At 45.6% G+C, this 57671-nt stretch carries 56 protein-coding genes and 4 tRNA genes (2 of these 60 running past the window's edge); 22 read left to right on the forward strand and 38 right to left on the reverse strand.

Annotated elements, in window-relative coordinates; genetic code table 11:
* The 9 genes from ACKU41_RS01850 to xerD all read right to left on the reverse strand — a co-directional run.
* Positions 1-68, reverse strand: partial view of a 16S rRNA (uracil(1498)-N(3))-methyltransferase gene (locus ACKU41_RS01850; protein WP_321403730.1) — the 5' portion only. 652 nt of this gene lie to the left of the window's left edge; the window shows 68 of its 720 coding nt (coding positions 1-68); the start codon lies at positions 66-68; the stop codon falls past the left edge of the window.
* 139 nt (positions 69-207) lie between these two features.
* Positions 208-1446: a diaminopimelate decarboxylase gene (gene lysA / locus ACKU41_RS01855; protein ID WP_321403732.1), complete on the reverse strand. Its 1239-nt coding sequence runs from the start codon at positions 1444-1446 to the stop codon at positions 208-210.
* Between the two features lie 23 nt (positions 1447-1469).
* On the reverse strand, positions 1470-1922 hold the full coding sequence (locus tag ACKU41_RS01860; RefSeq protein ID WP_321403734.1) for a hypothetical protein: 453 nt from the start codon (positions 1920-1922) through the stop codon (positions 1470-1472).
* On the reverse strand, positions 1922-4558 hold the full coding sequence (mutS, locus tag ACKU41_RS01865; RefSeq protein ID WP_321405241.1) for a DNA mismatch repair protein MutS: 2637 nt from the start codon (positions 4556-4558) through the stop codon (positions 1922-1924). Before mutS ends, ACKU41_RS01860 begins: the two co-directional genes overlap by 1 nt.
* A gap of 39 nt (positions 4559-4597) precedes the next feature.
* Entirely contained in the window at positions 4598-5737 is a 1140-nt protein-coding gene (locus ACKU41_RS01870; protein WP_321403736.1) for a tetratricopeptide repeat protein, read from the reverse strand.
* A 25-nt stretch (positions 5738-5762) separates the two neighbouring features.
* Entirely contained in the window at positions 5763-6119 is a 357-nt protein-coding gene (locus ACKU41_RS01875) for a LapA family protein (protein ID WP_319781068.1), read from the reverse strand.
* A gap of 20 nt (positions 6120-6139) precedes the next feature.
* Complete coding sequence (locus ACKU41_RS01880) at positions 6140-6628, reverse strand: HIT domain-containing protein (protein WP_319781067.1); 489 nt, start codon at positions 6626-6628, stop codon at positions 6140-6142.
* A gap of 306 nt (positions 6629-6934) precedes the next feature.
* A complete protein-coding gene (locus ACKU41_RS01885) occupies positions 6935-9610 on the reverse strand; it encodes a CBS domain-containing protein (protein WP_321403739.1) in 2676 nt (891 codons plus the stop codon).
* Positions 9611-9620: 10 nt separating this feature from the next.
* Positions 9621-10532, reverse strand: a complete 912-nt coding sequence (gene xerD / locus ACKU41_RS01890; protein ID WP_321403740.1) for a site-specific tyrosine recombinase XerD — start codon at positions 10530-10532, stop codon at positions 9621-9623.
* 116 nt (positions 10533-10648) lie between these two features.
* Between xerD and ACKU41_RS01895 the strand changes: the two genes are divergently transcribed.
* The 5 genes from ACKU41_RS01895 (at position 10649) to ACKU41_RS01915 (ending at position 15995) form a co-directional block, all read left to right on the forward strand.
* Entirely contained in the window at positions 10649-11815 is a 1167-nt protein-coding gene (locus tag ACKU41_RS01895) for an LL-diaminopimelate aminotransferase (protein WP_319781063.1), read from the forward strand.
* A 47-nt stretch (positions 11816-11862) separates the two neighbouring features.
* Entirely contained in the window at positions 11863-12309 is a 447-nt protein-coding gene (gene folK / locus ACKU41_RS01900) for a 2-amino-4-hydroxy-6-hydroxymethyldihydropteridine diphosphokinase (protein WP_321403741.1), read from the forward strand.
* Positions 12310-12364: 55 nt separating this feature from the next.
* Positions 12365-12631, forward strand: coding sequence for a transcriptional regulator (locus ACKU41_RS01905; RefSeq protein ID WP_321403742.1), 267 nt, complete (start codon positions 12365-12367; stop codon positions 12629-12631).
* A gap of 81 nt (positions 12632-12712) precedes the next feature.
* Positions 12713-13306: a transaldolase family protein gene (locus tag ACKU41_RS01910; RefSeq protein WP_321403744.1), complete on the forward strand. Its 594-nt coding sequence runs from the start codon at positions 12713-12715 to the stop codon at positions 13304-13306.
* Between the two features lie 601 nt (positions 13307-13907).
* Positions 13908-15995 carry a tetratricopeptide repeat protein gene (locus ACKU41_RS01915; RefSeq protein WP_321403746.1) on the forward strand — a complete coding sequence of 696 codons (2088 nt, stop codon included), beginning with the start codon at positions 13908-13910 and terminating at the stop codon, positions 15993-15995.
* 107 nt (positions 15996-16102) lie between these two features.
* On the opposite strand, the gene ACKU41_RS01920 is transcribed toward ACKU41_RS01915, so the two are convergent.
* The 14 genes from ACKU41_RS01920 to rimI all read right to left on the reverse strand — a co-directional run bounded on the left by ACKU41_RS01920 (position 16103) and on the right by rimI (position 24623).
* Positions 16103-17356 (reverse strand): amidohydrolase, encoded by a 1254-nt coding sequence (locus ACKU41_RS01920; RefSeq protein ID WP_321403747.1) that lies wholly within the window; start codon positions 17354-17356, stop codon positions 16103-16105.
* A gap of 19 nt (positions 17357-17375) precedes the next feature.
* Positions 17376-17567, reverse strand: a complete 192-nt coding sequence (locus ACKU41_RS01925) for a hypothetical protein (protein ID WP_319781056.1) — start codon at positions 17565-17567, stop codon at positions 17376-17378.
* Positions 17568-17653: 86 nt separating this feature from the next.
* Positions 17654-19054 (reverse strand): glutamate decarboxylase, encoded by a 1401-nt coding sequence (locus ACKU41_RS01930; RefSeq protein WP_321403749.1) that lies wholly within the window; start codon positions 19052-19054, stop codon positions 17654-17656.
* 245 nt (positions 19055-19299) lie between these two features.
* Positions 19300-19386: transfer RNA gene (locus ACKU41_RS01935), tRNA-Leu, on the reverse strand.
* Positions 19387-19684: 298 nt separating this feature from the next.
* Entirely contained in the window at positions 19685-20143 is a 459-nt protein-coding gene (locus ACKU41_RS01940; protein WP_321403750.1) for a GNAT family N-acetyltransferase, read from the reverse strand.
* Positions 20144-20201: 58 nt separating this feature from the next.
* Positions 20202-20288: transfer RNA gene (locus ACKU41_RS01945), tRNA-Leu, on the reverse strand.
* A 238-nt stretch (positions 20289-20526) separates the two neighbouring features.
* Complete coding sequence (locus tag ACKU41_RS01950) at positions 20527-21054, reverse strand: hypothetical protein (RefSeq protein ID WP_321403752.1); 528 nt, start codon at positions 21052-21054, stop codon at positions 20527-20529.
* 2 nt (positions 21055-21056) lie between these two features.
* On the reverse strand, positions 21057-21290 hold the full coding sequence (locus ACKU41_RS01955; protein ID WP_321403753.1) for a hypothetical protein: 234 nt from the start codon (positions 21288-21290) through the stop codon (positions 21057-21059).
* Positions 21291-21437: 147 nt separating this feature from the next.
* Positions 21438-21524 (reverse strand) — tRNA-Leu (locus ACKU41_RS01960).
* Between the two features lie 130 nt (positions 21525-21654).
* Positions 21655-21741 (reverse strand) — tRNA-Leu (locus ACKU41_RS01965).
* A 56-nt stretch (positions 21742-21797) separates the two neighbouring features.
* Positions 21798-22136, reverse strand: coding sequence for a preprotein translocase subunit SecG (gene secG / locus ACKU41_RS01970; RefSeq protein ID WP_319781050.1), 339 nt, complete (start codon positions 22134-22136; stop codon positions 21798-21800).
* 42 nt (positions 22137-22178) lie between these two features.
* Positions 22179-22934 carry a triose-phosphate isomerase gene (gene tpiA, locus ACKU41_RS01975; RefSeq protein ID WP_321403757.1) on the reverse strand — a complete coding sequence of 252 codons (756 nt, stop codon included), beginning with the start codon at positions 22932-22934 and terminating at the stop codon, positions 22179-22181.
* Positions 22934-24124 (reverse strand): phosphoglycerate kinase, encoded by a 1191-nt coding sequence (locus tag ACKU41_RS01980; protein ID WP_319781047.1) that lies wholly within the window; start codon positions 24122-24124, stop codon positions 22934-22936. The genes tpiA and ACKU41_RS01980 overlap by 1 nt, the downstream gene beginning before the upstream one ends.
* Positions 24125-24152: 28 nt before the next feature.
* Positions 24153-24623: a ribosomal protein S18-alanine N-acetyltransferase gene (gene rimI / locus ACKU41_RS01985; RefSeq protein ID WP_319781046.1), complete on the reverse strand. Its 471-nt coding sequence runs from the start codon at positions 24621-24623 to the stop codon at positions 24153-24155.
* A 130-nt stretch (positions 24624-24753) separates the two neighbouring features.
* Here rimI and ACKU41_RS01990 point away from each other — a divergent pair, with 130 nt between their 5' ends.
* The gene (locus tag ACKU41_RS01990; RefSeq protein WP_321403759.1) at positions 24754-25269 is read left to right on the forward strand and encodes an NUDIX domain-containing protein; all 516 of its coding nucleotides are present in this window, start codon (positions 24754-24756) and stop codon (positions 25267-25269) included.
* 1 nt (position 25270) lies between these two features.
* Here ACKU41_RS01990 and ACKU41_RS01995 read toward each other — a convergent pair whose 3' ends face one another.
* The 4 genes from ACKU41_RS01995 to ACKU41_RS02010 are packed head-to-tail and all read right to left on the reverse strand — an operon-like array spanning position 25271 to position 28378.
* Positions 25271-26047, reverse strand: coding sequence for an inositol monophosphatase family protein (locus tag ACKU41_RS01995; RefSeq protein ID WP_321403761.1), 777 nt, complete (start codon positions 26045-26047; stop codon positions 25271-25273).
* A gap of 42 nt (positions 26048-26089) precedes the next feature.
* Complete coding sequence (locus ACKU41_RS02000; protein ID WP_319781043.1) at positions 26090-27115, reverse strand: rod shape-determining protein; 1026 nt, start codon at positions 27113-27115, stop codon at positions 26090-26092.
* Positions 27116-27142: 27 nt separating this feature from the next.
* A complete protein-coding gene (locus tag ACKU41_RS02005) occupies positions 27143-28168 on the reverse strand; it encodes a GAF domain-containing protein (RefSeq protein ID WP_319781042.1) in 1026 nt (341 codons plus the stop codon).
* A 3-nt stretch (positions 28169-28171) separates the two neighbouring features.
* Positions 28172-28378 carry a DUF6485 family protein gene (locus ACKU41_RS02010; RefSeq protein ID WP_319781041.1) on the reverse strand — a complete coding sequence of 69 codons (207 nt, stop codon included), beginning with the start codon at positions 28376-28378 and terminating at the stop codon, positions 28172-28174.
* Between the two features lie 362 nt (positions 28379-28740).
* Between ACKU41_RS02010 and ACKU41_RS02015 the strand changes: the two genes are divergently transcribed.
* The 8 genes from ACKU41_RS02015 (at position 28741) to ACKU41_RS02050 (ending at position 37699) form a co-directional block, all read left to right on the forward strand.
* Positions 28741-30486: a hypothetical protein gene (locus ACKU41_RS02015; protein ID WP_407944416.1), complete on the forward strand. Its 1746-nt coding sequence runs from the start codon at positions 28741-28743 to the stop codon at positions 30484-30486.
* A 60-nt stretch (positions 30487-30546) separates the two neighbouring features.
* Positions 30547-31608 carry a glycine cleavage system aminomethyltransferase GcvT gene (gene gcvT, locus ACKU41_RS02020; protein ID WP_321403765.1) on the forward strand — a complete coding sequence of 354 codons (1062 nt, stop codon included), beginning with the start codon at positions 30547-30549 and terminating at the stop codon, positions 31606-31608.
* An 87-nt stretch (positions 31609-31695) separates the two neighbouring features.
* Entirely contained in the window at positions 31696-32316 is a 621-nt protein-coding gene (locus ACKU41_RS02025; RefSeq protein WP_319781037.1) for a BON domain-containing protein, read from the forward strand.
* Between the two features lie 176 nt (positions 32317-32492).
* Positions 32493-32633: a hypothetical protein gene (locus ACKU41_RS02030; protein WP_319781036.1), complete on the forward strand. Its 141-nt coding sequence runs from the start codon at positions 32493-32495 to the stop codon at positions 32631-32633.
* 34 nt (positions 32634-32667) lie between these two features.
* A complete protein-coding gene (locus tag ACKU41_RS02035) occupies positions 32668-33048 on the forward strand; it encodes a hypothetical protein (protein ID WP_321403768.1) in 381 nt (126 codons plus the stop codon).
* A 411-nt stretch (positions 33049-33459) separates the two neighbouring features.
* Positions 33460-36519: a formate dehydrogenase-N subunit alpha gene (fdnG, locus tag ACKU41_RS02040; RefSeq protein WP_321403771.1), complete on the forward strand. Its 3060-nt coding sequence runs from the start codon at positions 33460-33462 to the stop codon at positions 36517-36519.
* Positions 36519-37262: a 4Fe-4S dicluster domain-containing protein gene (locus tag ACKU41_RS02045; protein WP_321403773.1), complete on the forward strand. Its 744-nt coding sequence runs from the start codon at positions 36519-36521 to the stop codon at positions 37260-37262. The genes fdnG and ACKU41_RS02045 overlap by 1 nt, the downstream gene beginning before the upstream one ends.
* Before the next feature lie 17 nt (positions 37263-37279).
* Positions 37280-37699, forward strand: a complete 420-nt coding sequence (locus ACKU41_RS02050; protein WP_321403775.1) for a cytochrome c3 family protein — start codon at positions 37280-37282, stop codon at positions 37697-37699.
* 88 nt (positions 37700-37787) lie between these two features.
* Here ACKU41_RS02050 and tsaA read toward each other — a convergent pair whose 3' ends face one another.
* From tsaA to ACKU41_RS02090, 8 genes are all read right to left on the reverse strand, one after another.
* Positions 37788-38291 carry a tRNA (N6-threonylcarbamoyladenosine(37)-N6)-methyltransferase TrmO gene (gene tsaA / locus ACKU41_RS02055; protein ID WP_321403777.1) on the reverse strand — a complete coding sequence of 168 codons (504 nt, stop codon included), beginning with the start codon at positions 38289-38291 and terminating at the stop codon, positions 37788-37790.
* Positions 38292-38391: 100 nt separating this feature from the next.
* Positions 38392-39498, reverse strand: a complete 1107-nt coding sequence (locus tag ACKU41_RS02060; RefSeq protein ID WP_321403779.1) for a M20/M25/M40 family metallo-hydrolase — start codon at positions 39496-39498, stop codon at positions 38392-38394.
* Between the two features lie 198 nt (positions 39499-39696).
* Positions 39697-39954, reverse strand: coding sequence for a HypC/HybG/HupF family hydrogenase formation chaperone (locus ACKU41_RS02065; protein ID WP_321403781.1), 258 nt, complete (start codon positions 39952-39954; stop codon positions 39697-39699).
* A gap of 22 nt (positions 39955-39976) precedes the next feature.
* The gene (locus ACKU41_RS02070; protein ID WP_321403783.1) at positions 39977-40462 is read right to left on the reverse strand and encodes a HyaD/HybD family hydrogenase maturation endopeptidase; all 486 of its coding nucleotides are present in this window, start codon (positions 40460-40462) and stop codon (positions 39977-39979) included.
* 220 nt (positions 40463-40682) lie between these two features.
* Positions 40683-42392, reverse strand: a complete 1710-nt coding sequence (locus tag ACKU41_RS02075; protein WP_321403786.1) for a nickel-dependent hydrogenase large subunit — start codon at positions 42390-42392, stop codon at positions 40683-40685.
* 57 nt (positions 42393-42449) lie between these two features.
* Complete coding sequence (locus ACKU41_RS02080; protein WP_321403788.1) at positions 42450-43397, reverse strand: hydrogenase small subunit; 948 nt, start codon at positions 43395-43397, stop codon at positions 42450-42452.
* A 484-nt stretch (positions 43398-43881) separates the two neighbouring features.
* Positions 43882-44529, reverse strand: a complete 648-nt coding sequence (gene tmk / locus ACKU41_RS02085) for a dTMP kinase (RefSeq protein ID WP_321403790.1) — start codon at positions 44527-44529, stop codon at positions 43882-43884.
* The gene (locus ACKU41_RS02090; protein WP_321403792.1) at positions 44505-45539 is read right to left on the reverse strand and encodes an HD domain-containing protein; all 1035 of its coding nucleotides are present in this window, start codon (positions 45537-45539) and stop codon (positions 44505-44507) included. Before ACKU41_RS02090 ends, tmk begins: the two co-directional genes overlap by 25 nt.
* 156 nt (positions 45540-45695) lie before the next feature.
* Between ACKU41_RS02090 and surE the strand changes: the two genes are divergently transcribed.
* The 6 genes from surE (at position 45696) to ACKU41_RS02120 (ending at position 51530) form a co-directional block, all read left to right on the forward strand.
* Positions 45696-46451 (forward strand): 5'/3'-nucleotidase SurE, encoded by a 756-nt coding sequence (gene surE / locus ACKU41_RS02095; protein WP_321403795.1) that lies wholly within the window; start codon positions 45696-45698, stop codon positions 46449-46451.
* Positions 46452-46646: 195 nt separating this feature from the next.
* A complete protein-coding gene (gene fba / locus ACKU41_RS02100) occupies positions 46647-47570 on the forward strand; it encodes a class II fructose-1,6-bisphosphate aldolase (RefSeq protein WP_321403797.1) in 924 nt (307 codons plus the stop codon).
* Between the two features lie 234 nt (positions 47571-47804).
* Complete coding sequence (gene gap, locus ACKU41_RS02105; RefSeq protein ID WP_319781297.1) at positions 47805-48791, forward strand: type I glyceraldehyde-3-phosphate dehydrogenase; 987 nt, start codon at positions 47805-47807, stop codon at positions 48789-48791.
* 166 nt (positions 48792-48957) lie between these two features.
* Positions 48958-49767 carry an amino acid ABC transporter permease gene (locus ACKU41_RS02110; RefSeq protein WP_321403801.1) on the forward strand — a complete coding sequence of 270 codons (810 nt, stop codon included), beginning with the start codon at positions 48958-48960 and terminating at the stop codon, positions 49765-49767.
* A gap of 27 nt (positions 49768-49794) precedes the next feature.
* Entirely contained in the window at positions 49795-50628 is an 834-nt protein-coding gene (locus ACKU41_RS02115; protein ID WP_319781295.1) for a transporter substrate-binding domain-containing protein, read from the forward strand.
* Positions 50629-50636: 8 nt separating this feature from the next.
* On the forward strand, positions 50637-51530 hold the full coding sequence (locus ACKU41_RS02120; protein ID WP_319781294.1) for an amino acid ABC transporter permease: 894 nt from the start codon (positions 50637-50639) through the stop codon (positions 51528-51530).
* Here ACKU41_RS02120 and ACKU41_RS02125 read toward each other — a convergent pair.
* Positions 51524-52243 carry an HD-GYP domain-containing protein gene (locus ACKU41_RS02125; protein ID WP_321403804.1) on the reverse strand — a complete coding sequence of 240 codons (720 nt, stop codon included), beginning with the start codon at positions 52241-52243 and terminating at the stop codon, positions 51524-51526. The two genes, ACKU41_RS02120 and ACKU41_RS02125, sit on opposite strands and share 7 nt — an antisense overlap.
* Positions 52244-52616: 373 nt before the next feature.
* Between ACKU41_RS02125 and ACKU41_RS02130 the strand changes: the two genes are divergently transcribed.
* Positions 52617-54971: a methyl-accepting chemotaxis protein gene (locus tag ACKU41_RS02130; RefSeq protein ID WP_321403806.1), complete on the forward strand. Its 2355-nt coding sequence runs from the start codon at positions 52617-52619 to the stop codon at positions 54969-54971.
* 81 nt (positions 54972-55052) lie between these two features.
* Here the strand turns inward: ACKU41_RS02130 and ACKU41_RS02135 are convergent, their stop codons facing one another.
* A complete protein-coding gene (locus ACKU41_RS02135; protein ID WP_321403808.1) occupies positions 55053-55697 on the reverse strand; it encodes a lysophospholipid acyltransferase family protein in 645 nt (214 codons plus the stop codon).
* 5 nt (positions 55698-55702) lie between these two features.
* Complete coding sequence (locus ACKU41_RS02140; protein ID WP_321403809.1) at positions 55703-57463, reverse strand: ABC transporter transmembrane domain-containing protein; 1761 nt, start codon at positions 57461-57463, stop codon at positions 55703-55705.
* 187 nt (positions 57464-57650) lie between these two features.
* Between ACKU41_RS02140 and yedF the strand changes: the two genes are divergently transcribed.
* Positions 57651-57671, forward strand: partial view of a sulfurtransferase-like selenium metabolism protein YedF gene (gene yedF / locus ACKU41_RS02145; protein ID WP_321403812.1) — the beginning only. The gene runs 600 nt beyond the window's last position; the window shows 21 of its 621 coding nt (coding positions 1-21); the start codon lies at positions 57651-57653; the stop codon falls past the right edge of the window.

Here is a 57671-nt window from a genome sequence, read left to right on the forward strand (position 1 = left end):
CTACCTTCCAGAACGAAGGGCGCATCCCAATTTTCGGGAGGAAGATAAAATGAATTAAGTCTGGCCATTGTTTCTCTCAAAAAAAGAAAATCCCTTAATAGGGATTTATTCCCTTTGGTCCCGCTGAAAGCGCCCGCCGGGAGGCTCGCCAAAGGCAATCAAGGCCATGAATACTGCATAAGTACTCATGGCCTTGTGATAGGCAAATTAAGATTCCAATTTCAACAGATCTTCATAAGTCTCACGACGGCGGCCCACGATGACGTCATCGCCATCGACGATGATTTCAGCTGCGCGCAGGCGGGAGTTGTAGTTGGAAGACATGGTAAAACCGTAAGCTCCTGCAGAGTATACTGCGATGAGCTCACCCTGTTTCATTTCGGGCAGCATACGATCCTTGGCAAGGAAGTCTCCGGACTCGCAAATGGGGCCGACAACGTCGTAGTCAATTTCAGGACGGTTGTTCTGGGTTACCTCGGAAATGCGGTGATAAGACTGGTACAGGGAAGGGCGTACCAAATCATTCATTGCAGCATCGACTATGAGGAAATCTTTGGTCGGAGTTTTCTTGGTGTAGATGACTTCACCGACGAGAATTCCTGCGTTACCTGCAATCACACGTCCGGGTTCAAGTACTACTTTAAGTCCGGTCCCGGCAAGAGCCTTGCTCAGGGCTTCACCGAATTCTTTTGGGTGAGGCGGTTCTTCTTCGTTGTAAGTGATACCCAGTCCACCGCCCAGATCGAGGTGTTCAATTTCAATGCCCATGGAACTCAGTTCATCACGGAAGGTGAGAAGCTTGTCGAGGGCTTCGAGGAAAGGTTCAATGGTGGTCAACTGAGAACCGATGTGGCAATCCATGCCGACGGGGGATATGTTGGAAAGCTCTTTGGCAGTCTTGTAGGCTTCCTTGGCGGTTTCCATATCCAGACCGAATTTGTTCTTTTTCATCCCGGTGGAGATATAGGGATGGGTCTTGGGGTCAACATCCGGGTTGATGCGGAAGCTGATGCGTGCGACTTTGTTCATGGACTCGGCAACTTCGTTGATGCGGTGCAGTTCACCTACGGATTCAACGTTGAACATGAGAATGTCAGCCTTGAGCGCTTCGGCAATTTCATAAGCTTTTTTACCTACGCCGGAAAATACGATCTTGCTGGCGGGGACACCTGCCTTGAGTGCGCGGTAGAGTTCTCCGCCGGAAACGATATCCATGCCTGCGCCCATTTCGGCCAACAATTTGAGCACGCTCAAGTTGGAGTTGGCCTTAACGGAATAGCAGGTCATGTGCTCCAGCCCGTTGAAGGCGGAATCAAAAGCTTCGAAATGCCTGCGCAGGGTGGCTGCGGAATAAATATAGAGCGGGGTGCCGTATTCTTTGGCCAGTTCGGTTATGCTGATGTTTTCAGCATGCAGTTCATTATTTTTGACTTCAAAGTGATGCATTGTGGAAGGACTCCATTAAAATATTAGGGTGTAGCTGTGTATACGTCGGAAATGACCACTCCAAGTGCGTCGTAGACATTGCGTCCTACGACTCTCCAACGATAGCTTTTAGCGGGATCAAGTCCACATTCGCTGAATACGAAAGTGGAGCCGTCGGATTGAATACCTTCGGAACCGGGTGTGAATTCTTTCCTGATAGCCGGGAAGAAAGGACATGTCGGACAGCCTTCTCCCGGACCGGAACCGTCAGCTTGAAATTGAAGACTTAAATTGTCTACATTTTTATATGCGCCGTCAACCTTTACTACAACTTTAAGGCATTCACCTACGCGGCGGCCTTCAACAGATGTGAAATTAAAATAATCTTCACTTTTTGTAGGAGCGGGCCACATTTTTACTCCGCAACCAGTGGCGGAGAGAACGAAAACAGCCAGAACGGCCAGCAGCATTTGTTTTTTTAACATATGAAATTTCATCAATTTTCTCCAAGCGAGTTTTTCCACTGATTCAGAAGGGTAAGGGCTTCTATAGGTGAAAGTCCGTTCACGTCAAGATTGCGCAGTTCTTTGATCAGTGCGTGATCTTCGGGCGGAGCTTCATTTTTCTTTTCATTTCCGGTGCAGAGCATTCCCGGCAGGATTGATTGCACGGACGGGGCCTTATGCGCAGGTTGTCCGTCCATATCCTGCGATTTTTCTTCCAGATTCGCAAGAATTTCCCTTGCCCTGACTACTACAGGCTTGGGTACCCCGGCAAGCTTTGCAACCTCGATACCGTAACTTTTATCAGCAGGGCCGGGGACCAGTCTGCGTAAAAAGAGGATGTCCCCTTTCCATTCACGTACTGCAATATTAAAATTACGCAAGCCGTCAATTACTCCCTCAAGCGAGGTCAACTCATGATAATGAGTGGCAAAGAGGGTACGGATACCGCCCCGTGCGCGTTTGGAAAGTTCCTCAACCACTGCCCAGGCCAGAGCGAGTCCGTCAAAAGTGGAGGTTCCGCGACCTATTTCATCAAGAATGACCAGACTGCGCATGGATGCCTGACGCAGAATACGGGCGGTCTCCATCATCTCGACCATGAAGGTTGACTGGCCCTGTGCGAGATTGTCCGATGCGCCGACACGGGAAAAAACGCGGTCCATAAGTCCGATTCGCCCGCTGCTAGCCGGAATGTAGGAGCCGATCTGGGCCATGATACCCATGAGTGCTACCTGCCGGAGTACCGTGGACTTACCGGCCATGTTAGGTCCGGTTATGAGCAGGATACGCCGTTTTTCATCTATTGTCAGGCTGTTGGGGATGTAGTTTGCAGCTCCCTGCACATCCTCGACGACGGGGTGGCGTCCTTCTTCGATAATTACTTCCATACCGGAGTGTACCTCCGGGCAGGACCAGCGGTTGGCCCGTGCTGCTTCCGCAAGACCCTGCCAGAAATCAAGGGCAGCGATGGCATCGGCCATGAACATGAAGCGACCACGGTTTTGGGCTACTTCTTCCCTGATTTTTTGAAAAAGATTGTATTCCAAAGTCTTGCGTTTATCAGAGGCGGAAATTAGTTTTTCTTCCAGCTCCTTGAGATCCGGTGTGATATAACGTTCGCTGTTTACAAGTGTTTGACGACGTTCGAAATACTCGGGGATCTGTCCTTTAAAAGCTTTGGAAATTTCAAAATAATATCCGAAAACCTTGTTGAATCCCAGTTTCAGCTTGGGCAGGTCGTTGGCATTTTTTTCTTTTTCAAGCAATCCGGCAAGAGTTGATTCACCGTGCTCGGTAAGCTCAATGAATTCGTCGAGTTCTGAGTTGAATCCGCTCCTGAAGAGTCCGCCTTCGGTAATCACCGGGGGTGGGGAGTCCACAAGGGCCCGCTCCAGAAGTTCTGACACATCGGTCATTGAATCCCATTTATTTACAATGGTCTTCAAAGCCGGAGTAACCGGATTCTTTTCATCAGCGCTTGAGACTGCCTCAAACAACAGATCATGAATCGGGGGAAGTGTCTTCAGGCTCTGCCGCAGGCTGATAAAATCTTTAGGTGTTGCCCGGCCCAGTACCACGCGGGTGGAAAGCCGCTCCAGATCGTAGACTGTATCCAGCTGTTTTCTGATTTTAGAACGCAGGGAATCGTCATTATGAAAAAAAGTTACCGCACGCTGGTTGTTTTCAATGGGGCCTATCTCCCGCCAAGGCTGTTTCAAGCGTACGGCAAGCAAACGCCCGCCCATGGGGGTGATAGTCTTGTCGAGTACTTTAAGCAGGGTGCCTTTGCCCTTTTTACCGTCCAGTCTTTTGAAAAGTTCAAGGTTGCGCTCGGTAACTTCATCCAGAATCATGAACTTGGTCAGATTCAGGGGCGTAAATTCTCCAAGATGGTCAAAGTCCTGCATCTGGGTCTGACGCAGATAGGAAATGAGTGCTCCACAGGCTTGGGTCAGCTGAGGTTTATCTTCAAGATCCAGTGAATCCAGATCAGCAACATTCTGCGCTTCAAGGACGTTTTCCCTTGCGGATTTGTAGTTGAAATACCCGGCAGAAGGGGCCGGGGCTATGCGGGCATCAATTTCACAGTACTGACCGGGAATGGTCTTACCTTGAGGAAGGATCAGCTCCCGAGGACTGATTTTTAATGCCCATTGCCAGAGATCATTTTCATTTTTACTCTGGATACCACTCCATTGCCCGGTCGAAAAATCCATCCATGCCAGCCCACCTGCTGATTTTGTTTCATCCCAGATCAGGGCGGCGAGATAGTTACTGTCTTTGGCAGAAAGAGTGTCGTCTTCAACTACTGTTCCGGGGGTGAAAACCCTTGTTACCCCTCTTTTTACAAGTCCCTTGGTCAGTTTGGGATCTTCAAGCTGGTCGCAAAGTGCAACGGTGTAACCTTTATCTATTAATTGAGAAAGATAAACCCGTGATGCATGATGCGGAACTCCGCACATGGGAACTTTATCATCCGATTTGGGATTGCGGCAGGTCAGAGCGATCTGCAATTCTCGCGCTGCTATTTCAGCGTCCTCAAAAAAAAGTTCATAAAAGTCTCCCATGCGAAAAAATAGCAGAGAATCAGGGTATTCGGCCTTGATCTGCATGTACTGCTCGAACATGGGAGTGAGTTTTTGTTTGCTCACAATAATATAAGGGGCTTACTGGTTCAGTTCTTTACGGAACGAAATTGAATGCCAACTGCGGCACCGTGGGCAATTGAAAAATATTCTATCCCGCTTGAGACCGCAACTGGAACAAGTGAACCTTTGCACTTTCCTCGCGACATTTACGAAAAAATCAAGCTGGTTTTTAAAAGAGGAAGTCAATCTCTGCTGGTCCTGTGCGATATCAAACAGCTCAAGTCTTGCCAGCCAGAAATTCTGATTGAGCATGAGTGTCTTTTCAAGCCAGACCCCGGCTTCTTCCTGTTTACCACAAAGCTGCAGGAGGCGCGAACCATAATAGTGCATGATCACATCGGGGTCTGAGTGAGAAATTTCTTCAACCATCACTTCATAAAAAGGATAGTTGCGATCATTATTCTGTTCTTTTTTGAGGATCGGGGTATCACCGAAGACAAGAGATTCAGCCAGAATGCCTTCCACAAGAACAAAGGTTAAATGTTTTGGAACCTGCGCAAGCGCGGTGTTGAACTTTTTTTTGAATTTGTCCAGTGATCCCTCCTGCTTCAATCTGGTCAGCACCAGAAGCCAGGACTCAACTGAACTTGATGAAATTTTAAGGGCTTTTTTCAAGGTGCGCTGTGCGGCAGCATCTTCGCCTTCAGATGTATAATCTTCTGCAAGGCGGGCAAGGTAATGCGCTTCTTGCACTGGCTGGTTCAGCATTGAATAAAAAGCTGCGGCTTTTTCAAATTCGCGTCCCCCGGCGGCCAATTCCGCCAACTCGGTCAGGATTTCAGGGGAATCGCCTACTATTTCACGGGCTTTCTCAAAGGCATGAATTGCACGGTCCAGAAAACCGCCACGACTGAAATCTCGTCCCAGTTCATAAAGAGCGCGGGCCTTGATGGCCGGGTCCAGACCGGGACGTACTATAAGGCTGTTTCTGATCTGGGCAGCACGTTCTATTTCGCCCTGCGAACGGTAGAGGTTGCCCAGAGCGAGGTATATTTCCACCGCCTCGGGAGTGTCCTTTACAACTTTGCTGAGTTCATCAATAGCTGCGCGGGTATCAGCCAGTCCGGACTTGCCTTTTCCGGCCCCGGACGAATAAGACGGCGCCCGATTATCGGACGCCGTCATTCTCTTCTTTTTAAATACGCTTAAAAAGGACACGTATACTCCTTGTATATGCGCTTATTTATTCAGAAGCTTTCTCTTCGCTTTCTTCTGCGGAGGGATAGTTCCCCTCATCGAGGGGCAGGTTGCGCAGAGAGTTAACTTCCTGCTCAAGGTTGGCCATTCTGGTGCGGCAGGTGCGGAGCTGACCGGAAAGACGGATTTTGTCAGCCATGAAGTAGAGCAGACAGAGTACGGAACCTGCAGCAAACGCAATCAGGATCAAGAGGTAGTACGGAAGAGGCTGGCTCATGAACTTGTAGCTAAACAGTTCTATGGACAGAGTTACTTCCTTGGAAAGTTCGGGAGTATTCTGGATAAAGAATACCATGGAAAGGAAAAAGAGAACTACCAGAGCCAAAACCTTCAAGTAACGCATGAAACCCTCCTTAGTGTTACTTAGCGACAGCAACTGTCAAATAACGGCTTGAGCCTTTTATAAGTTGAAGACAAGTGATCGGGAATAACATTGGTTTCTCCGAAAACTGCCATAAACGATGCATCCCCGTTCCAACGGGGTACTAATTGAAAATGGAGATGGGCGGCGATCCCAGCTCCGGCTGCTTCCCCTATATTCAGGCCGACATTAATCCCTTGAGGATTGCATGCCTTTTCCAGAATATCGCAGCTGATGGTTATATATTTCATGATCTCGGAAGCCTCAGCTTCTTCAAGATCAGTGAGTTTGCTGACATGACGGTAAGGTGTAACCATCAGATGGCAGTTGTTGTACGGAAACTTGTTCATTATCACAAAGCAGTGTTCAGCCCTGTGCAGAATTAATCTTTCCTCATCCTCTTCAATGCTTTCCGGAATGCAGAAAACACATTCATCCGGCTTAGGACCAAGGATGTAGTCCATTCGCCATGGTGCCCATAATACTTCCATTTGTAAAACAACCTTTACAATACCTTCGCACAGCAGTGAAGTCGCTGGGCGTGTGTCCTGCTAAAATTAAGCAGAAAACATTTGTATTGTCTTTTATCAAACAATATTAAATTCCAGTAATTAAATACCAGCTAATTATCAACAATAAATATGAAAAAAACAGCTTATTCCTGAAAAAAAGCTTCATAACAAGCATTTTGTCCACCATATTGCAAAAGTCTGCATGTTCTACACGGGTTACCGGGTAAGAGCAAGGGAAACCATTTTTGAAGTTGTTGATATACTTTCTAAACTGGTTAAGTCTCTTTAATCTGCTTTTTGAGCATTTATTTCTTTGATTCTTTCCTTCAAATAAAGCAGCTGTTCCCCGCGTCCTTTAATCTTACCGTCAAGGCTGCAGAGTTTTACATCATTTAATAATTGGGAATACATGGGGCCGGGTTCAAGTCCAAAGTCTTTGATGTCTTCACCTGTGACATCAATTGTTTTCAGCCTGAGACTGGTAAGATATTGCGATACATATTTTTTTATCATCTCCCGTTTGGTGCGGGCCATGATGAAAAGCACTCCCTCAAGAGGAACCGGACTGAGAGTTTCATAAATTTCACTTGGCTTCATTTCCCTTTTGATATTCATGATATTTCCGGCTGCCCAGAAAATAGTATCCCGCATATGTACAAATTCCCGGCGTTCGGTCGGCGAAAAACTGAAGCGGTCATATATCTGCTCCATTTTGGCCTTGGATATACCCATGCACATGGCGAGAAAATATGTTTTCCAGACCGAAAGGGGAGGCTCCAGATAAAGCAGACTGTACCAACTCATTAACCTTTCAAGTTCTCCTATAACTTGAGAACGGGAAGAATTAAGCGCCAGCAACGGGTGGATTGCTTCGAGCACTCCTAATTCGTTCATGCGTTCGATGCTGTGCAGCACATTGGCTTCATTTAATATAATACGCATTTCGTGAGTTAAGCGGTAGCCCGACAGCTTGTTGATCAGATTAAGTTTCAGGGCATTTTTGACCAGATTCAGGGTCTGGCCTCCGATCTTGAAATCAAAACGTTGCTCAAACCTTATGGCGCGCATGATCCGGGTAGGATCTTCCACAAAACTCAGGGCATGAAGAACGCGAATGGTCCTGTCCTTCAAGTCACGCTGGGAACCGAAGAAGTCCACCAGTTTTCCGAAGCTGGCCGGGTTGATGTGTACAGCCAGAGCGTTAATGGTAAAATCTCGGCGATAGAGGTCCATCTTTATTGATGAAAGTTCTACGGTGGGCAGGGCGGCGGGGTATTCATAATATTCGAGACGGGCGGTTGCCACATCAACTCGTTGCCCGTCGGGCAGGATTACTACTGCAGTCTTAAATTTGCGGTGGTATTTGGCTCGTCCATCCATTTTTTGGGCTAACTTTTTAGCAAAGGCGATTCCGTCACCCTCAACAACAAGATCAAGGTCCAGATTAGTTTTGGTCAGCAGTACATCGCGTACGAATCCTCCTACCACGTAGGCTTCAGTTCCGATTTCCGCAGCCATTTTCCCGGCAGTTTCAAGGATGTTGAGAATTTTATTAGGCAATCTGTTACGCATGATATTGCGGATATTGCGTTCCTGTTTCTTATCAGGAAACAAAGATTCTGGAATGCGTGCCGGATCTTGAACCAGCATATTGATAAGGTCCGTGCGGGTGACAACGGCCTCAACCCGGTCATTTTCCACAACCGGAACCAAACGTTGTTTCTGGCCGAGGATAATCTCCATGACCCGGTGCAGCCCTGAATCGGTCTTAATGGAAGAAAAAGGGTGCTGCATATATATTTCAACTTCCACATGACCAAGATTATGGGAAAGTGCTTTGTCCGCTGTTTTTTGCTCCAGCAATCCCACAACGCGCATATTTTCCATGTTGTCCACTACTGGAACCCCTTTTAGGCTGTATTGGGTCATCCGTTCCACAGCTTTGGAAATGGTCATGTCGCGGGGAATTGCGACCGGCGGTTTGGACATGATGGCTTCCACATTAAGGCGGGGGGTTACCTTTGAATAGAGGAGGGCGAAAAGTTCATCCCGAACTTCGGCCAAAGTGCGGTCTTTTATAGTGGCGGACGCCGCATAAACATGCCCGCCACCTCCAAAAGAAGTGCAGATGGCGCCCACGTCAATATCCTGTGTGCGTGATCTGGCAACCAGATGAATTCGGTCATTCATACGTCCCAGCGCAAAAAGGACTTTGATGTTTTCAATATCCATGAATTTATGGACCAGTACAGAAAAATCAACCACGTATTCCGGGGTGCTGATTTCCGTTATGACCACATCAAGGTCATTAATGGTGTGGGTGGTGGCCCCCTCAAGCAGCCTGCCGAGCAGGGTTATCTGCTGCGCTGAAAGATCCCGGTTAAGCAGGTCGGTGATGACATCCAGCTCCATACCGTTTTTTAAGAGCCATTTGCCGGCCTCAAAGTCATGTTCCGTGGTGGAATTGAAAGTGAACGACCCCGTATCTTCGTAAAGCCCAAGCCCCATGATGGTCGCTTCTTCCTGATTGATTTCAATACCGCGTTCCCTGATTTCATGCGAGAGTATTGCGACGCTTGAACCCCATGGTTTTTTGATCATAAACTCGGGATCAAGATCACATTCTGATTTCATATGGTGGTCATAAATATGAATTTTGAGCCCCGGATTCTTAAGAATGGGATCCACATGAACAATTCGTTTGCGGCGGGAGGTATCCACCACAACCAGGAGTTTGACCGAACTCTTGTCAATTTCTTTTAAGTGTTTAAAATTAAAAAAGTATGTTGCGCTTTCCATATAGAAATTACGCAGATTCTTTTCCTGGCTTCCGGGGAAAACAAGAGTGGCGCCGGGATATAATTTACCGGCAGCAACAATTGCGGCAAGACAATCGAAATCCGCATTTACATGGCCGGTAATTATCGTTTCCGCTTTTATCGGGTTTTCATTTTTTGACATTATTAAAATCTCACATTACAGAACGTGGGTGAAAGCGTTTATGAAGCTGGACTAATCTTCCGGCTTGAATATGTGTGTATATTTCGGTAGCATTGATGTCAGAATGACCGAGAAGCAACTGGACTGTACGCAGATCCGCACCGCCATCCAGCAAGTGGGTGGCAAAAGAATGCCTGAAAGTGTGTGGAGATATTGAACGTTTTATACCTGCTTCCAGTGTGAACTTCTTGATCAGTTTCCAGACTCCCTGCCTGGTCAGTCCTTTCCCGGACCTGTTTAAGAATATGTTCTTGACCTTGGGATTAAAAGCAGGACGCCAATCTTTAATGTATTGGTTTAAGAAATTTTGCGCCACATAATGAATCGGCACCAGCCGTTCCTTGGAACCTTTGCCGAAAATAATGAGAACTCCGGTTTGAGGATCAAAGTCTTCAATGTTAAGATTGATCAGTTCGGAGACTCTCATACCGGCAGCATACAGCAGCTCAAGCATTGTACGATCGCGAAAACCTAGTTTTTCGGTCAGCTTGGGCAGAGCTAGAATGCGGCCGATTTCCTCCGGTGAAAGGAATTCAGGAATTTTTCTGGGGAGCTTCGGGTTTTCCAGCAATGTTGCCGGGTCTTCTTTAATGAAACCCCGCGATGTGCAGAACGCGAAAAATCCCCGCAAAGACGAAAGATGCCTCGCCAGCGAGGTTGATTTCAATGCTTTAGACCTTAGATATGTAAGGTAGAGCATGAGTGTCTGACTTGTGGCGTCTTCTATTTTCGCGGACCTTTCCTCTAGAAAATTCTGAAAAGACTCCAGATCACTCAGATATCCGTTCAGGCTGTTTTCCGAGAGCCCACGCTCAATGAGCAGGTACTCCAGATAACGGTCGATCCATTGGTGGTTACAGGTAATGTTTTCGTTCTCGGTCATATCCCGTACTCATTACACGTATGGGTGCGACTGCTCAAGTTTATTGACAGAGCAAACAAGCATATTTAAACAGTTTTGATAATAATTTAAACCCAAAATGACAGGAGCATATCGAAATGCCAGAATTTAAACTTGCCGACAGGCTTGCAACACTCCCCCCGTATCTTTTTGCTGAAATCGACAGACTCAAAGCTGAAGTTGCAGCTCAGGGAGTAGATATCATCAGTCTCGGCATCGGCGATCCTGACCTTCCGACTCCCGACTTTATTATTGAAGCACTGCACAAGGCAGCTCAGAACCCGGTCAACCATCAGTATCCTTCATATGTAGGTCTGCTGACTTTTCGTCAGGCTGTTGCTGATTGGTACAAAGAAAGATTCAACGTGGAGCTGGATGCAGCAAAAGAAGTCGTTTCCCTGATCGGTTCCAAAGAAGGTATAGCTCACTTCCCGTTGGCATTTGTCAACCCCGGTGACCTTGTGCTGGTAGCTTCTCCCAACTATCCGGTTTACCCGGTTGCTTCCGGTTTTGCCGGTGGTGACGTTAAGATTATCCCCATGCTGGAAGAAAATGACTTCCTGCCCGATCTCAATGCCATTGACGACGCAACATGGGATAAGTGCAAGATTTTCTTCGTAAACTACCCCAATAACCCGACATCCGCTACCGCAACCCCCGAATTCTACTCAGAATTGGTTGCCAAAGCTAAAAAACACAACGTAATCATTGTCTCTGATGCCGCTTACACCGAAGTTTACTACGATGATAACAAAAAACCCATTTCCATTCTGGAAACTCCCGGTGCGAAAGATGTGGCCATTGAATTTCATTCCCTGTCCAAAACATACAACATGACCGGTTGGCGTTGTGGTATGGCTGTGGGTAATGCCTCACTCGTGGCAGGACTTGGAAAAATTAAAGAAAATGTCGACTCCGGTATTTTTCAGGCTGTACAAGAAGCCGGAATTGTTGCACTAAAAGAAGGCGAACCTTATGTTAAGGAATTCCGCAAGATCTACAAAGAGCGTCGTGACTGCGTTATTGAAGCTCTGGAAAAGATCAATATCTCCTGCAAGGTGCCTGATGCATCCATCTTCGTATGGGCCAAAACTCCCGAAGGCTATACTTCTTCCGAGTTCGTATCCAAGCTCCTGAAGGAAACCGGTGTTGTTGTCACTCCCGGTAACGGCTTCGGCGAATCCGGTGAAGGGTATTTCAGAATTTCGCTGACTGTTGATACCGAAAGACTCAAGGAGGCAGTATCACGGATATCCAAACTATAAAGGTCTATGTAAGTCTTGGTTCAAATATTGGAGACACTGAAGATAATTTGAACCAGGCCGTTGCAAGACTGGAAAAATATGAAGGCATTGATCCTGAAGTCTGGTCTGAAACTTATGAGACCGAACCTCAGGGATTGAAAGATCAGCCATGGTTTAAGAATCAGGTTGTCCGTTTTGCTGTTGATCCCGAACTCTGGTCCGCAGAAGGCTTCCTTTCCACGCTTCAGGCTGTGGAAGGGCAGATGGATAGGGTTAGGGAAATTAAAAACGGCCCCCGACCCATTGATCTGGATATCATTCTTTTCGGAGACCGGGTTATCGACAGTGGCAGTTATCTTACTGTTCCGCATCCACGGGCATTAGAGAGGGCATTCGTGCTTATTCCGCTGACCGATATTGACCCTGAACTGGTGTTCCCTGATGGAACATCCGTTGCCGATGCTCTGAAGAAAATCGATTACCGTACTGAAGGTAAAAAGATTTATCAGGATTAATTCTCAGGCCGCATCTTTCATAGGTGCGGCCTTTTTATTTGAGGTGTTAAAAATTATGTTGAAATTTGTTGTTATTGCGCTGGCAGCATTCATCATGTGGAAGCTTTTCAGTGGCGACCAGAAAAAGAAGCAGGATACAGCCGGCAAGAATTTTGAAAAAAAGGTCAAAACCGGTGAAATGGTCAAAGATCCTATTTGTGGCGCCTATGTACCCAAAGATGGTGATATCAGGGTTAGAAACGGCGAAAAAGTCGAGTGCTTCTGTTCTTATGAATGCCGCGACAAGTACATCAAACGCCTTGAGGCAGATGGCGAAGAATAAGTCGACCGCAACATTTCAATAAACCCTTTTGACCTTGTTAAAAGGGTTCATTTTTGAGCTTCAAAAGAGCAGGGGAGAAACATGAAAATTTACCTCAAGACCTGTTCGCTCTATGAGGTTAAAACGTCTGTTGATTATAGTTTGATTGACGGTATCAGTTTATTATCCGAAAGAAGTGACGAGAAATGTGTAGCTGCTGACAATGATATTAAATCCATCGTTTCAAGCTTAAAAGGTCCGGTTTTCATTTCCGCCATGGGAAATGATGTTGAAGAATTGCTTGCTGATGCGCTAAGACTTGTACATCTCAGTCCTAATGTTGTGGTTAAAGTTAAAGCTACGCTTGAAGGTTTCAAAGTTTGCAAGTTGCTTTCCGGCAAAAATATCCCTGTAAGCATGTCTGGTCTGAAGAGCATTACTAAAGCAATAATGGCAGCCAAGTCCGGAGCTGATTTTATCAGTTTTGATATGAACATGGTCCAGCAAAAACACAATGACGACTTCGGATTTCTGACCGACACAATAAGAATCTTCCACAAACACAATCTATGTGCAGATGTCCTTGCAGATATTTCATGTAACTCGACCAATCTGGATAGAATAACCAGAACCGGAATTCATGGTCTTGAAATTTCGTTTACGAACTTGATGAGCTTTATGGGAAACAGCAGCTAGCATCAAGAATGATTTTACACAATCGTTTATACGAATATCCTTGTCTGGCCTGAGGTCAGGCAAGGATATTTTTTTAAGAAAAGACGATCTCCATATTTTGCTCCTAAGCAATTTTTGAAAGAAATTCCTAAGCTGACTTTACGAATAAATTTGAGAGGTCTTAGACAGCTAAAATTGAAATTCGTTCGAAATGACAAGGCTGGAAAATATTAAAGGGGGTCATTTGACAACAGAAACAGTCAAAATGGTTAAAAACTGGATCTATTGTTTGTAATACCCTGATATTAATAACTTTATACATTAGTCTCATAATGTAAATTATGTAAACTTTGCAAAATGAAAACTAAATGATTTGTGTTTATTCAAACCTCTTTCAGTTTTTAATCGATAAGCTCTTTTCTAATTAAGTATTAAAAATAGGCAACTTATTGATTATCGTACACATTAGAAGCATGTAGACCCGACGTTCGTGGTTGTTGAGCCTTTTCAGAGTATTAAATTGATTCAGATGAGTGATAAAATTTGCCTCTTGAGGCTCTTTTCTTTATCTCACTTGGATAGCGAATTACGTTGACTTGAAATCTAAATCCATGAGGTTTTCATGAGTTCGAGACTTAAGAAAAAAATATTGTCTTCCCTTCTGGCTGCGGCTGTGTTGTTCGGTTCAGGAGGAACTGCTTTTGCAGATTCTACCAATAAAAAAGATTCATTTGAGTCATGGCTTGAAAAATATGGGGCTTGGGATGTTCTGGAACAAAATTATTCTCAGACTGGAGATACTCCGGAGTTGATTTTAAAAAGAGCTGAAACGGCCTTCAATTTAGGACGTTATTCAGCATGCCTCGGAATTTTGCAGTCCACACCGGCTTTCACTGATAAGAATCAGGAGATCACCCGGCTCTGGCTGGGTGGCAAATGCCAGCGGGCACTTGGCGATCCTGTGAAAGGTGTGATCTGGTTCAGTCAGGCCGCACGTTTGATGGATCAGGAAACCATGACCTCTAAATTTAAAGAGGATTCATATTTCAAAAGTGTCTGGTTTGATGTCTGGCGCTCTCTCTACTGGGGGTATCGGGTAACACCTGATTCAGCCCGCGAATCACGTAAGATGCTGCTTGAGCAAACTTTTCGTCAGGCTGAAAAAGTTTGGCCTACAACTTATTTTATCGTTAACAGTAAAACGAAACTGGCAGGACTTAACAGCTCTTCCGAGGTAGACCCGGCTGTTAGTAATTCAACTGTTGTTAATGAAGATGACCGTATGGCCATCGCCAAATCACTTGCAGCATCCAGTATCGGTGAATGGGAAAAATCAGACCATGCTCTGGATATGATTTCCAATTCAACGGTTCAAGTTTTCTGGAAATCTGTAAATATGTTTCTGGAGTCGGGCAAGACACCTGAAGCAACTTCAACTTTCAGTCAGGCTGGCCTGATCCGTCCTGCTTCTTTTTTTGAGGCAGGGGTTCTTGAGCCTGCAGTACTCTCCCCTGCACTCTGGCAGTTGGGGGCTCCCACTTCAACGGCATGGAATGTATTTCGGAAAAAACTGCTTGAGATGGAGCCGGAAGAAGCGCTGAAAACTATTGATAGAGAAACCGGGTCGTTGCTCCTTTCAAGCGAACTGGTTAATGCCTTGCAGAATTATCGTCTCGCATTTGCATTTTTGACAGGGGACATGGAACTTGCCCGCAATGTCCTCAAGCGGCTTGATGCAGACACATTGCCAATCAGCCTGCGGATAGCCAGCGGCATTGCTTTCAAGCTGCCCTTATCCAAGGTCATCAGCACTGTCGATTACGGAAAAAATGAAAATCTTTATATCATATCAACACTCAGTGAAGCTGCTGGAGTTGATTATTTTAAAGGAATAGATACTCCTTTTTGGAGTCCGATTTCCCATAAATCCCTGAATCAGACCATAAATGCCAACCCGCTGGACAGACTACTTGTTTTTGCTGATTTAGCGCAGCAGGAAGATATAAAAAATAAAATTAAGGTTGCCCGCCGTTGCGCATTTCTGTTTCCCAAGTCCCGGCTCGGAGCGGAAAGTTTTATCGCATTGGCTGACTATGCAGCCGTGAACAGGGATTTCAAACTTTCGGCTTACTATCTGAAACGTGTTGATCAGGATAAATATGGACCGGAACTTCGTATGAAATGGCTCACTGCCGCAGTGGAATACGACTTGGCAGAAGGAAATGATGCCAAAGCCATGAAAGCCTATAATGAAATTCTACAATCTGGAGGGACGCTGCCTGCTGAAAAAGAATTAAAGTTGGCACTTATGATTCAGCAGAAAGGAGAGTTAAAAAAAGCTCAAGCAATACTTGAAAGAATCTGGTCTACACGTGACGACCTAAAGAATAATGAATTGCGTGCAGAAATACTTTTTTGGATTGCTGAAGGAGAACATGCCATGGGCAAGAAAGAAAAGGCGCTCCAGCATTACCTTGAGTTGGCATGGGAATTCCCGGAACAGAATATCTGGGCAGTGACTGCAATGTATCGTGCATCCATGATTTATGAACACAAAGGACATTTTGAAACAGCAAAGCGTTTTTTGAGAACAGTCATCAAGCGTGCTGATCGCAAGGCCCAAAAGGAAGCCGCTCAAGCCAGGCTTAATGCCATTGATACCAAACTGGCCAAGGTCGGAGCGGGTAAGGATGTCAGTTATCCGTTTTAACGGCTCCGGCTGTGCCCTTTTGCAAGCATAAGCTTCGATTAGAGCAAATTGGTTTTTAGGATTCTAAATATAAATGCCCTGCTAAGAAACTTAGCAGGGCATTTGTTTTAACTTAAAAGACTCATCACACTTCCAGCCATGGCAGTAACGGCTGTTTTTATTGTAGGCTCCGGCGGCGGACAAAATCTGCTGTTATGAAGAGACGGAGGGTTGATTCCTTTTTCGTGAAACAACGCCATCTCTTCCGCAGATGTAGCTCCGGTAAAGAAGAGGCATGAGGGAATTTCTTTTTCAACGGCAGTTCTAAACAGAGAGAAATCTTCACTGCCCATGAGCATTACAGCTTCTTGAACCTTGTCTACACCTAAATTAGCCTCAGCAGACTTGCGGACAATCTCAGCCAGATATTTGCTGTTTATTGTAGCGGGAAGATCATTGACTTCATCAAGCTCAACAACCGGAAGAAGTTCTTCCGGAATTCCCATGGACAAAGCTTCATATTTGCAGATTCTTTTAATTGATTCGAAAATATGGTCATGTCCTTTTGAATCAAAGAAGCGTGCGGTAACTTCCATGACGACATGGCCGGGAATGATATTTGCCTTTGTGCCACCATGAATCGATCCTACAGTAACAACAGCCGGATCAAGCGGACTGAATTCCCGGCTGACTATGGTTTGCAATGAAGTGATAATTCGGGCAGCCAGCACTACCGGGTCTATGCATTCCTGCGGAATGGCTCCATGACCCCCTACTCCGCGGACGGTAATTTTTAACTGGTAGGTTCCGGCCATTATCGGGCCGGGCTTAACCATGATATTCCCAGCCTCAAGCTTAGGAAGAACATGAGTAGTGAGACAGTAATCAGGAATACCGAATTTTTTAAAAAGCCCCTGCTCTATCATGGATCTAGCCCCGGACATAACTTCTTCTGCAGGCTGAGCAACAAACAGGACTCTTCCATTCCATTTTTTCTTGCATTGAGAAAGGACACGGGCGGTCCCCATAAGAGTAGTCATATGAATGTCATGGCCGCAACCATGCATAACTCCGGTCTTGCTGCCGGAATTATCAGTGCTTATGATTGTGCTGGCATAATCCAGTCCGGTTTCTTCGGTAATGGGCAGTGCATCCATATCGCCCCGGACCATTACGGTCGAGCCTTCTCCATTTTCAAGAATGCCTACAACACCGTGTCCTCCGAAATTACGGGTCACGGTTACTCCACATGCTTCAAGCTGTTCAGCTATCAGTCTGGAAGATTTTTCTTCCTGATTGGAAAGCTCAGGGTTGGCATGCAAATGTTTATATATACGAATCAAATCTTCCAGTTCAGTTTGAACCAGTTCATTCAAGCACATTTGGAATCCTTAAAGTGTGTTATTCTTTTTCTTTGTTGCTTCTGGCGGAAATCTCAGTATGCGCCCTGCGCTTGGCATCATCAAGAATAGGATGCAGAAGACCTACAATATTACGAACATTCAAATTTTCTGCTTCCTTGGAGCAAAGCAGCATGTCAAGGGCTTCAAGTCCATGAAAAATATAGTCGACACTTTTTTTGATCTCACTCATTTACGAAACTCCTTCATATGAAAATCCTTATTTACAGGCAAGTAGGATCATATTGCCTGTAAATAAGGATGTCTATTAATAAATGATTAGCAATGTTTGAAAGTAGCTTTGGTAGTTTTCTTTTCTTCGGCTTCGTTTTCAAAAGACTTAATTATGCGCCGTATGTCATCCATAAGCAGGTGAGCCATGTCCATGGACATGCCTTCTTTAACGACGATTCTAAGCACGTTATCATCTTCACAATTCTCGCACATGCTGTAGGCCGGGACAAGCCAACCGCGATGGCGCAGCATTTCGGAAACTTTGTATACATCAAATTCTACATCTACATCACGGCGGATCCGAAAGGTAATCAGCGGCATATGCAGTTTAGGCAGCAAGCTCTGAAAAACCCCTGTTTCTTCAAGCTCTGCTTTAATAAAATTGGCAGTATCCATGCATGCCTGCATGATTCGGGTATAACCTTCACGGCCAAGACGGATGAAATTGTAGTACTGGGCTACAACCTGATTGCCGGGGCGCGAAAAGTTCAATGCAAAAGTAGGCATTTCACCGCCAAGATAGTTTACCCTAAAGATTAAATCTTCCGGCAGTTCTTCAGGTGTACGCCAGATTGCCCAGCCTACACCGGGATATACGAGACCGAATTTATGCCCCGAAACGTTAATTGATTTGACCCATTTCAAGCGAAAATCCCATTCCATCTCCGGTTGCAGAAACGGGGCGATGAAACCTCCACTGGCAGCATCAACATGCAGAGGAATCTCATATCCTGTTTCAGCATTATATTTTTCAAGGGCTTCATTATATTCTTTAACCGGCTCAAAATCACCGGTATGGGTGGTTCCAAGAATCGCGACCACTCCAATGGTATTTTCATCGCACGCAGCAAGGATGTCTTCGGTCTTCATGCTGTAATGACCATCAGAAACAGGAATCAGGCGCGGCTCAACTTCCCAGTAACGGCAGAATTTTTCCCAGCAGACCTGAACACTGGCGCTGATGATCATATTCGGTTTATCAGTAGGCTTGCCTTTGGCTTTCATACGATCGCGCCATTTCCATTTCAGCGCCATACCGCAGAGCATGGCCGCTTCACTCGATCCGGTTGTAGAGCAGCCGCAGGCATGTTCTTCATCCGGTGAATTATAAAGATCCGAAAGAATATGCACGCAGCGGTCTTCCAGTTCAGCCGTCTGCGGGTACTCGTCTTTATCGATCATGTTTTTATCGAAAGTCTCGGTCATCAGCTGCCGAGCCTCATCTTCCATCCATGTGGTAACAAAGGTGGCGAGGTTCAGGCGGGAATTACCGTCAAGCATGAGTTCATCGCGAACCAGCGAATATGCATGGCGAGGATCAATGCTGCCTTCAGGCAAAGCGTATTTGGGAATCGGATCTTCAAGGTCCCGTGAACCGTAGATGGGCATGATGTAATTCTTACGATCTTCAGAGTTTCTTTTATCTTTTTTAACATGATGAAGCATGGTCTACCCCGTCTGGCTTTTCAGTTACCGTTGTTAGTGAATAAACAAGTAAAGTTACCTCATTAAAATTGAAAAGTATCAACATGCATATAAACACATTGAAAAATAAGCTGCAAGATATCATCTGACATACGTCAAAATATTCAACATGTAGAATTTATGTTCACTGTTAAGCTGGCGATTAATCCTGACAATTAAAACGCAAAAAAGGGTTGAAGCTTTTGCTTCAACCCTTTTCAGTTGCATGGTGCCGAGGGGGGGATTCGAACCCCCACGGAATCTCTTCCACTGCCCCCTCAAGACAGCGTGTCTACCAATTCCACCACCTCGGCTTGTTGAGGTGTTCTGTATAAGAACGTCTCGGTGAAGAAGTGTTTACGGAAATCTGGCACCCTTGGCAAGATGTTTTTAATAATAATTCCAAAAAAAGTTTAGACTGTCTTTTTATTAATAATTTCAATGAAAAAATATCCAATTAGCCAATCAAACATTATAAATTTTTTGCACCTCACTAATGATGTGCAAAAATCAATTCTGACGCTTCCTAATATTCAGCGCAACACAGCACATACAAAAACAATAAAAAATCGATTCTGAGCCAATCTGAAAAGTGATATTTTCCGTGCTAAATTATAGCCTTGTGTAAATACTATTGTCTTTCAATTCCATAAACAAAAGCGGAAATGGCTTACCCTGTCCATCCAGATCTGATCTAGCGATCACATGAAACCCTATATGTTCGTAAAAACCTAAAGCCTGAGGATTCTGCTCATTCACAGCTACTTTGGTTACAGCTAAATTTTCGATGGCATACCTGCACAATGCCGTACCGACCCCTTGTTTCATGCTTTGCGGATCAACAAAAAGCATTTCGAGGTTTCCATCAGCAACACCGCAAAAGCCGAGAATGTTATCATGGGAATCTTTCGCGCACTTCAACTTAACAGCATCAAAATACTGCTCTATAATCAGCGGCCTTAAATAATCAATGTCGCTTTCATCAAGGAAATCATGAGTCGCACGAACAGATCTTTCCCAGAGTCCAATAAGCTTTTCATAATCGCTTTTAGTTGCATCGCTAATAATCATCTTTTCTCCAGATACGAAAAAAGGATTGAAGCTTTTGCTCCAACCCTTTTCAGTTGCATGGTGCCGAGGGGGGGATTCGAACCCCCACGGAATCTCTTCCACTGCCCCCTCAAGACAGCGTGTCTACCAGTTCCACCACCTCGGCAAGAGGTGAACAACGTTTCTGTGAACGTCGTGTGAAGAAGTGTTTACGTAAATCTGACATCCTTGGCAAGATGTTTTTTGTAATAATTTGAAATTAATTAATATTTGCCCTTATCAATAAAATCAAACCAAAATAAATCAGATTTCAACCTTACGTACTATTTTTGTCTCGTCATCATACTCCCAAAATTCGATATCACCCAGGATAAGATTAAATAAGACTTGAGCACAAGACCAAGCTAACTCTCTTCCGGATATTTTTCCGCAACTAAGTACAAAGAACGATAATTTTCTTTATTCAATTTCTTTTGCCCATCAAAATTATTTTTTTCAGCAATCTCTAATAGTTTATCATAATGAATAGGGAGAACATGAAGAGCGTCACGAACTAAAGGAGATAAAACATCTTTTATAGTAGATTTTTTGAAATTGCCTTCCAGAATTGCTTCACTGATAGATTTGACAGTCCGGAAATAGTTTTCTCCAGAAGTGGAAATACGAATAAAATCGTTAACGTCTAATTTTCCGTCTTTATTAATGACCTTACCCATAACACTTGTGTACTTTTCATAAGCATCATTATGATCATTTTGAAGTTTCTGGACATGCTGTTGTAAACGTTCGCTAGCATCAAAACGATCCTTTTTAGACATAAAAAAGAATTGAGTAAAAAAACCTAATAAAAAAGTAACTATGGGAACAATTATATTCCCATAGTTTTTCCAAAATAAAACAAAATTAGGATCCTTCAAATCTTGCGGCATCACAATTACTTGTTGCCTAGCTTGCTGAGCAAAACAGCAATCGTATCTGAGGCAGATTCATAAACACTTGAGTTAAATGAAGTAAAAGTTTGTTGAGCAGCTCTACCTCCAGCCTCTTCTGCCGAAAGACCTTCATTAATAAATTTTATGACTAACTCATGCCATCTTTCGACCTCAAAATCATTAGGAGTATTTGCGAGACCGTATTTAATCATTAAGCTATGATTGATATTTTGCACAAAGGACCTTCTTAAGTTAAGTGTTATAGGTAAATTTATATTAGTATAGTTTAATAATAAAATCAAAGTCAATAGATAAGAAGGCTACTTATTCGCAAACCACGAAAAAAGGGTTGAAGCTTTTGCTTCAACCCTTTCTCAGTTGCATGGTGCCGAGGGGGGGATTCGAACCCCCACGGAATCTCTTCCACTGCCCCCTCAAGACAGCGTGTCTACCAATTCCACCACCTCGGCCCGAGGTGTGTTCAAAGAACGTCTCGTTGAGGAAACTAATAGCGTTCTCTGAATTTATTCGCAAGATTTTTTTGCAAATAATTGCTCGTAATATTTAGGATTTTCATTTTTGAAGCACCTGCTTTTCAGCTGGTGCCGAGGGGGGGATTCGAACCCCCACGGAATTTCTTCCACTGCCCCCTCAAGACAGCGTGTCTACCAATTCCACCACCTCGGCTCTGAAAATACGAGCTGTATATTTTAAAGAACTTACAAGAAGTTTTTAAAAACTTACTATTTGGTCTCTTCTGCAGGAGCCTTTACGGGCTCTTCAAAAGTGACAGCAGGCTTTTCTACTTTAGGAGTGATGATGGTGTCACCTTCAAGCATGACAGAGTCATCAGAAATCCTGTTGCCGGAGAGGTAGTTGTAGGAAAGAGAAGTTACCAGAAAGACAGCTGCCAGAAATGCAGTGACCTTTACGAGAACCCCGCCTGCTCCGGTGCTACCGAAAACAGATCCACTTCCTCCGCCGAAAATCACGCCCATGTCTTCTTTACCGCTCTGTAAAAGAACGAAAATGATCAGAAAGACGCAGGCGATAATGTGTACAGTAATTACGAGCGTTTGCAAAGCTTTTTTCCTTTATTTTTTCACCTGGAATAAGGCAGATATTTAAGCCAGTGCGATCTGGCTGAAACTTTCCGCATCCAAGCTCGCGCCTCCTACCAATACTCCGTCCACATTGTCAAGTGCAATGATCTGGGCGCAGTTAGCAGGTTTTACGCTACCGCCATACAAGATGCGGATTTCACTGGCTTTTTCAGGAAAAAGTTTTTTCAGTTTTTCTCTTACAAAGCCGTGAGCTTCAACGATTTCATCTTCGCCGGCCACTTCACCGGTGCCGATGGCCCAAACAGGCTCATAAGCAACAACAACGGTTTCGGCTGCGAAGTCGGAAGCTACATTCTTTAAACCAGCTTCAAGCTGTTCGTCAATAACCTTCTGTACTTCCCCGGCTTTTCTTTCGTCGATAGTTTCACCGATGCACAAAATCATGGACAGGCCGTTTTCAAGTCCAAATGCGACTTTTTCACCTACCAGTTCGTTGGTTTCGCCTATGATTGCGCGGCGTTCGGAATGTCCGGCCAGCGCATATACGCAGCCGACATCCTTGAGCATGGCAGGAGAAATCTCACCGGTAAAAGCTCCTTCTGCTTTGGGGTACAGGTTCTCAGCAGAAAGATGACAATCTGCACTTGCTGCCAGCACGGAACCTACAGTTTCAAGTGCAGTATAAGGAGCAGCGATAACAACTTCACGATCTGCAGGAAGTTTACCTGTGATTTTTTCAAGAAGTCCTTCAGCGGTGGCCTTTGCTTCTGCGCGGGTCTTATACATTTTCCAGTTGGCGGCCATTAATTTTTTCATTAGCTGTTCTCCTTTAGTGCTTTGAATGCGGGAAGTTCTTTTCCTTCGAGGAATTCAAGGAAAGATCCGCCGCCGGTGGAAATAAAAGTAAATTTATCTTCAAGCTTGGCCTGATGAACTACCGCATCGGTATCACCGCCGCCCACGATTGTGGTGGCATCTTCAAGGTTGGCCATAGCTTCACAAACTTTGAGGGAACCTTGTGCAAAAGGCTCTTTTTCAAAGAGTCCCATGGGGCCGTTCCAGACTATGGTCTTTGATCTTTCGATTACTTCGCAGAATTTTTTTGCGGATTCAGGGCCGATGTCCAGCAGCATGCCGTCTTCAGGAACGGAATCACCGTCACAAACGCCTTGCGCGGTATCAATGTCCTTACCCCAGACAAAATCGGTGGGCAGGTGCAGTGTTGTGCCGGAAGATGCGGCTTTGTCCATGATTTCTCGGGCGGTATCTACAAGGCTCTCTTCCACAAGAGATTTACCTACGGCCTTGCCTTGGGCAAGCAGGAAGGTGTTGGCCATGGCTCCGCCGATAATGAAGTCATCAACTTTACCAATCAGATTGTTGAGGATGCCCAGTTTGGAAGAAACCTTGGCTCCACCGGAAACAGCAATGTAAGGCTTGCGGGCATTTTTAAGAGCTTCACCAAGATATTCCCACTCCAGCTTGAGCAGAAAACCGGCGCAGCATTCTTTTGCAGCATAAGGAACATCAACAACAGAAGCGTTGGCACGGTGAGCCACGCCGAATGCGTCGTTTACATAAATATCAGCGAGAGCGGCGAGCTGTTTACCGAAATCTCCACGCTCTTCAGGAGTCTTTGCCTGTTCTTCTGCATGGAAGCGCAGGTTCTCAAGCATCATGACCTGACCGGGTTTCAGTTCGGCAGCCATTTTTTCCACTTCGGCACCAATGCAATCTGGAGCAAGGGGAACTTCCATGCCGAGATACTCGCCAAGGCGTTTAGCTGCCGGCGCAAGGCTTAAGGAATCAACCCTCTTGCCTTTGGGTTTACCCAGATGGGCCATGACGATAACCGAGGCGCCCTTTTCAATTGCATATTTAAAGGTAGGGACAGCAGCTTTGATGCGGTTGTCGTCAGTGATGGTTTCGCCGTCAAGAGGGACGTTGAAATCAACTCTCATCAGCAGTTTTTTACCTGCAATGTCAAGTTGGTCAATGAAGCGCATGATCACTCCGTGGTTAAATCGGTTTTGGTTACTGACTAAAATCCAAGTCATACAGGAGGGCATCTTCCCTTGTATCCGGATAATACTTCTTCCTTATTCCCACCTGCTTGAAGCCGAGGCTCTCATATAGCCCAATGGCGGGAGCATTGGATTCCTTAACATCCAGAAGCCCTCTGGTTACATTCATCTCCCGGCATTTATGCATCAGTTCCAGCATAAGCGCCCTGCCAATTCCCTTTCTCCTGAACCGGGGATGCACCCCTAAATTGAGAACTTCCATTTCATCCAGAACAATTGAATAAGCCAGATATCCGACCAGTATCCCCTGCTCTTCATAACCGAAGACAAAAAAGGCATTCCTTTCCAGTCCCAGACGGAACTGTTCTTCGGTCCAATGGTATTCAAAGCAAAGCGATTCAAGCGCCCTGAGCTGACTGAGGTTATCAGGGCCGAGATCAAAAATTTTTTGAATGCCAGAGGTGACTTCCGCGCTTTTCATAAATAGGTTATCTACCTGTGCATGGGTGTAAAATATAAGTTCACAATCAAAGTCAATGTGAATCTCTTACACACAATTTCTCTGAATTGAAAGAACTCGATGTTCAAAAACGAAAATATTTTGTTTAAAAGTGAAAAAAAAATTCATTCAGGTCGAAGTTGTCGACCAAAACAACCGTCCTCTTACAAGTATGGACATAAATGAAGTCCATCGACAGTCGCTACGTCACCGTTCGGTGATTATACTTGTCTATGACCATGAAGGAAAACTTTTTCTTCAAAAAAGAAGCTCGCAAAAAAAACTGTATGCGGGGCGCTGGGACGTTTCCGCAAGCGGTCATGTCCGCACAGGTGAATCCAATGAAAAAGCAGCCCTTCGTGAGCTGGAACATGAATTGGGAATTCGCAGCGCGAGTCTTAAGCTCACTCACGAAATAGATGCTTCTTCAGAGACAGGGTATGAATTTGTAACCCTTTACGTGCTTGAAAAACAAAATTCAATCCCTGAATTAAACAGTGACGAAGCTGATTCCGGCTATTTTTATTCCGAAAACGAACTGGACTGGCTGGTCCGGGAATATCGGGAACTGCTGGTTCCAGCCTTGGTCTTTCTTCACGATCGGAATCTGCTTTTTAAATTCAAATAAATCAGCCTTCAGGAATGATAAGACTTCTTAATTTCTCATGAATACGGGAGTTTGTAGCCAGAATAGCAGGCGAATATAAATTGAATTCATCCTCTTTGTATTCGGTCACCCGTCCTCCAGCTTCCTCTACCAGAAGCCATCCGGCAGCCATATCCCAAGGTTTCAGGGCATTTTCATAGTAGCCTTCATACCTCCCGCAGGCAGTATAAGCGAGATCAAAAGCCGCTGCTCCCGGACGGCGCACACCCTGAGTCTTGACCAGTACCCTGCTTAGAGCATCGGTTATAAAATCAACATGTTCTTCAATTGCATACGGAAAACCGGTGGCAATCAGGGATTCTTCAAGTGAATCACAATCCGAAACCTGGATCTGTTCACCGTTCATGAACGCCCCTCCACCACGAACGGCAACAAATACTTCATTAAGTATAGGTAGATTAACTATACCTATCTGCACCTGCCCCTCATTCCAAAGGGCAACCGAAGTGGCTATCATGGGAAGACCATGAGCAAAATTGGTTGTTCCATCGAGAGGATCAATGATCCAAGTACGGTCAATCAGTTCAGCATTACCTGAAGTTTCTTCAGCCAGAAAAGATGAATCTGGCAGGAGTTCTGAAAGTTTTACTTTAAGAAAATTTTCAACAGCCAGATCAGTCTCGGTCACAAGATCAATACGGCCTTTATGCTTAATTTTCTTAGGTTTGTTATACGCTTCCCTGATTATTTCACCGGCCTCAAGGACTGCTGCGGTAGCTTTTTCAAGTAGAGTTTGCATATGATTCGCTGCGTGAGCTGATAAACCGACTCGTTGCTATATTTAATTAATGTAGACTTTCTCAAAGCCTTTGTTTTTCTGAAGGCTTAAGCCGGTACCGCGAACGACAGTAGTCAGTGGATCATTATCAATAATTACTTTGAGAGAGCTTTCACGGTGTATAAGCTCGTCAAGACCTTTAAGTAATGCTCCGCCGCCGGCCAAAAGAAGTCCGTTGCTGGCAATATCAGCCACCAGCTCTGGCTGGGTGTGCTCCAATGCCACACGTACAGAATGAACAATAGCCGCCACAGGATCAGCAATAGCCTCCCTGATCTGCGCGTCATTGATTTCAATGGACTTGGGTTTACCGTCCAGCAAATTGCGCCCTGATACAGTCATGGTCAACGGTTCAGGCAATTCCATTGCGGAACCGATCTGGATTTTTGCTCTCTCGGCTGTGTTCTCACCTACAAGCAGTTTAAATTCATCCTGCATGTAACGCATGATCGCCATATTCATCTCATCTCCGGCAACGCGTACAGACTGACTGTGTGCAACAGAAGAAAGAGTGATCACGGCAACTTCGGTTGTCCCGCCGCCGATATCCACAACCATATTCCCCTCAGGTTCATGGATGTTCAGTCCGGCACCGATGGCTGCGGCCATGGGTTCTTCTATAAGGCGGACTTCCCGTGCCCCGGCCTGTTGACCGGACTCAATTACCGCCCTTTTCTCAACCTGAGTAATTCCGGTTGGAACACAGATGATGATTTTGGGCTTGACCAGATTTCGTCCCTTGATTGCCTTCTTGATAAAAAAAGCGATCATTTTTTTGGTAACTTCGAAATCGGCTATAACACCGTCCTTCATGGGACGGATTGCTTTAATTTTATCCGGGGTACGACCAAGATATTCCTTGGCCTCCTTGCCCACGGCAATCACAGATTCATCACGGGCATCAAGGGCTACGACAGAAGGTTCGTTGAGGATAATTCCATCCTTCGGAGTGTAGAGCAGCGTATTTGCCGTGCCCAGATCCATGGCAAGATCCTTGCCGAAAAAGCTCATTAATTTAGCCCATACCATACTAAAAAGGCCTCATGCTTGAAGCAGTTAATAATCGTTAATCAAAACCGTATCGGTTTTGGCAGGGGTAATTTTCTGCAAGGCGGTCCTTGCTTCTGCAAGTTTGCTTTTTAGAAAAAGATTCTCAAGAAATTGATTCAGATACTCAGATACCATAAACAGGAAATCCTTCAAATCTTCATCAATACGTTTCGGTGCTTCATCGGCAAGTACAAGAACTCCCCTGGTCTTACGCCTGAAAACAAGAGGCAGACATATAACACTCATGAAATCAACGGTACTTGCACTGGCTCCAAGAAGACTGGATGCAGCCTGTCCGGCGTTATTTTCTTCAATAAACATGGGTTCGTTGTTCTTGTATACCCAACCAACAAGCCCGCTGCCCAGAGGAAAAGAAGCGGTTCTGGAATCACCTTTATGCAAAATTGGTTTGTTTTCCCCTTCCACATAGAAAGAAGTACCTCTCGGATCAACAACAGTCAGAAAAGAATGTGAAAATCCACTGGTACTTGCGGTCATGTTCAAAAGGTTGTCCAGAAAAGCATTCCATTTGGGCTGACGTTTTCGCAGGTCGTGAAGCAGCTTGAGAGTCATGAAATATTCATTTTTACGGCCGTCTGCGTCTACTGAACGGATACAGGAAAGCATGGATGTAATCATCTTTCCAAACTGGGAAAGAATTTTCAAATCCTTGGTGCTGAAAGAGTAGGTCCGCTTACTGTCAAGACAGATGGCTCCAAGGGACTGTTCCAGCGGAGTGCCCATGAACGCTTTGACCTTGGAGTCCTCGCGGTTTTCATAGTATCCGATTGTGGTGGCTCCCTTGCGGTCCATATTATTGATAAAGAGCGGTTCGTTTTTTCCAATAACGATTCCCGCAAGACTCTTTTTCAACAAAGGAGTCCCCTTGGGGGAGATATCATCCCCAAGGCTGAAATAGGTCGACAGTGAATAGCCGTGCTGTCCATCAGGAAGGTAGAGGACTACGCTGTGCGCCTCAAAAACATTACAGACAATGCTGAGGATATTAATAAGGATTTCGTTTCTAGGCATGCTCTATTTAGTCCTGCACTCGATGAAATAATCAATGCTCCGATTATACGTTTTTTCCTGCTCCGGTGTAAAGTAGCAAGCGGGAAGCTGATCCTTGGCGCGGTGATACGTGATGCATTCGCAACACGCTCCGGCACGGGGGCAGCCACTGTACGTGCAGGGGCAATCGATCTTGTTATTTTTAATATTGGCGCAGCCTTCTAAACTCATATACTTTTATCCTTAAAATCAAATCGTTAAAAAGACAGAAATCTTATCATATAAGCAAATCCCTATCATTCTTATTTGAAAGAGCTATCCCGGTCAACAGATACAAAGTTTAATAGCCATCCTTTTTATTTCCGTTTTTAATGAAAGTTTATATAAAGAAACCTCAAATTCCTCGCAAAATGATGTTTTTCGGCAAGAAAACACTTTATTTTAAAAAAAAATTAATTTCTACAATTTATCTAGATAATTTCTGTTGTAATTATTTGCGGTTCAAGCTAATCATACCTTATTAAATATAGAGAGATTCTTTTAAGAAAACAAAACGGCAGGATTTCTTTAATCAGCACATGCAGGGTATGAATATGTGGCAGGAAGCTTTTTCCAAATATACAGGGGAAGCCTGTGATTCCGAAGCCGGTTCATCGCATGATGTTTATGATTTCAGATCGCTGGACGGGTTACGTCAGCATCTGGATCACGTTCATATCAAGAACTGCCTGCTGCGACCATATTTCGAGCAACGAAATCAGTATCCTCTGGTGGATTCCCGCGAACTTCTGCCTTCTTTTGAAGTAGATCTCTACGAATATAAAAAACTTCCCGGTTTCAGCATGGTGGCTCTGGAACGCCCCTTGAATTTTTTTCAAGAAATATTTCAATTCGACATTCTTCACAGCCCACGCCTGCTGGACGAAAGTACCACAGAAGACGCCTGCCCGCTTTTTGAATCAATTGTAAACGCTAATATCGAGACTTTTGAAAGCCGGTTGCCCAAACGTTCGCACAAAGACTTCATCAGCGAATACGGCAATACGGATATCTCGGCGATTGAGAATTACGGTCAGATTATCCCCTATCTGCTTGAGATAGAGCGGGCCCATATCATGGCGCAGGATAATACCGGAAAATTCTATCTTTCAGGGGTGTTCGGATCCTTTCCGTCCGACCTTGATAACGAGTTGAAAAGGTTCGGGATCAGAATCGGCAAATTCAAGCCCGGTGACAACCTGCTCTATGAATACAACCGTCTCTTTGTGTATACTTTTCTCATGGAGCTTCACGGATTCCCCATTGTTTCTGAACGACGTACCTCCTCTGCCCTTTTTGCCCGCAGGTTGCATCGCATGGGCGAAAAATTCATGGTTCGCGTGCTGGGACAATCCGACCGGACTATTACTTCACTTTTTTCACACCCCAAGGCCCGTCACTATCCGCGCGTTGAAAAAATTGCGCTGGTACAGGTCAGCAAAGACAACACTGAAACCATTGCTGAACTGAAAAAAGGCGGTTTTTTTGTGGATGAAAAAAAGCGGGTGGTAATCCTCAAAGTTAAATACCGACAGCATAAATTCAACCCGGAAAACGTGCGTGAAGACCGCGCCCTTTCGGTTTACCGGCAAGAAGTCATTCATCCTATCACCGGAGAATGCGTTTCTCACTTCAACGTGATTAAAGATGCCTCAAGCATGACCATCCTGCTTAACGATATTGTCCGGGGTGAATACACGGGCAACATCGTTTATAAACGGAATGAACTGATTGAGGATACCGAGACCCATGAAAAAAGGCTGAAATTCCTGTTCGCATGGCTGTCTAAGCATCAACGCAGGATCATCGGTTACTCTGACGAATTTTATTCCGGAGTAGTTAAAGTTCTGGATAGTTACCTGCTGGCCCCCGATAATTATGAACCTTTTAATGACCTGACCGACCTGTATCAGGAAGTCTGGTCCAAATACAGTTACATTCAGCAGGCTCGAAAATTGAAAGTTCTTGAGGATCTCAAGGAAAGGAAGTTTCGTGGCAAGCGCATCAGTTATCTCGAGATGCTGCAAGTGATGACCGAGATTTTGAATGATTTGAAATTTGAAATTGTCAACTACTTTGACAAGCTGGTTGAAACAGCTTTAAAGATCGGCGACAGAGTTTTGAACGACTCTTACCTGAGACGAAAATATATTTCCTGTCTGGAAGACGAACTGACACCCTACGGTCAAGACGTGAAAAAATATTATGGCCGTATGGTTGTTGTACTGGATGAATTCAGGTCAATCCGTAAAAGCCGCTCCCTCTATGATGAAGGTGCGTCTATAAGCGGGCTGGTTTAAATTTAATAGTGAAAGCACTCAGGGTTTTTCCGGTGCTTTCAACCTATACGGAGTAAAAAATTGACAGCACTGCGCACAACCCCCTTGACTGAGTGGCACCGTGAAAACGGTGCAAAGCTTGTTCCTTTTGCCGGGTTTGAAATGCCCGTACAATACAAAGGCATTATAGCTGAACACAAGCAGACCCGTGAACAGGTAGGTGTGTTTGATATCAGCCATATGGGTGAATTCAAGCTCAGCGGAAAAGGAGCCAAAGACAGTTTGAATAAACTGGTCACTCAGAATTTGGACACTCTCGCACCGGGCAAATGCCGCTACGGTTTCCTGCCCAACGATAAGGGTGGAGTTCTTGATGACCTGATTATTTACTGCCTTGCTGAAGACTCCTACATGCTCGTAGTCAACGGCGCCTGTGAAGAAGGCGATTTTAAGTGGATTGATTCCAGACTTTCGGAAGGTCTTAATTTTGAAAATGTTTCTTACGAGACTGCTAAAATAGACCTGCAGGGTCCCCTTGCTCTCGAGGTTCTGGAATCTGTTTTCGGGCGAGACTTCAAGCATCTTAAATATTTTAACTTTGAAGAAACTGAATTTGACGGTTACAAACTGATCGTCAGCCGTACCGGATATACCGGTGAGTTGGGATACGAATTTTATCTGCCTTCCGACAAAGCCATTTCCCTGTGGGAAAAGCTGGTCGCTGACGAAAGGGTTGAACCCATCGGACTCGGCGCTCGCGACACCCTGCGTCTTGAGTGCGGTTATCCTCTTTACGGTCAGGATCTCGATACCAAGCACAATCCCCGTGAAGGCGGCTACGGATTCCTTCTTCCGGCTGATGCTTATACCGATGTTAAGGAAATCCTGATCCCCTTGACCATTGAAGGACGTCGTTCCGCCCGCCACGATGACATCGTTATGCTCGACGGCAAGGAAGTGGGCAAGGTAACCAGCGGATCCTTCTCCCCCACTCTCGGCTACTCCATCGCGCTGGCCTACGTCGCCAAGGATGCAGCCGAAGCAGAAGTTTTCACCATCAAAGGTGCCCGCAAGGATCTAGAAGCGAAGAAAAGTGAGTTGCCTTTCTACAAAGAAGGTACTGCCAGAAAAAAATTAGATTAAATCAAGCTAGATATACGCAGAATAGACCCCGTTGCTTTGTTAAGTGGCGGGGTTTATTTTTAATTGAAGACACATTAAACTCAAGCTATGAACAGCGTCATTAAAAATATTATTTATTCTTTTTTGCTAATTGTATCGGCATTCAATATTACTACTGTTGAAGCCGGATTTGTGCCTTACGGCAGAATATTTAAAGCAGTAAAAGATGAGCGGCCGTACATTACTCAGGCTCAAGACAGCAGGACGCAGCTGCAGTTGCATAAAAAAATACTCTTGAACTATCCCGAAAGTATGACCGGAGTTTCGAGCTATGTTTACTTGGGACACGGATTCTTGGTTGGCGAAGTGGAAAATGATGCTGAACGAGCTGGTTTAGTGGAATGCGCCAAATCTATCACTGATCTCAACGGGGTCAGTTATTTTCTCCCTCAAAAAAAGTCTTCAGATAACAGCACACCATCTGAACTCGAAATTAAGCTGAAGGGAATGCTTGAACCGAATTATCCTTCTTCAAAACTAACAGTTAAAGTTGTTCAGGATACTGTGATCATAATTGGAGTTCTCGATGATCAAGAGCAGGAATCAGCTCTCAAGACTGTACAGGAGATATCCGGGTCATCCAAAATCATTAATTTTCTACAGGTTCCGCAACAGCAAAAAATGCAAAGACAAAAACGCCATCCCCTGCGCAATTTTTTTAGCAATTAAGCAAAGGCATAACATGGGAAGAGCTGGACTCTTTCAGCACGTCAAGTTAGAAGTTTCACGTTATGTCCAGACTTTAATCATATAAAGACCTCTCGGCTCTTGCGTTGTTCTGTCTGATTTCCGGCAGGAACAACCTTTTCAAACGATATTCTATGTAAGGATATTAAGGTTTTGTTATGTTTAAAGAACTTATGGATATTAATTCCCGTCCCCTTCCCTTTGAAGTCTATACTGCAGCTGATCTTTGGACCGATGAACACATCTCCAAACAGATGCTAAGCTACCATTTACATCCCGAAATCGACGATCATGTGTGATTTCTGCGCACTCAGCCCTGAGCAGCGGAAAACAATGCTGCTCAAATTCAAGGCGATGCTTAAACCTGACGGAGCAGTTCTGCTGGATGTGTTTTCCCTCAGCGCATTCAACCAACTTGCGGAAAAGCATGTATTTGAACCCAACCTCATGGATGGTTTCTGGTCTGCTGACAAGTATTACGGATTCTTGAATACATATAAATATGAAGAAGAAAAGGTAATGTTAGACAAATATACCATCATCGAGAAAGACCGCACCCGCACGATCTACAATTGGCTGCAATATTTCAGTCCAGGAGTATTAAAATCGGAATTCAGCAATTGCGGTTTCAGCAGGATTGAACTTTTAGGCAATGTTGCCGGAAACAAGTACCAAAACGAAAGCAATGATTTTGCATTGATTGCTCGTAAGTAGTTGGAAAAACAAGGTGGGACCGTTTTTAAAACCAAAAACGGTCCCTATTTTATTCAAAATTTCATCAATTATGTCTGATTAGTAACAATATCGGGATAAGCTGCTCTAGCAGGCAGCAGATCGACTCGTTAAACCTCATTATTTTAGGATGTTAAGTAAGGAGCATTTGATAAGATGCTTATTTCTTAAATAGACATGAATATAATTCACTTCAAGAATTAAGACTTCGCCCACATTGCTTTTTAAGCTTAAAATACAGTACATTAAGATCAAAACTGCTAATTATATCAAAAAACGCACATATTAAATTGTGTCATTCATGTCTCAAGCAATTTTTTTTTCCCATCAAACCTATTGACGGATAAGTTCTTATTCAGATGATTGGAACACCCTCAAATTTCAGGAGCGATGATGAACATTAATCGTAGAGATTTTGTAAAGCTGACGACTGCGGCAGCTGCGGGGATAGCCGCTGTTCCGGCGTTCGGCGGGCTTGGTAAAGCCTTTGCGAATACAGCCGAGGAACGGGCGAGGCAGCTCAGTCCCAAATGGACCAAGCAGACCACCTCTATTTGCGCGTTCTGCTCAGTAGGTTGCGGCCTTCTGGTCAATACCGACCTTGAGACCAAACGTGCTATAAATGTGGAAGGTAACCCTGACCACCCCATTAACGAAGGAGCACTCTGCGCCAAGGGTGCTGCTGCCATCCAGATGACCGAAAACCCGCAACGTGTGGGAAAATTTTTATATCGCGCTCCATACAGTGGAGAATGGGAAGAAAAAGATTGGGATTTTTGCAAAAAACGCATAGCAAAACTGATCAAAAAATCTCGCGACGAAAGCTTTGAAAAGAAAAATGCCAAGGGACAGGTGGTCAACCGCACCATGGGTATCGCCTCTCTCGGTTCCGCTGCGCTGGATAACGAAGAATGTTATGCCATGCACAGCTTCATGCGTTCACTCGGCCTGGTCTATGTTGAGCACCAGGCACGTATCTGACACAGCGCAACTGTTGCGGCTCTGGTAGAGTCGTTCGGACGCGGCGCGATGACCAACCACTGGAATGACCTTCAGAACAGTGATTGTATTTTGATAATGGGCAGTAATGCTGCCGAAAACCATCCCATTTCTTTCAAATGGGCTGTAAAAGCACAAAAACGCGGTGCAAAGATTATCCATGTGGATCCGCGCTTCACCCGTACTTCCGCTCGCTCGGATGCATACATTCCTCTGCGTTCCGGTACTGATATCGCAGTACTGGGCGGTATGATCAACTACATCATCAAAAACAAGCGTTACTTCCATAAATATATGGTTGATTACACCAACGCTTCTTTTATCGTAGGTAAAGATTACGATTTCAAAGACGGCCTGTTCTCCGGCTTTGACAGTAAAGCCAATGCTTACGACAAATCAAAATGGGCTTTTGAATTGAACGACAAGGGTATTCCCAAGCAGGATAAATCCCTGCAGGATCCCAATTGTGTATTCCAGATCCTGAAAAGACATTATTCCCGCTACACTCCGGAAAAAGTATCCTCCATCTCCGGTGTATCGGTGAAAGATCTTGATCTGCTCTACAAGACTTACACCGCTACCGGAAAACCGGATAAAGCAGGAACCATCATGTACGCCATGGGTTGGACCCAGCACTCTGTGGGTGTTCAGAACATTCGTGCAATGGCCATGATCCAGCTTATGCTCGGTAACATAGGTGTCGCAGGCGGCGGCGTTAACGCCTTACGCGGCGAATGTAACGTACAGGGTTCCACTGACTACGCCCTGCTCTATCACATTCTCCCCGGCTACCTGAAGACTCCTCTTGCCGGACAGGACACTCTTGAACAGTACAACAACACATATACACCCAAGAGTAATGATCCTGAATCCGCTAACTGGTGGCAGCATTATCCCAAGTACTCGGCCAGCCTTATCAAGGCCATGTATTCCGAAGATACTCCGGAACAGGGATACCAGTATCTGCCTCGCCTTGATAACCACAAGGCCAGCCAGTATTCTTGGATTCCGCTTATTGACCGCATGTATCGAGGCAAATTTACTGGCGGCCTTATCTGGGGTATGAACCCGGCCTGTTCAGGCTCTGACTCCGTTAAGACCCGTAATGCCCTCGGAAAATTGGACTGGATGGTCAACGTAAACCTCTTCCCGTGTGAAACAAGTGATTTCTGGAAAGGTCCGGGAATGGATCCCAAAAAGATCAAGACCGAGACTTTTTTCATCCCTTGTGCTTCTCCTATTGAAAAAGAAGGGTCAGTATCCAACTCCGGACGCTGGATGCAATGGCGTTACAAGGGCCCGGAAACCTTTGGTGAAGTTATGAGCGACGGCCATTACTTCCACGAAATCTGGGAAGAACTCAAAGCTCTTTATGAAAAAGAAGGTGGTGCGTACCCTGAACCGATCACCCATTTAAGCTTTGAAAACATGTGTGAAGATGATGGACACGGCCACATGCACTTCAGCGCTCAGAAAACCGCCAAACTCTGTAACGGCTGGTTTACCCGTGATGTTGAAGTGAAAGGCAAGAAGTTCAAGAAAGGACAGCAGGTCCCCAGCTTTGCCTACTTGCAGGCAGACGGTTCCACTACCTCCGGAAACTGGCTGTACTGCAACTCCGTCACCGACGAAGGCAACAAGTCGGAACGCCACGATGCCACCCAGACCAAGGAACAAGCCAATATAGGCCTCTTCCCCAATTGGACATGGTGCTGGCCGGTTAACCGCCGCATCCTTTACAACAGAGCTTCTGTTGATGAAAAAGGACAGCCTTGGGCACCCAAGAAAGCGGTTATCAAGTGGAACGGTTCCAAGTGGATCGGTGATGTTCCCGATGGTGGCTGGAAGCCCGGCACCCGTCATCCGTTCATCATGCGTAAGAACGGCTTCGGCCAGCTATTCGGTCCCGGCCGTGCAGACGGTCCCCTGCCCGAATATTACGAACCGCTGGAATGCCCGGTAGACAACCATCCTTTCTCCAAAACCCTGCATAACCCCACGGCTGTTCAAATTCAGGGCGAGGAAAAGGCTGTCTGCGATCCGCGCTACCCGTTCGTCGGAACGACTTACCGTATTACCGAACATTGGCAGACCGGTTCCATGACTCGTTGGCAATCTTGGCTGGTTGAAGCTGAGCCGCAGATGTTTGTGGAAATCAGTCCCGAATTGGCCAAGCTGCGCGGCATTGAAAATGGTGACAAAGTTACTGTTGAAAGTGTCCGTGGATCGCTCTGGGCCATTGCAATGGTTACCGAACGTATCCAGCCCTATAACATTAACGGAAGCGACGTTCACATGGTCGGCATGCCCTGGCATTACGGCTGGGTAACCCCAATGAACGGCGGTGATTCCGCAAACATCGTAACCCCCAACGTGGGTGACCCGAACACCGGTATCCCCGAATACAAGGCCTTTATGGTCAATCTCCGTAAGTGGAAGGAGGGTGATAACTAATGTCCGGTAAAAGCTTCTTTGTAGATCTCACCCTTTGTACCGCCTGTCGCGGTTGTCAGGTTGCCTGCAAGCAGTGGAAAAAACTGCCTGCAGAGCAAACCCGTAACGTTGGTTCCCATCAGAATCCGCAGGATCTATCGTCCAAGACTATCCGGCTGGTACGCTTCAGTGAAGCACGGGACGAAGACGGTAAATTACGTTGGCTTTTCTTCCCGGAACAATGCCGTCACTGCCTTGAGCCTCCCTGTAAGTACATTGCAAACATGTACGCACCGGGTGCCGTGGTTCAGGATGAAAAGACCGGGGCCGTGGTAATGACCGATAAAGCCATCCTGCCAAAGGGCAAGGTGGAAGGCTGGGAAATGTGTCCTTACAATGTTCCCCGTCAGGATCCGGAAACCGGACTATTCTCAAAGTGTGACATGTGTCTCGACCGTGTGGAAATGGGCATGAAGCCCGCATGCGTGCAGAGCTGCCCCACCGGAACCATGAACTTCGGCGACCGTGCGGACATGCTCAAGCTGGCCAAGGAAAGACTTGCGGAAGTGAAAAAAGCCAACCCCAATGCCTACCTCGCCGATCCCGAGGATGTGCGCGTGATTTATCTCTGCGAAACCAAACCGGAAAACTACTTCGGTAATGTCGTCGCTTCCGCAGAGCAACGCAAGACGCTTCTGGCCGGGGTAACTCCGTCTAAAACTTCAAGACGCGGTTTCCTCACCACTCTTAAAAACAAAGCCTAGCAGGCAGGAGAAATAAAATGAAAAAATTATTGATCGCATGCCTGTGTTTGATGGGCATTGTGTTCGTCGCCATCGGTGCTGGCGCACAGGAAGATTGGACTGCCCCGGATGATGATTTGGTCATCAATTTCATCAAGGGCAAAAGTCCTAAAGATCACGGTGTAGTTTTCAACCATTCAAGCCATGCAAACTATGAATGCATTGACTGCCACCACAAAATGAAAAAAACAGGCGAACCTACCAGTTGTGCAGATTGTCATACTAACTTTGAACCGATTCCGAGCAAAGGATACAAATCCTACTTCAAGGCCATGCATTACAAGCGCAAAGACCTCAAACGTGCTTCTTGCCTCGGCTGTCATGTGAAGGAATTCGGTAATGATAAGGAAATGACCGGATGCATCAACTCCGCCTGTCATCCTGATGGAATAAAATAACAACCAGAAAAAAACAGTCTATTCCTCTAGAGAAGCCTCTGCCTAAAGGCAGGGGCTTCTCGTCTTTCATGCAAATACACTGGAAAATTTATTTATTTGCAAACCGTTCATCCGATTTCAATGATTCAGACTTTTTAGCATTGGTTTCCAGCCAGCCGAAACGGTCTGCGGGAACAGCATCAAATTCTTTTACGTAAGGCTTTATGTCTATCAGCGGGGTTCTGTCGAGTACGTCCACTCCCCTGATATGGAGAACATTACCCTCAATGCTGAGTAACTCCACAGTAGACATCCCGATCATATTCGGCCTGCGTGGAGCACGGGTGGAAAACAGTCCACGTTCTTCAGTATCCATAAACGGCTTAACTTTTAGATGATAGTCTTCGTTCTTGTGGAAATGATATAGAAGAATGATATGAGAGAAGCCTTCAAGATCCTGCAAACCTTCTTTAAGAGCATCGTGAAGCTCTATTTTTCCAGCCACATCTTTGGCTCCAGAAGGCTGGATCGGCATACCCTCGGGAGTCTCAAATGGAGAGCGGATGTATCCTATTGGATGGAATATTATGGCATCTTTCTCTGGTAAAGGCATTTAAACCTCCATTATAGTGGACAAACTTGATTAAGGGGCAAGCTGCCTGATTCTACTGCCCGGGTAATCATAAGTGATCCGGGCAGTGTTTCATGATAATTCAGCTTTTCATAATCTCTGCTACCAGTTTAGTACAACTGGTTAAACTTTCAACTGTAATGAACTCTTCGGTGGTGTGAACCTTGCTCATCCCAATTCCAAGAGTCACGGCATTATATCCTTTTCCAAAAAGGATATTAGCATCACTGCCACCACCGGTGGGAACTTTTTTAGGCTTTAGGCCGATATTCTTGCAACAATTTTCTACTTTGCTAAGGAAAGGGGAATTATCATCAACCCGAAGTACCGGGTATGAAATTTCATAATCAAATTCATACTCGCCCCCAACTTTTTTCACTGCAGCAGCACAGCATGCTTCCATATGATCCAATTGAGTCTGGAGAGATTCTTCAAATAAAGAACGGGCTTCTGCCGTAAGTGTCACGGAATCAGCTACAATATTAGTAGCCGTTCCTCCTTCAATACGTCCAAGGTTGGCAGTACTGCTTTCATCAATGCGCAACAGGCTCATTTTAGATATGGCTTCCCCTGCAATCTGAATAGCACTGATCCCCTCTTCAGGGGCAATGCCGGCATGTGCAGACTTTCCGGTAAAGGTCATTGTAATACCGGCCTTGGCAGGAGCGGCAACGACGATAGTTCCAACCGCCCCCCCGGAATCAAGCACAATAATATCTTTGGCCGGAAGTAGATCAGTATCAATATTTTTAGCACCGAACATGCCGGACTCTTCACAAATGGAAAAGACCAGATAAATATCCGGATGCGGTATTGATTCTTCTTCAAGATGATTCAGAGCCTCGATGGTCATGGCAATCCCAGCCTTATCATCGCCGCCGAGAACAGTTTCGCCGGCACTGCGGACAACATCGCCGTCAAGAACAGGCTCCACTCCAATGCATGGTTGCACGCAATCCATATGAGCGGAAAAGGCTATAGGCGCACCTTCGCCGGTAGCGGGGATATGCACAATTAAATTTCCCGTATCACCGTTACTGAGTTCACCAGCCTTATCTTCATGTACAACATAACCTTTTTTTTCCATCTTTTCACGCAGACAAACAGCCACTTTTTTTTCCTGCAGGGAAGGACTGTCAATACGTACAAGTTCGAAAAAAAGGTCAAGAATTCGCTCTTTATTAATCATAATATCTCCAAAATATTATTCAAATTTCGTTTTGGAATAATTAGCATCGAAACAAAGCATTGAACAGTGGTAATTTTTAAAACAAATTTAGGTCATAATATTTTATTGTTCTTATCTTTGTGCAATCAAGTTGAACATAAAGAATCCCGGCAACCTTACAGACTGCCGGGATTCTTTATGTTCAATGAAATTTAATCGTTAAGCGTTACATGCTTTATTCCGTTCCGCTTCGGTCAATTCAATCATATCACGTAAAATCTTCAAGGTTTCTTCAGCCTCTTTAGGGTCCAGTTTGCGTAGCGCAAATCCGGCATGAACAATCAGATAATCACCGATCTCAACTTCGTCCGGCAAAAGCATAAGTGACGCATCAAGATAAGTTTCGCCCTCACCCACTTTACATTTGGCGACTTGATTTTCAATGGACTTAATCTGAACAGGAATAGCTAAACACATGAAAAACACCCCTTATCGGCTGTTAAGCCGTCTTTTCATAACTGCCGCCGGCTGCGGAAACTTCCTCAAGCACCTTTTCCATCATGAAAGGAAGCCGCTCCAGCGTTACATCAGAAACCTCATCATGCATGGTTTCGTAATCCTTCGGTTCAACACCGATAACCACGCACTCAGGACGGCGGTCACACAACTCACACAGGACCATAGTGTCGAGCAGGTCGGTCTGATGCATTGAATCCTTGAAAGCCAGACTCCTACGCAAATCTTCTCCTGTCAAGCGGTAAACAGAACCCGGCTCGTCATTACCCAACACAGCATCCACTACAATCAGGAAGTCGCAATCCATCATAGGGCCCATCAACTTGGTGCCAAGAGTCCCGCCATCCATGATTTCAACATTGTCGGAAAATGAATACTGGCTCATCAGTTCATTCACCACTTTCACGCCGATGCCTTCATCGGTAAAAAGAATGTTTCCCACACCAAGAACTAAAATTTTTTTATCCATTTTGCCTTCTCCAGACCCCATCCATTCAAAACCTTTTAATAAGTTCTCTACGGGCTTTGATGAAAATTTTATGCAGTCCATTTCTATTCCATACCTATAAATCTCTGTAGCTTAATTTGGAATGGAAACACAACTAAAAAATCAAATATTTCAGATAGAAATTAAAAAACGGGAGCCTGCAAAACAGGCTCCCGTAATACTTTCATAAAGCTTAAACCAACTAGAGAATCTTGAATTTGTGAACTTCGTTGGTTGCAGCATCGATGACGTGTACGCCACAGGCGATACAGGGGTCATAGGAGTGAACAGTACGCAGAATTTCAACAGGACGCTTGGCGTCTGCGATGGGAGTACCCATGAGGGCTTCCTCAACTGCGGACATTTTGTTCTGGTTACAGCGGGGACCGAGGTTCCAGGTTGAAGGAACAACCAGCTGGAAGTTTTCGATCTTTCCGCCTTTGATCTTGATCCAGTGAGACAGACCACCGCGAGGTGCGCCAACAAAGCCGACGCCTTCAGCTTCATCAGGCATTTCCCATTCAACCGCAAGATCAGTATTGCCTGAAGCAACGTTGTCTTCAAGGTTGTTAACCCACTCAACCATCTTGGTACCTGCAACAACAGTCTCAATACCACGAGCAGCAGTTCTGCCGAGAGTGGAGAACAGTGCTTCGGGTCCGACTCCGAGGGTGGAGAGAACATGGTTGACAACGGGGACAACAGCCTTGTTGCCGCGAGCGTAGGAAACCAGCATCTGTGCCAACGGACCGACTTCCATGGATTCTCCTTTGTAGCGGGGAGCTTTCATCCAGGAGTAACGGTCGCGGTCTTCATAGTTGGTATACTTGGGTTCGGTTTCACCGTCATAAGGATGCAGTGAAGAATCACCGTTATACCAGCTGTGGCTGATGTCTTCCTTAATGGAATCAGGGTTGAAATCCATGACATTACTGAGGTCACGGTTCATAATTACACCCTGCTCAAGGAAGCGGCTGTTGATGTCTGCTTCAACATCCGGGAATTCACCGAAGGTCAGGAAGTTGGTGGTTCCGCCTATTCCGGCCCAGTCTTTATAGTAAGATGCGACCATCAACAGATCGGGGATGTAGCATTCGTTAACAAATGCCATTGTTTCGTTGTAGAGATCCTTGAACTCCTGAATGCGTTTGGGAGTCAGGGAATCGTAACAGGTTACACCGCCAACGATGGTAAACTGGGTGTGCGGGTTTTTAGCACCGAAAACAGCCATTGCGCGAGCAGCCTTAACCTGAAGGTGGAGACCTTCAAGGTAGTGAGCAGTAGCAATGAGGTTTTCTTCAGGACGCAGGTAGTAAGCGTCGTGGCCACCGAGAAAGTAAGCGTTGGTAAAGATACCGAGCTGGCCGGAATCAACAAACTTTTTAAGTTTATCCTGAACAGCTTTCAGGTCTTCGGGCTTGGTTACGCGGGAAGACTGGCTGTTGGCGATTTTTGCAGCCTTGACAGGATCAGCTTGAAGTGCGCTTACAACATCAACCCAGTCAAGGGCATGCAGATGATAGAAGTGCACAATGTGGTCATGCAGGTATTGTGCGCCCAGCACGAGGTTACGGATAAGACGTGCATTATCGGGCAGGTTTTTATCAACGCCAACAGCATTATCAACACAACGGGTGGATGCCAGCGCATGGGTATAAGTACATACACCGCAGGAACGCTGGGTGAAATGCTGTGCATCGCGGGGGTCACGGCCTTTCAGGATAATTTCCAGACCACGGAATAACTGAGAGCTACTCCAGACATTACTTACTTTACCGTTTTCGACCTCAACCTCGATCTTGAGGTGTCCCTCAATCCTGGTAAGCGGGTCGACAATCACCGGACCGGTGTATTTTTTATCATAAGGGGTCGCCATTACAGCGGGGCCCGATTTAGCCTTGCAACCAGACATATACAATCCTCCAAAAGAATTGAAAGTTAGTTTAATAACTTCAAATTGTTGAGAGCACTAACTCTGCTCGTAGAACGGGCTCATTTCATCCCAGAAATCGGGCTCACTGCAACCGATACAGGGGTGGCCGGCCTCTACAGGCCAGTTGGTCTGATTAAACTTGACTTTCGGACAGTTGTTGTAGGTGTCCGGTCCCTTACATCCCAGCTCGTACAGGCAGTAGCCTTTTTTAGCTTCTTCGGAGGAGAAGGAAGGTGCAAATTCATCATTATCAAAATGCTTGAGTCTCGGACAGTTGTCATGCACAGACTCACCGTAGAAAAGAGTCGGGCGACCGACATCATCAAGCTCGGGGATACCTTTGGTCAGGTAATGAACAACGGTACCGACAAAGTTGAACGGGTTGGTCGGGCAGCCGGGCAGGTTTACGGTAGTTACGCCGCCAAGTGCTTCGGAAACACCTTTAGACTTGGACGGGTTGGGTGCAGCAGCCTGAACTCCGCCGTAACAGGCGCAGGTGCCGATACAGATAGTTGCTTTTGCGTGAGGAACTATTTCCTGCACGATTTCAAGCATGGTCTTACCACCGACTTTACCCCAGGCACCACCTTCAATGGTAGGAATAGCGCCTTCAACTACACAGATATAGCCTTCGGGAGAATGAACTGCCTGATGCAGTGCTTCTTCTGCTGCATGACCTGCGGCAGCCATGATGGTTTCATGGTAGTCGAGGGAAATTGTGTCGAGAATAAGGGCATCAATATACGGAGAAACAGTACGAAGAACAGCTTCTGAACAACCGGTACATTCAGCTGCATGCAGATAAACAACAGAAGGACGCTTTTTCATGGTCAGGGCTTCCGCTACAGTCGGCGCAAAAGCGGGTCCCATTCCCATAACAGCGGCAGTTGTTGCGCAGAACTTCATGAAATCGCGGCGGGAGACGCCATTCTGCTCCAGGCGTTTTTCCGCTCCATCTTTTCCGAGTCCCACAGAGAATTTCATAAAAACCTCCATCCTCTAATTAAAGATAAGTGGGGTTACCACCCAGCATTGCAGCCTCCAATCCGAGCCGAAAACATATTCGTCTCAAAACCGCAATGCGTACTAATTTTGTTATCCACCAACACATATTTCAGACAACAAGACTCTGATTATGTCTTTCATATATGTGCTAATGTATTGAAAATTCTAATTACTCTTAAATCATTTAACTATCACTGCGTCAACCCAAAATAGAAGATTATTGTTTTAGATGCTTGTTTTTCAGAATTATAGATAAAATTAGCACCAAGTATTACGTTTTTAAAAATCATATTCTTTTAGTTCGATGTATAATTTAAGTGTAATCAAAATAAACCGAAGCTTATCATCTTGATAGCATGGCCAAAGTTCGCACTATTTATGTTAAAAGTAACACGCAAAATATCGCAAAAAAAACGCAGCCTGTTAGGGCTGCGTTTCAAGGAACAATATTTTTTTTTAAGTGTTATTTAGTACGAATTCGCTCCAGACGCTCCAGCACTTTTACCTTGATTTCAGCAAAAATATCTTCAGGAGTCTGATCAGCATCTACAACAACGATTCGTTCATTATTTAGAGCCGCCCAGGTCAGGTATCCTTCACGAACGCGATTATGGAACTCGAGAGATTCCGCCTCAAACCGCCCTTCTTCCTGCATCTTGTTTTCCTGCAGATTGCGGGTCATAGCCCGTTTCAGGCCTATTTCAGGATCAAGATCAAGCAGAACGGTCAAGTCAGGCCAGTTGCCCGAGACAGCAACATCATTGAGTTCTCGCAAAAGTTTGGGATCAAGACCCCGGCCATACCCCTGATAAACTATAGTAGAATCGGCAAAGCGGTCGGAAATGATAATTTTACCTGCTTCCACAGCGGGCTTGATCACCTGCCCTACATGCTGGGCGCGATCAGCCAGATAAAGAAAAAGTTCACATTCACCTGTTATGTCGGTGCTATCCATATTAAGGAGTATTTTCCGTAACTCTCTGCCGATACGGCTTCCTCCCGGCTCAAGCGTTACATCCACTTCATGCCCGGACTCTTGGAGAAAAGCAGTCAGTTTTTTTATCTGGGTAGTTTTTCCGGTACCTTCTATCCCTTCAAAGGTAATGAACATTGAGCCTCCGATTTTTTGAGTTCACACTTGCTTGACGGGTTATCAGGTGATTTTTCCGCCTTATATAAATATCTGTCCAGAAACCGCTGATACGGAGTCCAGTTGCTTTCCGAGCCTTCCAATTTACCTAATTCAGCAAAAATTGTATTCATTTTTGCGTCAATATTGTCGGCAAAATGCAGAATAAACGCTTCCGGGGTCTTAGGCCGTTTAGGGGCACCGAATTCATATTCCCCGTGATGGGAAAGAATGAGATGCTTCAAGTGAAGCTTTAACTTTGGATCAAGGTCTTTTGTTTTTTGCAGAAAAGGCTCGAGGATTTCCACCCCGATGTGAATATGGCCCAGCAAACGCCCTTCATCGGTGTAATCATTAGTAAGTCCCCCGGAAAGTTCCCACGCCTTGCCGAGATCATGAAAAATAGCCGCAGCCAGTACCACCTGCCGGTCAACTTCCGGATAGTTGTCACAAATGGACATGCACAACTTGGCTACAGCCAGAGTATGCTCCAGCAGCCCCCCAACATAAGCATGGTGAACAGCCTTTGCACCTGTTGCTACGAGCAGCCTTCCGCTGACGGTTTCATCTTTTAAAACCCTGCGGCAAAATTTTTTCCATGGGATATGGACCATATGCTCAGCTATAAGGTAATCCAACTCCTGCATCATGTCTTCCGGTTTTTCTGCACTCGAGGGAAGAAAATCAGTAATGTCCAAACCGCAAAGATCAGGATCCAGCACGTCAAGCATTTCGACTGTAAGCTGAGGCTTATCTCTGAATGAACCGACCAATCCTCCGGCGGCTACGAACATCCCCGCCTCAAGTTGCCGGAAATTTTGACTTAACGGACTCCATATCTTGGCTTCCACAGTTCCGGAATTATCCTGAAGACGCAGGTTCCAGAAGGGACCGTTCCTTGACTCACGTAATTGGGCATCACCGATGAGGAATATATCTTTTACTCTCTCTCCGTTTATAAGATCTTTAATATATGTATATTTTTGCGACACTTCTTGCTATTCCTGAATTGCTTTGATACCTCGCCAACAGGCGATGTGTTTTTTGTCTTGCCAAGGGCTATTAATATAACTGCCCGTAATTTGTATTCATAGTCAACCCACGGGTTGGCTGTCCAATTATTTTTGTAATGTCACCGGAGAAAGCTGATGAATATCCTTCTTACCAATGATGACGGGATTCAGGCTATCGGACTGCGGGCCCTATATCACGGACTAAAAAAAGCCGGGATGAATGTTCAGGTTGTTGCCCCTGTCGCGGAACAGTCCGCAGTAGGACACGCCGTATCGCTCTCCTCGCCCCTTCGTGTCAAGAGATTTGAAGAGGACGGCTTTACCGGGCTGGGGGTTTACGGTACTCCGGTGGATTGCGTCAAGCTGGGACTGACCACACTGCTGCAAACCAAACCGGACATTGTGGTTTCGGGCATCAACAGCGGCGCCAATGTGGGTGTGGATATTTTATACTCTGGAACTGTCTCTGCAGCAACAGAGGGTGCGCTCATGGGCTACCCGGCGATGGCTGTATCCTATGACAGCTTCAAGCCGGAAGAACTGACTGATCAGGGGGCCTACTGTGCTGAGCTTCTCAAAAAAATCCCCTGGAGCGATCTTGACGACAAAACCGTGATCAACCTTAATTTTCCGGCTGTACCGGTCAAGGATGCCGGTGCGTTGAAAATATGCCGCCACACCCGTGTTTCATGGCAGGACTGGTATGAAACGCGTGAAGATCCGCGCGGACATAAATATTACTGGCTGGACGGGGTTATGCCCAAGGAAAAAATCAGTCCCGGAACTGATCGCGACCTGCTGAGCAAAGGCCATATCACCATGACTCCATTGCATTTTGATTTCACCGATCGGGAGGCAATTGCAACTCTGGAGCAAAGTTTTGGTATATAGTCCATGTCCTTTTGCAAGAGGATGTGGACATTTTGTTTCAAGATAGGATATATAAAGTATATTTGGAACCAATTTGCGGCAACAAGAACTGGATAAGGGAAGTACGGGAGATAAAAATTCATTGTCTGCTGTAAGCAATTTCAGGAAGAATGCCGCGACATCATTTAAGTATAGTTATCCACTAAGGAGGATTACATGCCACTAGTTTCGCCCAAGGAAATGTTCGAGGGAGCCTATGCCGGCGGCTATGCCATTGGCGCGTTCAACGTGAACAACATGGAAATCATTCAGGGAATCATGGAAGCGGGCAGCGAGGAGAACGCTCCCCTTATCCTTCAGGTTTCCGCCGGTGCTAAAAAATACGCAGGACTGGGCTACATTACCAAACTGATGGAAGCCGCCCTGCTGGAAAGCGATCTTCCGGTCGTGTTGCATCTCGATCACGGCGCAAACTTTGAAATCTGCAAAGAAGTAATCGACGGCGGATTTACCTCCGTAATGATTGACGGTTCACATCTTCCTTTTGAAGAAAATATCGCTGAGACCAAAAAAGTAGTAGAATACGCCCACAGTAAAGGTGTCTGGGTAGAAGCAGAACTGGGACGTCTCGCAGGCGTTGAAGAACATGTTGTTTCCGAAAAAACCATCTACACCGATCCTGATGAAGCAGTAGAATTCGTAGAACGCACTGGTTGTGATTCTCTTGCCATCGCAATCGGTACCAGCCACGGTGCTTACAAATTCACCGGGGAAGCAAAGCTCGATTTTGAACGCCTTGATAAAATCGGCTCTATGATGCCCGATTACCCCATCGTACTGCACGGTGCATCCAGCGTAGTTCCCGAGTTCGTAGCCATGGCAAATGAGTATGGCGGTGAAATCGGCGGAGCTAAGGGCGTTCCCGAAGAACTGCTGCGCAAGGCTGCTTCAAAAGCGGTCTGCAAAATCAATATCGACACCGATATACGTCTGGCCATGACTGCAGTTATCCGTAAGTTCATGAAGGAAAACCCCTCTGCCTTCGACCCCAGAGGTTATCTCGGTGAAGCCCGCAAGGCTGTTAAGGAAATGGTCCGCCACAAAATTATCAATGTGCTGGGCTGCTCCAATAAAGCATAATTTTTACAGGTCGTTTCCAGGGAATAAACGGCCTGTATTAAACTAAACCAGGGCCCCGCATCTTATATAGATGCCAAAGGGAAGCATGTCTCCGGGCCGAATCACCGCCGCAAACAGGGAAAATAGCGGCTGCTGGGTGATCTGCCGCCACTTTTCCTGATTATTTTCCGGACACGCTAGGAAACTAGTCCGTAATTTCAGGGAACAGGAGACAGAATAAGGAGAAAACAAGCAATGGCTGTAAAAGTTGGTATTAATGGGTTTGGCAGAATCGGGCGCTACCTCGTCCGCCTGATTCACGACAGTAAAGAATTCGATCTCGTAGCCATTAACGCCCGTGCATCAAATGAAGACCTCGCTCTTCTGTTCAAACACGATTCCGTACATGGAACCTTCCATGCCGATGTTGAAGCTAATGATGACGGCTTCACCATCAACGGCAAACAGATCAAGGTTACCAGATGCGCTCCCGGTGAGTGGATTTGGAAAGATCTCGGTTGTGACATGGTTGTTGAAACCACAGGTAAATTCCGCGACCGCGCCAGCTGCGAAAAGCATATGGCCTGCGGCGCTAAAAAAGTTGTAATCAGTTCCCCCGGCATTGATTCCGATGCTACAATCGTAATGGGTGTAAACGACGGTGACCTCAAACCGGAACACAATATCATTTCCGGCGCATCCTGCACCACAAACTGTCTTGCTCCCGTAGCTAAAGTCATCAACGATGAATTCGGCCTTGAACGCGGACTGATGACTACTGTCCACGCCTACACCATGAGCCAGAGGGTTCTGGACGGTTCCCATAAGGATATCCGCCGGGCAAGAGCCTGCGCGGTAAACATGGTTCCCACCACTACCGGAGCAGCCAAGGCTGTAACCATGGTTATCCCGGAACTGAAAGGCAAACTGGACGGCATGTCCATCCGTGTTCCCACACCCAATGTCTCCCTTGTGGACCTTACCTGCGACCTTGGCCGCAGCACCACCAAGGAAGAAGTCAACGCAGTACTTGCCAAGGCTGCTAACGAACATATGGGCTACACTGAAAAGCCCCTTGTCTCCACCGACTATCTCGGCGACACCCACGGCGGTGTTGTTGACGGTCCTTGCACCGAAGTCATGGACGGCAAAATGCTTAAGCTCATCATCTGGTACGATAACGAAGCCAGCTTCACAAACCAGCTTGTCCGTTTGATGGATAAAGTGTCTGGAATGATGTAGCAAGAGTTCCCATTGCAATTAAAATCCCTCTTGATCCTTTCGGGTTGAGAGGGATTTTTTTTGTGCCTGCAGTAAAAAATTACCAGTAATTCATCCAAATTGTCATTGACCTTTCCAATTCAACAACGTTCTAGATTTGTATTTAATTTCATAGTATTCAGGTAGTATGTTTGAATCTGACGGCCAGCGGTTAAAGGCTGATAATAAAATATTCCTTATTGATTTCCTGCTCTTCTATTTGCTTGTATCCTGTTTCTGCTACTTTCTTTACAAAGGGACCGAAACACTTGGTTATAATTGGCAGTGGTTCAGGGTACCCGGATTTATTTTTTCCATTAATGACGGCCAGTTCATCCCCGGTCCACTGTTGCAAGGGCTCTGGGTAACGCTCAAGATTACCGGCCTGAGTTTCATATTAACCTTCGCCATAGGACTGGGTACGGCTATCATGCGTCTTTCCAGTTCTTTTACAGCCAGAAGCCTTGCCCGCATATATCTTGAGATAATTCGTAATACCCCGTTGCTTATTCAGCTTTTTTTTATATATTTTGTAATCGCTCCCATAATCGGTATTGACGGCTTCTGGGCATCGGTCATCGCGCTGAGTATGTTTGAGGGAGCCTATGCTTCCGAAATATTTCGGGCAGGGATAACTTCTATTGACCGCGGACAATGGGAGGCGGCATTCAGTCTGGGGGGAGATAAACGATTTGCTTATTACAATGTCATCCTGCCGCAGGCTGTGCCGCGCATAGCTCCTCCCCTTGCAGGACAGGCCATAGCTCTGGTTAAAGATTCCGCACTGGTCAGCACCGTTGCTATTTACGACCTGACCATGCAGGGCCAATCCATAATTTCCGAAACTTTTTTAACTTTTGAAATATGGTTTACCGTTGCAGCCATATATTTATCAATTACGCTTTTGCTTTCATGGACGCTGGATAATGCGGCCCGTAAATTCAAAAGCGCATGGTAATCACCACATAACATTCCGGAGGAAAAAATGACCTTATGGAAAACCGTCAGCGTAGGCATCACTACTGTGCTCCTGATCATGGGCCTCTCATCCGCTGTCTGGGCTGGAGACGCCAGACAGAATCTTTCACAGGATAGTACTCTTGAAGCCGTCCTGAAACGCGAAACACTGCGGGTTGGTTTTTCCACTTTCAAGCCGTGGGCCATGAAAGGCAAGAATGGCGAATTTATCGGTTTTGAAATTGACGTGGCTAAACGCCTTGCCTCAGACATGGGTGTAAAAATTCGTTTCATCCCCACCAAATGGGACGGTATCATCCCTGCCCTGCTGACAGGTAAATTTGATATTATCATAGGCGGTATGGGTATCACCCCCAAACGTAACCTTAAGGTTAATTTTTCCGATCCTTACGAATTCAGCGGTATGTCAATTGTTGCCAACAAGTCAGTCGCCCCGGAGAAATCCTCACTTAAAGCATTCAACAATGCTGAAACCAAGGTTTCCGTTCGCCTCGGCACTACAGCTGAGAAGGCAGCCAAAAACTTTCTGTCCAAGGCAAATCTGCTTAAATTTAACGATGAGGCAGCTTCAATTCAGGAACTTCTCAACGGCAAAGCGGCATGTCTTGTAGCTTCTAACCCCCTGCCCGAAAATCTGGTCAAAAAATATCCCGGCAAGCTTTATCTGCCCCTGCAGTCTGATTTTACCAGAGAACCGATCGGCTTCGCTGTCCGCAAAGGAGATCCCGACTTTCTCAACTACCTGAACAACTGGATCAGGGTCTGCAATTCCGAAGGCTGGCTTGAAGCCCGCTACAATTATTGGTTCAAAACCGAAGATTGGAAATCTCAGGTGGAATAATCTTTTAAATGTTTGATTCACCTAAAAAAATATCCTCCCGTGATATCCTGCTGCTGGCATGTATCATGGGAGGAACTATTTTATTTTTACGCCATCTGGCCTACGGACTTAACTACAATTGGGATTGGTCGGTAGTTCCCGGCTATATTGCCCGTTTTGATACTGATTCCGGAAACTGGCGGGCAGGTATGCTGACTCTGGGGTTGCTGGTAACGCTTCGCCTTTCCCTGTGGTCCATCCTGCTGGCTTTGCTGAATGGAACGATTATGGGTATTTGGAGGGTAAGCCCACGGCCTCTGCTGCGTATGATTTCCAGCAGTTACGTAGGACTAGTACGAAATGTCCCTCCGCTTGTACTGATCTTTATCTTTTATTTCTTTCTCGGTGATCAGATCATGCAGGCTACTGGAATAACCGAACTTTCTTATTCTCTGAATGATAAAACATCACCTGTTTTAGCAACTCTGTTCGGTCCGGTGGAACAACTCCCTGCTTTTTTTTCAGGTGTGCTGACCATGGCTCTTTTTGAAGGAGCGTATATCACCGAAATAGTCCGCGCCGGCATTGAATCCGTAGATAAAGAACAGTGGGAAGCTTCTGCAGCACTGGGCTTCAGCAGGCCAAGACAGCTGATACACATTATTCTGCCACAGGCTTTTTCAAGCTCACTTCCTTCACTGGCCGGACAATTCATCTCCACAATTAAAGATTCTTCCATTGTCTCGGTAATCTCCATTCAGGAGCTGACCTTTGCCGGACAGGAGTTGATGTCCGCCACCTACAGAACCTTCGAAATATGGACCATTATCATTGGCCTGTACTTTCTCCTCACCTTCCCCTGCTCAATAGCCGTAAGGAACCTTGAGAAAAGAATGAACAGCCACAAGCAGCAACCTCATTGATGAACTGCCGCTGTATGTACATGAGTATATGCTTTATCCATGCCGAAAGGATTTTCATCCAATGCCATTCCCTCTGCAAAATAAGCTTCAATTCGGTCTGAAATTTTTAAAAATTCATTAACTATCAAGGGATCGAACTGTGAACCTGAGCATCTTTTTATTTCTGTGACAATTTTACTGTATTCAATTGCATTACGGTAGGTGCGGTTGCTGGCCATGGCTGATAAAGTATCTGCAACAGCGATGACCCGTGCTCCGAAAGGAATTTGTTCCCCCTTTAGACCATGCGGATATCCGGCCCCGTCATATCTCTCATGGTGATGCAGTATTATGCCCGTAATCCGATCCAATCCTGCTACTGTCGCTACAGGCTTAACAATTTCAGCTCCTATGGACGGATGCTGTTTTACAATTTCATATTCTTCAGCAGTAAGTTTGCCTTTCTTTTTAAGAATAGAATCCGGCAGACCTATTTTGCCGATATCATGCAGATGCCCTGCAATATGCAACAGTTCACATTCACGATTTTGCAGCCCCAATTGCATGCCCAGAGCCTGAGCTATTACGGCGACTTCCTCCGAGTGTGAACATGTATAGTGATCTTTGGCATCAATCGCGTTCCCTAAAGATTCAGCAAATTGATGTACGGTCATGCTTGCAACGCAATTATTGCAAGTATCTTTTTTGGTAAAAAAATCTATTATCTTTCGCATACAATACCATCTATTTGAACAGTTGATTTAACCTGGAATAAGATGGCACGTTATTTAAATTGAGAATGAGTGTCAATCGCGATTGAGTTAAAATTATTATTCTAAAATATAATCAAGACAATTTCATTTATAATTTCATGGGAATGTCAAATAAATTTTCATTAAAATCAACAACATATAGATATCATTGCGAAATAACAACACATTTCACACAACCGTAACCTTCAGGACATAGTAATCATCACCCGCAACACATAAGTTGCCATCAGCAAACCTGAGGAGGAACGCTATGTCCTTGAAATTAAAATTAATCACTTTTTGTGTTGCAATAGGTCTCATACCTTTAATTCTAATAGGCGCGTTAAGTGTCAGTATGGCGTCAAAGGCTTTATCTGATCAAGCCTTCGGTCAACTGGAATCAGTGCGTGATTCAAAAAAGAAAAACCTTCAAGATCTGGTAAACAAATGGTTTCAAGAAGTTGAACTCTATTCCAACGTAAAAGAAGTTTACAATACCGTAGGTATGGCAGGTGAATATGCAATGGAGTACGCCGTTCCGGGCAAACCCATGGATGTAACTTCCGATGAATATAAAGAAATTCATCAGTATGCGTCAGCTCCATTTATCCCCTTTGTAAAAACACTCGGGTACGATGATGCCCTGCTTATAAATGATTACGGTCGGGTGCTCTATTCTGTAAAAAAAGAAAAAGACCTAGGTGCTGACATAAAAAAGGGGAAATACAAAAACACTAACCTTGGCCGGGCTTTTGCGAAAGCAGTCAAAGGTGAAACAGTTTTTGCTGATTTCGAGCCATATGCCCCTATGGGCGGAATACCGGTGGCATTTATATGCGCTCCGGTCCATTCACATGCCGGGGATATTCAGGGCGTTGTGGCACTGCGTATACCGCTGAAAGAAATCAATTCCATTATGACTCAGCGTTCAGGCATGGGGCAGACCGGGGAGTCCTACCTTGTGGGACCGGACCTGCTGATGCGCTCGGATTCTGAACTTGATCCCCGGTACCGGACCGTTAATAATTCTTTCAATAATCCTGATAAGGGAAAGGTTGAATCCAAGGAAGTCAAACTAGCGCTTCAAGGCCAAAGCAATACAGCTTTGATGACCGCAGCAGACGGAGATGAATATCTCGTAGCATACACTCCTATTGAAATTGGAAAATCCAACTGGGCTCTGATTGCGGAAATACACAAAGACGAGGCATTCCAAGCTGTTACCAGATTAAGAAATTTTGCTCTGATCATCTCCGGGATAACTGCGCTTATCGTCGTATTGGTCACTTTTATATTCCTGCGCAAATCAATTCTCGGCCCACTCGAACGTATTGAGTTTTTTGTCAGTTCCATTGCCGCTGGTGATTTTAAAGCTACCCTTGAAGGCAAATTCAAAAGCGAAATAAAAAATCTGGCCGACGGAATCCAGATCATGGTCGGGGAATTGAAAAACAAACTCGGTTTTTCACAGGGGATGTTGGACGGAATGACAGTCCCCTGTCTCATATCTGATACAGACGCGAAGATCTCCTACCTTAACCAGCCCCTTTGTGAATTGCTGGAAAGCGGTGAATCATGTGATAAATGGGTCGGCCGCCCGGTAAAAGAACTTTTGCAGGCTCCCCCCGGAGAAAAAGGTATTCTTACCCGTTGCCTGAATGAAAAACAGCCGATTTTGAATGTTGAACGTTGCTGGAAAACCAAAAAGAACAATTACAGGGATGTTCGTATTGATGCTGCCCCGCTATACGACCTTGATAATGAACTAATAGGCGGATTCGCTGTTATCGTTGACTTAAGCGACATGAAATCCAAAGAAAAACAGATTAAAGAACAGCATAAAGTCATGGTGGAAATCACTGAAAAAGCGCAATCCATATCCCAATACCTGACCAAAGGGGCAGCTGAAATTGAGGAGCAGGTTGATCAGGTCAGTTCTAACACTGAAAAGCAATTTGACCGTATTGAGTATTCATCCCAGGCAATCACCGAGATGAACCAGACGTTGTTGAATTCCGTTACCAATGCTGAAAATGCAGCCATGCAGGCCAAATCCACTAGGGTACGCGCGGAAGAAGGTATGCAGACCATGACTGAAACCAGCGTTGCCATTGACCAGTTGCAATCACTTTCCGACACAGTGAAGGAGAACATGCACCAGCTTGGTGACCATAGCCAATCCATTGGCGGAATCATCGGTGTAATTAACGATATTGCCGACCAGACCAACCTGCTGGCACTTAATGCTGCCATTGAAGCGGCCCGTGCGGGTGAAGCTGGACGCGGGTTCGCTGTGGTTGCGGATGAAGTCCGCAAACTGGCAGAAAAAACAATGCAATCAACTAAGGAAGTTGAACTCGCAATTAAAAGTATTCAGGCTTCGGCTCAGGCAAATATTGAAAATACGGACCAGACAGTTGAGGCTGTTGAGCACGCCAGCGGACTTGTCGGCAGGTCTGTACAGGCTTTTCAGGAAATTTCCGGAATGTCGCTTGATACGGCTACGGAAATAGAAAGAATTGCCCAGGCTACGGACCAGCAGTCTGAAGCCCATGACCAGATTCATAAAAATGTGGAAGACTTGAAAATGCTGGCCGGAGATACAAAGGTGGATATGCAGAATTCTGCAAAATCAATTACCTCCCTCGCCAGAACGGCACAGGAGCTTGAAAAGCTCATCGAACGTTTAAGTTACGCTGCCGGGATTTAGTTTTCCAAACCTGCATATAGGAATGCGCCCTGAGCCATTATGGATCAGGGCGCATTCCTATCTTTATTGGATAAACACGATTTAATCAGGTTTCATGCTTGCCATGACTTCTTCCAGACGTCGAGCTTCTGCTGCGAGAACCTGATCATCAAGCTTTTGTCCCGTAACCGTAAAAGGCTCACCCAGCATAATTCTGCACGGCATAAAAGGTTTGGGCAACTCAAAGCGGTCCCATGATTTATGAAAAACAACCGGATTTGCAGGATAGGCCCGCATGGGAATAATAGCTGCCCCAGTCTTCTGCGCAATAGCCAGAATACCGGGCTTCACCTCATGACGCGGCCCTTTGGGACCATCCATTGTAATAGCCCCGATTTTACCTTGCTTGCGCATAACCCGAGCCACTCCGAGCATGGCCTTGAGGCCTCCTCGGGTGGATGAGCCACGGGCAACTTCATAACCGATACGTTCCAGCACATCGGTAATGATCTGTCCGTCCTTACTGTCGCTGGCCATGGTTACCAACGGCAGTTTTTTCAAAAAACCGAGTCCGATCAGGCTGAAAAGCTCATTATGCCACAAGGCCAGCATTACCGGCTTGCCCTGCTTATGCGGCTCAATGATGTTCTCATATCCGCTGACATCAAAGCGTATGGAACGCACCCACCAGCGGTAGAGGAAAGCCACTTGAGGTGCGAATATGACCGGATCAACCTTAATCTTCATGATCGCTAATCATCCTGAAACTGCATTTTGTATAACTTGGTGTAAAGGGGACATTTTTCCAGAAGCTCTTTGTGAGTACCCTTGGAAACGATTTTACCTTTTTCCATGACCACAATCACATCAGCGGAAAGCACCGTTGAAAGCCTGTGGGCGATAACAATGCTGGTTCTGTCTTTCATGAGATTTTCAAGGGCCATCTGGACAATGCGTTCAGCCTCGGTATCCAAGGCGCTGGTAGCCTCATCGAGAATAAGCAGCGGAGGATTCTTGAACAGGGCACGGGCAATGGTCAGCCGCTGTTTCTGTCCGCCGGAAAGTCTTACCCCGCGTTCACCGACCATGGTATCGTAACCTTCGGGCAGTTTTTCGATAAACTCATGGGCGAAAGCTGTCCTTGCACATTCCTCAACATTATCGGAATCAGATTCAAGACTCACGTAGGAAATGTTGTCCCGGACTGAAGCGTTGAAGAGGAAAGTTTCCTGCGAAACCATACCAATATTCAAGCGCAGGGACTTAAGAGAGTACTCATGGACCGGCCTGCCGTTAAGAACAATACCGCCTTCCGCTGCATCGTAAAAACGGGGAATAAGATTGACCAGAGTTGTCTTACCTGATCCGCTGGGTCCGACAATAGCCACTTTCTGTCCGGCTTCTACATTAAGATTAATATTATTCAGTACCGGGTTTTCAGAAGAAGAATAACTGAAGGTCAGGTCCTTGATTTCAAGTTTTTTAAAACCCTGTTCCAGTTCAATTTCGCCGCCCTGCTCCACATTGATATTATCCGAATCAAGAATTTCAAATACCCTTTCCGCACCGGCCAGAGCTCGCTGGATGGTGTGATTGGAGGAGTTAATCTTTTTGATCGGCTCATAGAGCATAACCAGCGCAGCGATGAAGGAAAAGAAAGTACCAGGAGTTGAATAGCCGTCAATAACCTGCGAACCGCCGTACCAAAGCACAAGACCGATGCCTAACGCCCCTACTATCTCCATAATCCGGGAGGAAAGTTCACTGTTGAGAACTGATTTGATGGCAATCCTGACGAGCCGGGAGTTCTCCTGTGCAAATTTTTCAGTTTCACGATTTTCATTGGCAAAAGCCTTGATGACTTTTACCCCGCTGAAAGATTCCTGCAACAAGGCGTTGATGTCCGAAATTTTGCTCTGGTTTTTGCGTCCAAGTTTGCGCAGCTTTCTCCCGAAATAAAAGAAGGGAAAGATAGCCAGCGGCAGCACAAGTACCGCGAAAACAGCAAGATATGCATCACGGTAAAAAACCAGACCGATCAGGCAGACAATAGTACACGCCTCGCGGATCATCATAATGAACGAAGGCAGGCTGGCTCGAATTTCAATAACGTCGTTCAAGATTCGAGACATAAGCATGCCCACCTGACTTTCTTCAAAAAAGTCCATGGGCAGACATATAATCTTACTGAAGAGGTCGTTCCTGAGCTGTTGCAGCACCAGCAATCCGACACAGTTCATCAGGTAACTTTGTAAAAATCTGAACACGCCTTTGATCAACATAACAAGGACAAATGCTATGGGCACCACCATAAGTGCCTGACGGTCTTTGTTGATGAAAATGTCATCCATTGCGGGCTGAATCAGATATGCCGTGGCAGCAGTTGCGGCAGCAACTACACCCATGGATATAAATGCAACAAAAACCTTGAATTTATAAGGTCCGAAATACGAAAGACATCTCTTAATAAGATGTTTATTTTTCAGATAGCTATATTTTTCGCCTTTGGGCAAATTAGACTCCTTTATTATGGCTGAATGCCGATTGCGATATCTCTTTACTTCTCATTGCCGTCAATCGCAAGTGTCTATTCCGGGCAAATAGGCATGGTCTATCTTTTAAATGTTTGTTTATTGAATTTATCAATTTGACCGTTAAACACAGGCTGTTATTTTAACAAATATAAAAAGGAGATCTGAAATGTCGGTAAAAATAGATTGT

This window comes from Maridesulfovibrio sp. (assembly GCF_963678865.1).
Lineage (GTDB): Bacteria > Desulfobacterota > Desulfovibrionia > Desulfovibrionales > Desulfovibrionaceae > Maridesulfovibrio.

Coding starts and splice junctions, on each gene's coding strand:
- lysA (WP_321403732.1), bottom strand. CDS start 1,446: ATGCATCACTTTGAAGTCAAAAATAATGAACTGCATGCTGAAAACATC.
- ACKU41_RS02115 (WP_319781295.1), top strand. CDS start 49,795: ATGACCTTATGGAAAACCGTCAGCGTAGGCATCACTACTGTGCTCCTG.
- ACKU41_RS02000 (WP_319781043.1), bottom strand. CDS start 27,115: ATGGTATGGGCTAAATTAATGAGCTTTTTCGGCAAGGATCTTGCCATG.
- ACKU41_RS02065 (WP_321403781.1), bottom strand. CDS start 39,954: ATGTGTTTAGCTATTCCTGTTCAGATTAAGTCCATTGAAAATCAAGTC.
- ACKU41_RS01980 (WP_319781047.1), bottom strand. CDS start 24,124: ATGCGCTTCATTGACCAACTTGACATTGCAGGTAAAAAACTGCTGATG.
- ACKU41_RS02070 (WP_321403783.1), bottom strand. CDS start 40,462: ATGGATAAAAAAATTTTAGTTCTTGGTGTGGGAAACATTCTTTTTACC.
- ACKU41_RS01940 (WP_321403750.1), bottom strand. CDS start 20,143: ATGATTATTAGCGATGCAACTAAAAGCGATTATGAAAAGCTTATTGGA.
- ACKU41_RS02045 (WP_321403773.1), top strand. CDS start 36,519: ATGTCCGGTAAAAGCTTCTTTGTAGATCTCACCCTTTGTACCGCCTGT.
- ACKU41_RS02010 (WP_319781041.1), bottom strand. CDS start 28,378: ATGAGTTTAGAAGGCTGCGCCAATATTAAAAATAACAAGATCGATTGC.
- ACKU41_RS01915 (WP_321403746.1), top strand. CDS start 13,908: ATGAGTTCGAGACTTAAGAAAAAAATATTGTCTTCCCTTCTGGCTGCG.
- tsaA (WP_321403777.1), bottom strand. CDS start 38,291: ATGCCTTTACCAGAGAAAGATGCCATAATATTCCATCCAATAGGATAC.
- ACKU41_RS02035 (WP_321403768.1), top strand. CDS start 32,668: ATGCTGCTCAAATTCAAGGCGATGCTTAAACCTGACGGAGCAGTTCTG.
- ACKU41_RS02135 (WP_321403808.1), bottom strand. CDS start 55,697: ATGAAGATTAAGGTTGATCCGGTCATATTCGCACCTCAAGTGGCTTTC.
- ACKU41_RS01920 (WP_321403747.1), bottom strand. CDS start 17,356: ATGTGCTTGAATGAACTGGTTCAAACTGAACTGGAAGATTTGATTCGT.
- ACKU41_RS01875 (WP_319781068.1), bottom strand. CDS start 6,119: ATGCGTTACTTGAAGGTTTTGGCTCTGGTAGTTCTCTTTTTCCTTTCC.
- gap (WP_319781297.1), top strand. CDS start 47,805: ATGGCTGTAAAAGTTGGTATTAATGGGTTTGGCAGAATCGGGCGCTAC.
- ACKU41_RS02025 (WP_319781037.1), top strand. CDS start 31,696: ATGAACAGCGTCATTAAAAATATTATTTATTCTTTTTTGCTAATTGTA.
- ACKU41_RS01995 (WP_321403761.1), bottom strand. CDS start 26,047: ATGCAAACTCTACTTGAAAAAGCTACCGCAGCAGTCCTTGAGGCCGGT.
- ACKU41_RS01880 (WP_319781067.1), bottom strand. CDS start 6,628: ATGGAAGTATTATGGGCACCATGGCGAATGGACTACATCCTTGGTCCT.
- ACKU41_RS01895 (WP_319781063.1), top strand. CDS start 10,649: ATGCCAGAATTTAAACTTGCCGACAGGCTTGCAACACTCCCCCCGTAT.
- tmk (WP_321403790.1), bottom strand. CDS start 44,529: ATGTTCATTACCTTTGAAGGGATAGAAGGTACCGGAAAAACTACCCAG.
- ACKU41_RS02110 (WP_321403801.1), top strand. CDS start 48,958: ATGTTTGAATCTGACGGCCAGCGGTTAAAGGCTGATAATAAAATATTC.
- ACKU41_RS02120 (WP_319781294.1), top strand. CDS start 50,637: ATGTTTGATTCACCTAAAAAAATATCCTCCCGTGATATCCTGCTGCTG.
- ACKU41_RS02060 (WP_321403779.1), bottom strand. CDS start 39,498: ATGATTAATAAAGAGCGAATTCTTGACCTTTTTTTCGAACTTGTACGT.
- ACKU41_RS02075 (WP_321403786.1), bottom strand. CDS start 42,392: ATGTCTGGTTGCAAGGCTAAATCGGGCCCCGCTGTAATGGCGACCCCT.
- ACKU41_RS01930 (WP_321403749.1), bottom strand. CDS start 19,054: ATGCTTCATCATGTTAAAAAAGATAAAAGAAACTCTGAAGATCGTAAG.
- ACKU41_RS01885 (WP_321403739.1), bottom strand. CDS start 9,610: ATGTCAAAAAATGAAAACCCGATAAAAGCGGAAACGATAATTACCGGC.
- ACKU41_RS02030 (WP_319781036.1), top strand. CDS start 32,493: ATGTTTAAAGAACTTATGGATATTAATTCCCGTCCCCTTCCCTTTGAA.
- tpiA (WP_321403757.1), bottom strand. CDS start 22,934: ATGAAAAAATTAATGGCCGCCAACTGGAAAATGTATAAGACCCGCGCA.
- ACKU41_RS01910 (WP_321403744.1), top strand. CDS start 12,713: ATGAAAATTTACCTCAAGACCTGTTCGCTCTATGAGGTTAAAACGTCT.
- fba (WP_321403797.1), top strand. CDS start 46,647: ATGCCACTAGTTTCGCCCAAGGAAATGTTCGAGGGAGCCTATGCCGGC.
- xerD (WP_321403740.1), bottom strand. CDS start 10,532: ATGACCGAGAACGAAAACATTACCTGTAACCACCAATGGATCGACCGT.
- ACKU41_RS02015 (WP_407944416.1), top strand. CDS start 28,741: ATGTGGCAGGAAGCTTTTTCCAAATATACAGGGGAAGCCTGTGATTCC.
- surE (WP_321403795.1), top strand. CDS start 45,696: ATGAATATCCTTCTTACCAATGATGACGGGATTCAGGCTATCGGACTG.
- ACKU41_RS02130 (WP_321403806.1), top strand. CDS start 52,617: ATGGCGTCAAAGGCTTTATCTGATCAAGCCTTCGGTCAACTGGAATCA.
- rimI (WP_319781046.1), bottom strand. CDS start 24,623: ATGAAAAGCGCGGAAGTCACCTCTGGCATTCAAAAAATTTTTGATCTC.
- ACKU41_RS01860 (WP_321403734.1), bottom strand. CDS start 1,922: ATGAAATTTCATATGTTAAAAAAACAAATGCTGCTGGCCGTTCTGGCT.
- ACKU41_RS02125 (WP_321403804.1), bottom strand. CDS start 52,243: ATGCGAAAGATAATAGATTTTTTTACCAAAAAAGATACTTGCAATAAT.
- ACKU41_RS02005 (WP_319781042.1), bottom strand. CDS start 28,168: ATGCCTAGAAACGAAATCCTTATTAATATCCTCAGCATTGTCTGTAAT.
- ACKU41_RS02050 (WP_321403775.1), top strand. CDS start 37,280: ATGAAAAAATTATTGATCGCATGCCTGTGTTTGATGGGCATTGTGTTC.
- ACKU41_RS02080 (WP_321403788.1), bottom strand. CDS start 43,397: ATGAAATTCTCTGTGGGACTCGGAAAAGATGGAGCGGAAAAACGCCTG.
- mutS (WP_321405241.1), bottom strand. CDS start 4,558: ATGTTCGAGCAGTACATGCAGATCAAGGCCGAATACCCTGATTCTCTG.
- ACKU41_RS01925 (WP_319781056.1), bottom strand. CDS start 17,567: ATGAGTGAGATCAAAAAAAGTGTCGACTATATTTTTCATGGACTTGAA.
- ACKU41_RS01905 (WP_321403742.1), top strand. CDS start 12,365: ATGTTGAAATTTGTTGTTATTGCGCTGGCAGCATTCATCATGTGGAAG.